At 57.5% G+C, this 57,671-nt stretch carries 48 protein-coding genes (2 of these 48 cut by a window edge); 20 read left to right on the plus strand and 28 right to left on the minus strand.

What is annotated here, in order from left to right; genetic code table 11:
• The 5 genes from ACQYWX_RS00265 to ACQYWX_RS00285 form a co-directional block, all read left to right on the plus strand.
• Positions 1–195, plus strand: the 3' end of a protein-coding gene (locus ACQYWX_RS00265) for an SURF1 family protein (RefSeq protein WP_431687483.1). It extends 540 nt beyond the left edge of the window; only the last 195 of its 735 coding nucleotides appear in the window; its start codon lies beyond the left edge, outside the window; the stop codon is at positions 193–195.
• Positions 173–796: a hypothetical protein gene (locus ACQYWX_RS00270; RefSeq protein WP_431687484.1), complete on the plus strand. Its 624-nt coding sequence runs from the start codon at positions 173–175 to the stop codon at positions 794–796. Before ACQYWX_RS00265 ends, ACQYWX_RS00270 begins: the two co-directional genes overlap by 23 nt.
• A gap of 96 nt (positions 797–892) precedes the next feature.
• Positions 893–1,981 (plus strand): COX15/CtaA family protein, encoded by a 1,089-nt coding sequence (locus tag ACQYWX_RS00275; protein WP_431687485.1) that lies wholly within the window; start codon positions 893–895, stop codon positions 1,979–1,981.
• Positions 1,978–2,877 carry a heme o synthase gene (gene cyoE, locus ACQYWX_RS00280; protein WP_279500589.1) on the plus strand — a complete coding sequence of 300 codons (900 nt, stop codon included), beginning with the start codon at positions 1,978–1,980 and terminating at the stop codon, positions 2,875–2,877. The genes ACQYWX_RS00275 and cyoE overlap by 4 nt, the downstream gene beginning before the upstream one ends.
• 116 nt (positions 2,878–2,993) lie before the next feature.
• Positions 2,994–4,259, plus strand: a complete 1,266-nt coding sequence (locus ACQYWX_RS00285; protein ID WP_431687486.1) for a serine hydrolase domain-containing protein — start codon at positions 2,994–2,996, stop codon at positions 4,257–4,259.
• A gap of 29 nt (positions 4,260–4,288) precedes the next feature.
• On the opposite strand, the gene ACQYWX_RS00290 is transcribed toward ACQYWX_RS00285, so the two are convergent.
• Entirely contained in the window at positions 4,289–4,645 is a 357-nt protein-coding gene (locus tag ACQYWX_RS00290; protein WP_216735276.1) for a hypothetical protein, read from the minus strand.
• A gap of 301 nt (positions 4,646–4,946) precedes the next feature.
• On the opposite strand from ACQYWX_RS00290, the gene ACQYWX_RS00295 reads away from it, so the two are divergent.
• Positions 4,947–5,186 (plus strand): hypothetical protein, encoded by a 240-nt coding sequence (locus ACQYWX_RS00295; protein ID WP_127967819.1) that lies wholly within the window; start codon positions 4,947–4,949, stop codon positions 5,184–5,186.
• A 17-nt stretch (positions 5,187–5,203) separates the two neighbouring features.
• Here ACQYWX_RS00295 and ACQYWX_RS00300 read toward each other — a convergent pair whose 3' ends face one another.
• The 3 genes from ACQYWX_RS00300 to ACQYWX_RS00310 all read right to left on the minus strand — a co-directional run bounded on the left by ACQYWX_RS00300 (position 5,204) and on the right by ACQYWX_RS00310 (position 9,296).
• The gene (locus ACQYWX_RS00300; RefSeq protein ID WP_431687487.1) at positions 5,204–6,292 is read right to left on the minus strand and encodes an SMP-30/gluconolactonase/LRE family protein; all 1,089 of its coding nucleotides are present in this window, start codon (positions 6,290–6,292) and stop codon (positions 5,204–5,206) included.
• Positions 6,293–6,333: 41 nt separating this feature from the next.
• Complete coding sequence (locus ACQYWX_RS00305) at positions 6,334–8,103, minus strand: hypothetical protein (protein WP_431687488.1); 1,770 nt, start codon at positions 8,101–8,103, stop codon at positions 6,334–6,336.
• Positions 8,104–8,594: 491 nt separating this feature from the next.
• Positions 8,595–9,296 (minus strand): hypothetical protein, encoded by a 702-nt coding sequence (locus ACQYWX_RS00310; protein WP_431687489.1) that lies wholly within the window; start codon positions 9,294–9,296, stop codon positions 8,595–8,597.
• A gap of 98 nt (positions 9,297–9,394) precedes the next feature.
• Here ACQYWX_RS00310 and ACQYWX_RS00315 point away from each other — a divergent pair, with 98 nt between their 5' ends.
• Together ACQYWX_RS00315 and ACQYWX_RS00320 are read left to right on the plus strand one after the other, a co-directional pair.
• A complete protein-coding gene (locus tag ACQYWX_RS00315; protein WP_431687490.1) occupies positions 9,395–10,531 on the plus strand; it encodes a succinylglutamate desuccinylase/aspartoacylase family protein in 1,137 nt (378 codons plus the stop codon).
• Between the two features lie 181 nt (positions 10,532–10,712).
• The gene (locus ACQYWX_RS00320) at positions 10,713–12,188 is read left to right on the plus strand and encodes a deoxyribodipyrimidine photo-lyase/cryptochrome family protein (RefSeq protein WP_431687491.1); all 1,476 of its coding nucleotides are present in this window, start codon (positions 10,713–10,715) and stop codon (positions 12,186–12,188) included.
• 77 nt (positions 12,189–12,265) lie between these two features.
• Here the strand turns inward: ACQYWX_RS00320 and ACQYWX_RS00325 are convergent, their stop codons facing one another.
• The 3 genes from ACQYWX_RS00325 to ACQYWX_RS00335 all read right to left on the minus strand — a co-directional run bounded on the left by ACQYWX_RS00325 (position 12,266) and on the right by ACQYWX_RS00335 (position 14,850).
• The gene (locus ACQYWX_RS00325; RefSeq protein ID WP_279500576.1) at positions 12,266–12,652 is read right to left on the minus strand and encodes a Spy/CpxP family protein refolding chaperone; all 387 of its coding nucleotides are present in this window, start codon (positions 12,650–12,652) and stop codon (positions 12,266–12,268) included.
• Positions 12,653–12,755: 103 nt separating this feature from the next.
• Positions 12,756–13,427, minus strand: coding sequence for a response regulator (locus ACQYWX_RS00330; RefSeq protein WP_279500574.1), 672 nt, complete (start codon positions 13,425–13,427; stop codon positions 12,756–12,758).
• Positions 13,428–13,467: 40 nt separating this feature from the next.
• On the minus strand, positions 13,468–14,850 hold the full coding sequence (locus ACQYWX_RS00335; protein ID WP_431687492.1) for an ATP-binding protein: 1,383 nt from the start codon (positions 14,848–14,850) through the stop codon (positions 13,468–13,470).
• A gap of 237 nt (positions 14,851–15,087) precedes the next feature.
• Here ACQYWX_RS00335 and ACQYWX_RS00340 point away from each other — a divergent pair, with 237 nt between their 5' ends.
• A complete protein-coding gene (locus ACQYWX_RS00340; RefSeq protein WP_216735285.1) occupies positions 15,088–16,428 on the plus strand; it encodes an SPFH domain-containing protein in 1,341 nt (446 codons plus the stop codon).
• 66 nt (positions 16,429–16,494) lie between these two features.
• Here the strand turns inward: ACQYWX_RS00340 and ACQYWX_RS00345 are convergent, their stop codons facing one another.
• Entirely contained in the window at positions 16,495–17,106 is a 612-nt protein-coding gene (locus ACQYWX_RS00345) for a LysE family translocator (RefSeq protein WP_431687493.1), read from the minus strand.
• A 126-nt stretch (positions 17,107–17,232) separates the two neighbouring features.
• Between ACQYWX_RS00345 and ACQYWX_RS00350 the strand changes: the two genes are divergently transcribed.
• From ACQYWX_RS00350 to ACQYWX_RS00360, 3 genes are all read left to right on the plus strand, one after another.
• Positions 17,233–18,219 (plus strand): GlxA family transcriptional regulator, encoded by a 987-nt coding sequence (locus tag ACQYWX_RS00350; protein WP_431687494.1) that lies wholly within the window; start codon positions 17,233–17,235, stop codon positions 18,217–18,219.
• A gap of 124 nt (positions 18,220–18,343) precedes the next feature.
• Positions 18,344–19,312, plus strand: coding sequence for a glutathione S-transferase family protein (locus tag ACQYWX_RS00355; protein WP_431687495.1), 969 nt, complete (start codon positions 18,344–18,346; stop codon positions 19,310–19,312).
• 167 nt (positions 19,313–19,479) lie between these two features.
• Positions 19,480–20,673 carry an ABC transporter substrate-binding protein gene (locus ACQYWX_RS00360; protein ID WP_431687496.1) on the plus strand — a complete coding sequence of 398 codons (1,194 nt, stop codon included), beginning with the start codon at positions 19,480–19,482 and terminating at the stop codon, positions 20,671–20,673.
• Between the two features lie 27 nt (positions 20,674–20,700).
• On the opposite strand, the gene hypE is transcribed toward ACQYWX_RS00360, so the two are convergent.
• The 12 genes from hypE to ACQYWX_RS00420 all read right to left on the minus strand — a co-directional run bounded on the left by hypE (position 20,701) and on the right by ACQYWX_RS00420 (position 32,235).
• Positions 20,701–21,729 (minus strand): hydrogenase expression/formation protein HypE, encoded by a 1,029-nt coding sequence (hypE, locus tag ACQYWX_RS00365; protein WP_431687497.1) that lies wholly within the window; start codon positions 21,727–21,729, stop codon positions 20,701–20,703.
• On the minus strand, positions 21,729–22,841 hold the full coding sequence (gene hypD / locus ACQYWX_RS00370; RefSeq protein ID WP_431687498.1) for a hydrogenase formation protein HypD: 1,113 nt from the start codon (positions 22,839–22,841) through the stop codon (positions 21,729–21,731). The genes hypE and hypD overlap by 1 nt, the downstream gene beginning before the upstream one ends.
• Positions 22,838–23,104, minus strand: coding sequence for a HypC/HybG/HupF family hydrogenase formation chaperone (locus ACQYWX_RS00375; protein ID WP_431687499.1), 267 nt, complete (start codon positions 23,102–23,104; stop codon positions 22,838–22,840). Before ACQYWX_RS00375 ends, hypD begins: the two co-directional genes overlap by 4 nt.
• Positions 23,095–25,452 (minus strand): carbamoyltransferase HypF, encoded by a 2,358-nt coding sequence (hypF, locus tag ACQYWX_RS00380; RefSeq protein WP_431687500.1) that lies wholly within the window; start codon positions 25,450–25,452, stop codon positions 23,095–23,097. Before hypF ends, ACQYWX_RS00375 begins: the two co-directional genes overlap by 10 nt.
• Positions 25,419–26,168 (minus strand): hydrogenase nickel incorporation protein HypB, encoded by a 750-nt coding sequence (gene hypB, locus ACQYWX_RS00385; RefSeq protein WP_279500555.1) that lies wholly within the window; start codon positions 26,166–26,168, stop codon positions 25,419–25,421. Before hypB ends, hypF begins: the two co-directional genes overlap by 34 nt.
• A gap of 128 nt (positions 26,169–26,296) precedes the next feature.
• The gene (locus tag ACQYWX_RS00390) at positions 26,297–27,070 is read right to left on the minus strand and encodes an EAL domain-containing protein (RefSeq protein WP_431687501.1); all 774 of its coding nucleotides are present in this window, start codon (positions 27,068–27,070) and stop codon (positions 26,297–26,299) included.
• Between the two features lie 65 nt (positions 27,071–27,135).
• Complete coding sequence (locus ACQYWX_RS00395; protein WP_431687502.1) at positions 27,136–28,008, minus strand: hypothetical protein; 873 nt, start codon at positions 28,006–28,008, stop codon at positions 27,136–27,138.
• A 2-nt stretch (positions 28,009–28,010) separates the two neighbouring features.
• Positions 28,011–28,625 (minus strand): hypothetical protein, encoded by a 615-nt coding sequence (locus ACQYWX_RS00400; protein WP_431687503.1) that lies wholly within the window; start codon positions 28,623–28,625, stop codon positions 28,011–28,013.
• Between the two features lie 11 nt (positions 28,626–28,636).
• Positions 28,637–29,800 carry a glycosyltransferase family 4 protein gene (locus ACQYWX_RS00405; protein ID WP_431687504.1) on the minus strand — a complete coding sequence of 388 codons (1,164 nt, stop codon included), beginning with the start codon at positions 29,798–29,800 and terminating at the stop codon, positions 28,637–28,639.
• Between the two features lie 10 nt (positions 29,801–29,810).
• A complete protein-coding gene (locus tag ACQYWX_RS00410) occupies positions 29,811–30,200 on the minus strand; it encodes a hypothetical protein (RefSeq protein WP_431687505.1) in 390 nt (129 codons plus the stop codon).
• A 4-nt stretch (positions 30,201–30,204) separates the two neighbouring features.
• Positions 30,205–31,056: a hypothetical protein gene (locus ACQYWX_RS00415; RefSeq protein ID WP_431687506.1), complete on the minus strand. Its 852-nt coding sequence runs from the start codon at positions 31,054–31,056 to the stop codon at positions 30,205–30,207.
• On the minus strand, positions 31,057–32,235 hold the full coding sequence (locus ACQYWX_RS00420; RefSeq protein WP_431687507.1) for a glycosyltransferase: 1,179 nt from the start codon (positions 32,233–32,235) through the stop codon (positions 31,057–31,059).
• 278 nt (positions 32,236–32,513) lie between these two features.
• Here ACQYWX_RS00420 and ACQYWX_RS00425 point away from each other — a divergent pair, with 278 nt between their 5' ends.
• Positions 32,514–34,139 (plus strand): methyl-accepting chemotaxis protein, encoded by a 1,626-nt coding sequence (locus tag ACQYWX_RS00425; protein WP_216735301.1) that lies wholly within the window; start codon positions 32,514–32,516, stop codon positions 34,137–34,139.
• Positions 34,140–34,208: 69 nt separating this feature from the next.
• Here the strand turns inward: ACQYWX_RS00425 and ACQYWX_RS00430 are convergent, their stop codons facing one another.
• From ACQYWX_RS00430 to ACQYWX_RS00440, 3 genes are all read right to left on the minus strand, one after another.
• Positions 34,209–36,587: a glycoside hydrolase family 9 protein gene (locus ACQYWX_RS00430; protein ID WP_431687508.1), complete on the minus strand. Its 2,379-nt coding sequence runs from the start codon at positions 36,585–36,587 to the stop codon at positions 34,209–34,211.
• A gap of 112 nt (positions 36,588–36,699) precedes the next feature.
• Positions 36,700–38,934, minus strand: a complete 2,235-nt coding sequence (locus tag ACQYWX_RS00435; protein ID WP_431687509.1) for a glycoside hydrolase family 6 protein — start codon at positions 38,932–38,934, stop codon at positions 36,700–36,702.
• A 160-nt stretch (positions 38,935–39,094) separates the two neighbouring features.
• Positions 39,095–40,705, minus strand: coding sequence for a cellulase family glycosylhydrolase (locus ACQYWX_RS00440; protein WP_431687510.1), 1,611 nt, complete (start codon positions 40,703–40,705; stop codon positions 39,095–39,097).
• A gap of 708 nt (positions 40,706–41,413) precedes the next feature.
• Between ACQYWX_RS00440 and ACQYWX_RS00445 the strand changes: the two genes are divergently transcribed.
• From ACQYWX_RS00445 to ACQYWX_RS00460, 4 genes are all read left to right on the plus strand, one after another.
• Positions 41,414–43,606: a marine proteobacterial sortase target protein gene (locus tag ACQYWX_RS00445; RefSeq protein WP_431687511.1), complete on the plus strand. Its 2,193-nt coding sequence runs from the start codon at positions 41,414–41,416 to the stop codon at positions 43,604–43,606.
• Entirely contained in the window at positions 43,603–44,226 is a 624-nt protein-coding gene (locus ACQYWX_RS00450) for a class GN sortase (protein WP_279500532.1), read from the plus strand. Before ACQYWX_RS00445 ends, ACQYWX_RS00450 begins: the two co-directional genes overlap by 4 nt.
• Positions 44,227–44,910: 684 nt before the next feature.
• Entirely contained in the window at positions 44,911–46,518 is a 1,608-nt protein-coding gene (locus ACQYWX_RS00455) for an autotransporter domain-containing protein (RefSeq protein ID WP_431687512.1), read from the plus strand.
• A gap of 13 nt (positions 46,519–46,531) precedes the next feature.
• Positions 46,532–50,869 (plus strand): Calx-beta domain-containing protein, encoded by a 4,338-nt coding sequence (locus tag ACQYWX_RS00460; protein WP_431687513.1) that lies wholly within the window; start codon positions 46,532–46,534, stop codon positions 50,867–50,869.
• Between the two features lie 52 nt (positions 50,870–50,921).
• On the opposite strand, the gene ACQYWX_RS00465 is transcribed toward ACQYWX_RS00460, so the two are convergent.
• From ACQYWX_RS00465 to udk, 4 genes are all read right to left on the minus strand, one after another.
• Complete coding sequence (locus ACQYWX_RS00465; protein WP_431687514.1) at positions 50,922–51,665, minus strand: hypothetical protein; 744 nt, start codon at positions 51,663–51,665, stop codon at positions 50,922–50,924.
• Positions 51,652–52,584 (minus strand): DUF692 domain-containing protein, encoded by a 933-nt coding sequence (locus tag ACQYWX_RS00470; RefSeq protein WP_431687515.1) that lies wholly within the window; start codon positions 52,582–52,584, stop codon positions 51,652–51,654. The genes ACQYWX_RS00465 and ACQYWX_RS00470 overlap by 14 nt, the downstream gene beginning before the upstream one ends.
• 63 nt (positions 52,585–52,647) lie before the next feature.
• Positions 52,648–53,010 carry a hypothetical protein gene (locus ACQYWX_RS00475; RefSeq protein WP_431687516.1) on the minus strand — a complete coding sequence of 121 codons (363 nt, stop codon included), beginning with the start codon at positions 53,008–53,010 and terminating at the stop codon, positions 52,648–52,650.
• Between the two features lie 224 nt (positions 53,011–53,234).
• On the minus strand, positions 53,235–53,861 hold the full coding sequence (udk, locus tag ACQYWX_RS00480) for a uridine kinase (RefSeq protein ID WP_011394096.1): 627 nt from the start codon (positions 53,859–53,861) through the stop codon (positions 53,235–53,237).
• 1,029 nt (positions 53,862–54,890) lie between these two features.
• Here udk and ACQYWX_RS00485 point away from each other — a divergent pair.
• From ACQYWX_RS00485 to ACQYWX_RS00495, 3 genes are all read left to right on the plus strand, one after another.
• Positions 54,891–55,694 (plus strand): rhodanese-like domain-containing protein, encoded by an 804-nt coding sequence (locus ACQYWX_RS00485; RefSeq protein WP_216735312.1) that lies wholly within the window; start codon positions 54,891–54,893, stop codon positions 55,692–55,694.
• A gap of 127 nt (positions 55,695–55,821) precedes the next feature.
• On the plus strand, positions 55,822–57,138 hold the full coding sequence (locus ACQYWX_RS00490) for a sulfite oxidase (protein WP_279500517.1): 1,317 nt from the start codon (positions 55,822–55,824) through the stop codon (positions 57,136–57,138).
• Positions 57,139–57,293: 155 nt separating this feature from the next.
• A complete protein-coding gene (locus tag ACQYWX_RS00495; RefSeq protein ID WP_279500516.1) occupies positions 57,294–57,623 on the plus strand; it encodes a hypothetical protein in 330 nt (109 codons plus the stop codon).
• 28 nt (positions 57,624–57,651) lie between these two features.
• Here ACQYWX_RS00495 and hypA read toward each other — a convergent pair whose 3' ends face one another.
• A protein-coding gene (gene hypA, locus ACQYWX_RS00500; protein ID WP_431687517.1) for a hydrogenase maturation nickel metallochaperone HypA crosses the window boundary here: on the minus strand, positions 57,652–57,671 show its 3' portion. Its footprint extends 322 nt past the window's final position; 20 of the gene's 342 nt are visible here — the last part of the coding sequence; the start codon falls outside the window, past its right edge; its stop codon occupies positions 57,652–57,654.

Here is a 57,671-nt window from a genome sequence, read left to right on the forward strand (position 1 = left end):
CCTGGCGCGCTGACGACTGTCTGGGAGCCCGTGGTGATGGGCCCGGAAAAACATTATGGTTACGCCGTGCAATGGTTCGCCATGGCGTTAGCGCTGGTGGCGCTGACGATCTGGAAATGGCGTCGCGGCGATAGTGAAGATAAGCAATTACAAGCAGCAGGAGAGACAGACATTGGAACAACTGGCCATGGTTGAAAACGCGCCTCCGTCCCGTGGGCGACTCAAACTCTGGGGCATCATCCTGGTGGCTGCGACCCCCCTTATTGCGGCGATGGTGATGTATTTCGGTCGTATCGGCATTCCGTCCGGCACCACCAATTATGGCGACCTGATCATTCCTCCTCTGGACGCCCTAGAGATCGGCGTGAGCCTGCCGGAAACGCGGCTGGATGAAATCACCCAGGCTGACGGCAAACGGCAATGGCTGATGGTCACCGTCGCCGGAGACGCCTGCAGTGAGCGCTGTTTGCAGGCGTTATACCTGTCCCGTCAGATTAATGTCGCGCTGGGAAAAGAAGCGGATCGCGTGGGCCGGGCGTTGCTGGCGGGAACCGGCGACGCGGCGCTGCAACAAGCATTGAACGACTATCCCCGTATGCTGCCGGCGCCTTTTTCCAGCGCCGACATGGAGGGGCTGCGCGCAAAGTTGGACAAGCACAATATTCAATTGCAACCGTACGATATGCTGTTGATGGACCCGCTGGGCAACATCATGATGCATTACTCAGAGAAGCACGACGGCAAGGCGATCCTGGAGGATCTTAAGCGGCTTCTCAAAGTATCCAAGATTGGTTAGAGTGAGTCTGAAGACTTCCTCAGGGAGCCGTTGAGCCGGCAGTAAAATCAACGTCTTCCGAATGCAGTAACAACAATAACAAGAGGCGTTTGGAAAATGGACTATGTCGCCCCGCCGGCGCTAGTGACGTCGGCTGTCGTAAACCCGCGTCTGCAGTGGCTGCGTCGCCTGGTTATCCTGACCACGGTCTGGGCCTTCTGCGTGATTCTGCTCGGCGCGTACACCCGTCTGGTGGACGCCGGTCTGGGATGCCCTGACTGGCCTGGCTGCTACGGCTTTCTTACGGTGCCGAACGAGGCGCATGAGATCGAAATTGCCGAAGCCCGTTTTCCCCACGCGCCAGTAGAGGCGCATAAGGGCTGGCCGGAGATGGTGCACCGCTACTTCGCCAGCGGTCTGGGCCTGTTGATATTCGCCATCGCCGCGCTGTCCTGGCGCGATGTTTCCCCCAACTCTGTTCCTGGCGCGCGTCGGCCGCCTCGCAAACTGACTCTGTTTTTGTGCGCCCTGGTGGTTCTGCAGGGGCTGTTCGGCATGTGGACTGTCACACTCAAGCTCTGGCCGCAAGTCGTCAGCGCGCACCTGCTCGGCGGCTTCTGCACACTCACCCTGCTGACGCTGACGGCCATGCGGCTCCTTGATAGACCGCTGACGGTCTCTGCGGAAACGCTGCGGCGCTGGCGTCGACTCAGGCCGCTGGCGTTGCTCGCCGTGGCGTTATTGGCCACACAGATTTTTCTGGGCGCCTGGGTGACGTCGAACTACGCCGCTGTCGCCTGTCCCGATTTCCCAACCTGCCAGGAAAAACTGTGGCCGGAGATGGATTTTCAGCACGGTTTTAATCTCACTCAGACCATCGGCCCCAATTATCTCGGCGGGCTGATGCATAACGAGGCCAGAGTCGCGATTCACATGACCCATCGCCTGGGCGCGGTGGCCGTGCTGCTGGTATTGGGCGGCTTTCTGATCGCCGCCTGGCGCCGCTCCCAGGGATCGCCTCTCCGGCGCAGCCTGGGTCTGACTGGAGCGCTGCTGCTCCTGCAGATTGCGCTGGGCGTAACCAATGTGGTGGCGCTCGTGCCATTGCCTGTGGCGGTGGCCCACAACGGCGTGGCGGCATTGCTGCTGATTTCCCTGGTATGGGTGACATACCGTTTATGGACTGCCAAAGAGGTGCGCTCATGAAAAATACCGCTTCCACTACGGCCGCCGCCGGCTGGCGCGATTACTACGAACTGTGCAAGCCCCGGGTGGTGGCTCTGATGATGCTGACCGCGGTGGTGGGCATGTTGCTCGCCAGCGACCAGGGCATGCCCTGGAATGCGCTGATTCTGGGTAACCTCGGCATCGCTTTGCTGGCGTCTTCCGCGGCGGCGATCAACCATATCGTCGACCAGAAAATCGATGCGGTGATGGCGCGTACGCAAAAACGTCCTATTGTGCAGGGGCGCGTGGATAACCTGCACGCTTTGACATTCGCCTTCGCTCTGGCGGTGGTGGGCATGGCGATTCTGGCCTGGGGCGTGAATCCCCTGACCGCCTGGCTGACCCTGGCGTCGCTGATTGGCTACGCGGTGGTGTATACCCTGTTCCTGAAACGGGCCACGCCGCAAAATATCGTGCTGGGCGGGCTGGCGGGCGCTGCGCCGCCTCTGTTGGGCTGGACCTCTGTGACCGGAACCGTCGACCCCCACGCGCTGTTGCTGGTGCTGATTATTTTCGCCTGGACGCCGCCGCACTTTTGGGCGCTGGCGGTGCATCGCAAAGACGAGTACGCCAAAGCCGGCGTGCCCATGCTGCCGGTGACCCATGGCGACCGCTACACCAAGCTGCACATTCTGCTGTACACCTTTATGCTATTCGCCGCCACCATGCTGCCATTTATCACCGGCATGTGCGGCTGGATCTATTTTGTCTCCGCGCTGGCGCTGGGGTTGCGCTTCCTGGACTGGGCCTGGGCGATGTGGCGGGATTCGCGCAAGCATGCGGCCATCAAGACATTCCGCTACTCCATTACCTATCTGATGCTGTTATTCGTGGCGCTGCTGGCGGATCACTATATTCCGGTGACCCTGTCATAGCAGGCCACGCAGTTGCTCAGGGAAAAACGCTGTCTCGCTCTGGGCATCTGTGTAAAAGCGTCTAGAATTTAACAGCTACGTGGGACGTTTTTTTCCGCCAACGTGGAAGTGCTGTTATGTTGAGTCTACTGCGAAATCCTCTGCGCCTGGCGGAGGTCGCCGCTGATCCGGCGCAGGTGAGCGTCATCGATGAGGGTCTGGAAGTCTGTCCGGAACGGGTGGATGTGGCGCCGGAAGGCGTACAGCAGATCTGGCGAGCGGTGGAGCGTCTATACGCCACCGGCACCCAGCCGGCCATCAGCTTGTGCGTGCGTCGCAAAGGCCGCGTCATTCTCAATCGCGCGATAGGCTACGCCAGTGGCGGCGGCCCCGGCGACGCGTCTGATGAGTTCCGCCAACCCATGACCACCGCCACGCCGGTATGCCTGTTTTCCGCTTCCAAGGCGGTGACGGCGGTGTTGATGCACAAGCTGGCGGAAGACGGGCTGATCAATCTGCTGGACCCGGTCAGCTTCTACTTGCCGGAATTCGGCCAGCGCGGCAAACGCAATATCACGATTCACCAGATTCTCTCCCACCGTGGCGGCATTCCCGGTCTTCCCACCCATGAATCCCTCGACACGCTGTACGATCAGGAGCAAGTGTGGAAACTGCTGTGCGCCGCCAAACCTATCGCGGTGGACGGCGGCAAGCTGGCTTACCACGCCATCACCGGCGGTTTTGTGCTGCAAAGGGTGCTGGAGAAAGTAACAGGCGCTGGCATTACAGAATATCTGGAACAGACGCTGCGTGCGCCGCTGGAGATGAAGTACTTTACCTTTGGCCTGGAGGAAGCCGGGAAGCATGCCGTCGCGCGTAATTACGCCACCGGTCCCGAGGCGCCGTTTCCCGTGTCCTGGGCGCTTAAACGCGCTTTGGGCGCGGACATGTCGGCGGCGGCGAACATTTCCAATGAGCGACGCTGGATGGACGCCATTATCCCCGCCGCCAACCTCTATGCGACGGCGGAGGAAACCTCGCGCTTTTTCCAGATGCTGTTGAATGGCGGCGAGTGGCGCGGACGGAGGATTCTGCAACCCGTCACCGTAAAACGGGCGACGCAGGAGTTCGGCGGCTGCACCTTCGATCGTACGATGATGATCCCCATGCGCTACAGCGCCGGCTTTATGCTGGGGGGAGATCCGGTGGGTTTATGGGGACCGCGCACGGAGCGCGCCTTCGGTCATATCGGACTGATCAATAAGTTCTGTTGGGCGGACCCGGATCGGGAGATTTCCGTGGCGTTGCTGACGTCGGGTCTGGCTTTGCTGGCGCACCATCTGCCGCGATTGGCGGCGTTGATCCGGCAAATCAATCTGCAATGCGCGCCGCTCGCACTATAGTCGGAACGACGCGAATTCGGGGCGTGGAATTACTCGTGACTGGACCAGCGGTTAGCCTGTTGTTCGATAATCAACATGACGTTTTTCAATAACTGACGCAGTCTGACCTGGGTCTGGGTGCGCTCCACCACCTGAGAGACGGACGCCTGCAAACGATGCAGTTTGGGGCTGACCTGTCGAATGCCTTCGGTGATCATCTCATAGGGATAATGGTGGTCCTGGATACTGAGCTTATTCAGCTCCGCCGCTTCCTGCTGGAATACGCTCAGCACATCATAAATCGTATCCTTGTTAGTGATGGTGGACGCCTCCCAATAGGCATCGTCCAACACTTCGATCAAGCTGAGGAACTCGGTGCAGGCATCGGATATTTTTGCGGGTGTCATGTGCGCCTCAAATTTACGGATAAGCTTGGAACGTTCTACATTCAGCATAGCAAAAACTGGCGCAGGCGCCTGAAAACTGGACACTCTCGCCCCGTCCTGGCGTCAGGGAGGCCTGTAACGTTAGTTTTAGCGAGGGTTAGCGTTATGTAACCGCACTGTGTGTGTTACGGTTAGAAATGTGTATTAAGGTTAAATTTTGAACTATTTCTCCAATTGTGGAAGGATTGTGGATATACTGGTTTTTACCTATCCCGACGGCGGGCGCTACGGGAGGCCAAACAACAACAGGAAGTCGTAAGCCATGAACACCCTTGAGGCTCAGCGTTGTCGCTTGCAGGAAGAGTTAGCGTTGGCGGAAAAAGAACTCGAAGAGTTATTACGCACCCCGAACCCGAACAAAACGATGGTGAACTTCTACAGCGATCTGCTGGTGCGCAACCGCGAGCTGATCCGCATGATTGACACTCACCTTAGTCAGTCGTCCCATTGGATCACTGACAGAGCGAACAGTATCGCCAAACTGGCGGACGGCGTCGCTTAATCTGTTTGCGGGTCCGGTTAAAGTCCCGGACTTTCGCTTTCACTGCGGGTTAAAGATAAACGGCCGATCCGGTCTCCGGTCAAGGTGCCGAACAACAGGATGTCGCCGACTTGCTCCACGGATGTAATGGTGTGCAGGCGCTCGCCCTCCGGGTCCTGCAGGTTGTGTAAAACCTCTCCCTGCTCATTAATTCCCAGCACGAATCCATAACGCTCCGCCTGCGGTTGCAAAGCTTCCGGCAGCTTGGACATGCGGCTTTTCAACCAGGGAAACGAGTGGATGAAATCCAGTATCCCGTTGCGCGGCGCTATCAGCGCGATCCAGAATTCTCCCGCTCCGTTGCTGGAGACGCCATCGGGGAATCCGGGCAGATTCTCGATCAACATATCGCTGGTCCCCTGTTTGGGACCCTGCAGCCAATAACGACGTACCCGGTAGCGCCCGGTTTCGCACACCGCCACAAAATCCTCGTTTTGCGACAGCGCCACGCCGTTAGCGAAGTACAGGTCGTCCAGCAGAACCGTGGTGGCGCCGGTGGCGGGATCGTAACGGAGCAGGCGTCCGTGTGGACGGCTCTCGATAAGATCGAAGCGATGCTCATGCACGCCCCAGCGCCAACTGGCGTCGCTGAAGTAAATCACGCCGTCTTTGGCGACATCTACGTCGTCCGCGACGCCGAAAGGCAGGTTGTCCGCCTTGCTGGTCAGCACGGTGAGCTTGCCCGCGTTATCGAGTTGTAATAATCCTTTTGCCGCGTCAGCCACAATCAGATCGCCGGCCGGATTGAACTCAATGCCCAGCGGACGTCCGCCGGTATTGGCGAGCACTTCAAATTCACCGTCTTTGTTGATGCGAATAATGTCGCCGTTGGCGAGCCCGGCGTAAACGGCGCCCTCGGCGTCCTGATCCACGTCTTCAGGGCCGTCCAGTCGCCCCTGGCCGATTAATTCCGCATCCAACAGCTTTTGATTCGGGGCGTAAGGCCCTTCCAGATCCGGCGCCGATGGGGCGTCATAGGCTTCCGGATCAATGACCGCAGGCGAGAACAAAAAGTAGGTCAGTAAGATGACCCCCACCACCGCCAGTAGTCTGAGAGAAGCTTTCATTATTCTGCGTCGGTTCCTGTCCGTTTATGGAAGCGGATAGGTTACTCCATCAGGCGATGTAATGCGTCATACTCGTAAGTGACCAGCACAATGACGTCGCCCTCTTCGCCCTGGGGTTCGGCGTCCACGGAGTAACGTTCCAGATAGACGTAATCCAACAGCCCATCCTCCCGATACACGTAGTGTTCGCACCATTCGAAACCGGAGTCATGAATGTCGGTATAACGTCGTGTCAGTTTGCGGCCGTCGGCGTCGTAGGTAAAGTTGGAGGTCGCTATCTCGCACCCCGGCTCCGTAACGCAGGAACTCTCCGGCCTGTCCGTAAAGGTGCGCATGCCGTTCAGTCTGCCGTCGCTGGCGTAGGCGTATTGCGTGTTCAGCTTTTCCAGATTGTTATCGTAGGTGTCATTGGACAAATGTCCGTCGCCGTCAAAGACGAAAGCGCGTTTGACCAGCACCTGATTGTGGGTTGCGCTGTCGGTGGAGTAGGAATTGATGCGCACGAGCCCCGCGCCTGCGTCTTTTTGCGGTCTCATCTGGCCGGTAACCGTCTCACTGGTGCGCTGGCTTAACACGGCGTCGCCGACCTTGTTGAACGTTTCCACCCAACGACCGCGATCCAGCGTCAGTGCGTTGACGACGTCCCACTCGCCGTCCGCGGGCGAAATTTCCGTATACAACGGGTCCAGGGTCAGGGAGGAGACATAGGCGTCCAGAGACAGGGCGCGACGGCTCATATCCACGCCGCCATCCAGACGCACCGCCGCGACCGCGCCTTTGGAATCGTAGGTCAGTCCGGCGCGACCAACGTGCTTGCGTTGGGGGTCCTGTACGCCGGCGAGGGCGAGTAGCTTCACATCGTTGTCATTGCGTCCCTCCAGCGCCGCGCTTTCCGTGTCCGGATGCACGTACCAGTTTATTTGCTTGATCGAAAGGGGATCGTTAAGGGCATTTTCATACTGCAGTGATGTTTTCCAGGGAGAGAAATCATAGGCCGCAAAGTCTTCCGTGGAGCGTATATCCTTCATGACGCCCGCCGCCGCATAGGCGATTTTCGGCGCGTTGTGCAGCAGACTGGCGCCCATGACTTTCACTTTGGTGGCGTCCAGATTGTCGAGACGCTGGGCGGCGTCAATACTTTGCGCCTCTTCCGTCATCATGTTCTGTAACGCCATGGCGAAAGCCTTGGCGTAGACGTGGTGGCGATACTGTCCGCTTTTGACGTAATCGAACAGATAATTGTTGTTGAAGCCCACCCGCTCACGGGCGCGCTGGTGCGCCTGCTCGACGGTGGCTTCCGGGTCTTCCTCCCGCATCAGGTCGTACTGCATGCGCACCAGCGTGGTCAGCGGGGAAATGACCGGGCTTCCGGGCGGCGCCATCAGAAAATAGGCTTTATCCACCAGTCCCGGTTCGCTGGATGCGCAATCCGTGGCGGGAGGGACGGCGGCGTTCATCAGGTCTTCATCCTGAGTGACGCAGGGAAGCGCATAGGCCATGAGCGGGTAGAGCTTGGGGTCGTTCACGGCAGCCAGTTGTTCCGCTGTGAATTCATACTCTCCGCCGGCGCCGCTCATCACTGCAGGCTCGTCATCGCCGGCGAGATAATCTCCATTCAAATCCAGCCAGACTTTGGCCTGACGCAGATAACCGTCCAGCACCACTCCGTGAAAGTTGGCGTTGGGCGGCGGCGGTTGCTCCGGCTCGCGAGGGTCGCGCAGAGTGGATACATCGGATTTCTCGCCGCCGCAGGCGCTCAGAAGCGGCGTCAGCAGACTGACGATAAGCAGTGCGCCACAGTGGATTCGCATGGTGTTCCCTGTCCTTTTTGTTTTTGTGAGCGAGTCAATCTAGCGGGGAGCAAGCGGAAATTCGTTGATAGGCTTAACAAATGCTTACAAAGGGCGAAAGTAGGGGAAAGAAGGCCGAAGGCGTCTGGCGCGCAGACAAAAAAATGCCTCGCTTCCGGGGTGTCCCTATTAAAAAGTCCATCCTGGTCCCATCGCGAGGCTTAAGGCACGAGCGTAGAGGTAACAGTCGTTGTACAAAAGAAGTACCCTGACTATTGATGAAGAAACGTTAAGCCTGTAACAACTTAGCGAAATCTCTTCACCCTGTTTATCGCACAGACTGTGCCAACCTTGTCATGCCTTATTAACCAATTGATAAATATGGATTTTATTTTATTTTGCGTAGATTTTACGGAGATTGAAGGAAAGATTTCGTGCCCTAAATCTAATCCTGACTGCTCCATTACGGTGCATTTTTTCTTTTTGGACAGGTTTTAATATTTGGACCGGTTTTAATGGCGGGAGGCGTCCAGGTGTGGGCGCTGACGATAGCCCAGACGACGCCAGATCATGGCGGTGAAGGCGAAATAGGTGGTCATGCTGGATGCAAAAAACCACTCAATGACATTCTCCCAACGATCCTTTGCGGGATTTTGCAGTAACAGGCTGTTGGCGACGCTGGCCAGACCCAGCGCCAGCATCCACCAGCATAGCCAGGATTTCGCCCGCAGCCACGTCTGCACGCGGGCGCTGCGGCGCCAGTCGGAGGTGCGGGACAGGGTCAGGAGACTTCGCAATAACAGCATCTGCGCCAGCACGGTGAAAGAGAAATAAATGGTGACGCCGTACTGGCGCAACAGTCGGTAAATGCGTCCGTCCACGCCGAGGAAGTCTGCGTATAACACCAGAAACAGCGCGCCGATGGCGCCCAGGCACTGCATGGCGCGGACTACGCTGCTCGAAGACTGATGCAGCTTGAGGAAAGCGCCTGCTTGTAACCAGAAGGCGAGCAGTAAGACAGCGTGAATGATCATGCCGGCGCGAAACAGATACAGGGCGTCGCTGGAGCGCGCCGCTTTGCTGATGGACACGCAACCGTCCCAGTACGGCAGACACCCATCGATGGCGCCGAGCAGAGTGCTCCACAGCCAGGCGGCATGGGCCACCAGCACAGGCAGTAAAAAATTGCACCAGGCGATTCGCTGCGGTTGCATGGCGGCCCACTTTGGCATCGCGTTTAGCTAATACTTTAATGCTATAGTGCGCACTTGACGACTGCGCTATTGAAGGCATGGAATTTATTCAGAGGTGAATGATGCGAACCGAGCGTATTCAATTGATGAGCCCGTCCCCCGGCACCCGTCGGGAATTGCTTGTCCATCGGCTGGGACAAGCGGATGCGCGCCCGAAAGTGTATTTTCAAGCCGGTCTGCATGCGGATGAGTGGCCGGGTCTGCTGGTGCTGCAGCATCTGCTGACCTTATTGCAGGAGGCGGAGCGCCAGAACGCGATTCAGGGTGAAATCATCGTAGTCCCTTACGCCAATCCCGTTGGACTGTCTCAGAATGTGTTCGGCTATGTGGCGGGGCGCTTCGACCTCACCGGAACCGGCAATTTCAACCGCAACTTTGCGGACCTGTATCTGGACGCTCGCGACAGTGTGGAAGGTCGACTCGGCTCCGATCTGGAAACCAACAACGAACTGGTGCGCGAGGCCTTGCGCGCCGCCGTGGCGGCGGAGCTGGCGGAAGATGAAACCACCGCTTTGAAGAAAACTCTGTTGGCGTTGTCCATCGACGCGGACTACGTCTTCGACCTGCATTGCGACGATCACTCCAGCGCCCACGTGTATTCCGTCAAACGTCAGGCGGAGAAAGCGCAGGACCTGTGTCGCCATATTGGCGCCCGTTATCTGTTGACGGAGGACCTGGACGGAGTCGTCGCCTTTGACGGCTCCCACCTGCAACCCTGGCACTGGCTGCAGAAGGATTTTCCCGATAATCCCATGGAAATGCCGAAGCTGGCGGTGACGGTGGAGTATCGCGGTCAATACGACGTCTCCGATGAACTGGCCGCCGTCGACGCCGCCAATCTGTTCAATTATCTGGTCAGCGAAAATCTGATTCGGGGCGATGCACAGGCGCTGCAACTGGACGATATCCATGTCAGCCCGTTGGAGTCCGTGGATTCCATGAAAGCGGAAGCCGCCGGTTTGCTGGTGTTCCAGAAGCCGTTGGACGCCTGGCTGGAGCAGGGCGATGTCTTCGCTGAGATCGTTAGTCTGGATGGCGGCGAGCCGAATCAACGGACGCCGGTGCGCGCACGCACGGCGGGTTATCTGATGGCGCGCACTCACCGTCGGCTGGTGCGTCCGGGAGATCAGATCGCTAAGGTGTGCGGCGAAGAACCGCTACCGCATCGCAAAATCGGCAATTTGTTGCAACTTTAGGCGTCATTGCCGACACTTAAATTACAACTATTTATTTGGCTGTGAACGCTTAAACGCGGTAGAAAGACTGCGTAAGGCGAAGGAACACTCCGGCCCGCGCATAAAACGGATAGCGGGTCGGGACAGTATAACGGGGAGTCTAAGCGTTTTGATGGTGTGAGTCTGATCAGGTGTGGAGTCAGTGACAGTAAGGGTTGTCTGGTTTAAACGTGACCTCAGGGTCACCGATCATGGGCCGCTTTATCACGCCGCCCGACAAGGTCCGGTGGCGCCGCTGTATGTGGCGGAGCCGGAGTATTGGGCGCAGCCTGACGCTGGCGAACGGCGTTGGGGATTTGTGCGGGAAACGCTGCTGGAGCTTGACCAGACGTTGAGCAAGCTGGGGCAACCCCTGTGGTTCATGCATGACAGCATGATCAACGTGCTGGAATACCTGAAAAGCCGCTTCGGCGTCTTTGAGCTGTACTCCCACCAGGAAACCGGCGTGCAATGGTGTAACCGGCGCAATCAGATTGTGCGGGAATGGTGTCGTCGCAACGGCGTGCTGTGGCGGGAATGGCCTGTCTGCGGCGTGCTGCGGCGAGCCACCGGCGCAGAGCGTTGGCAAGCCGCCTGGAAGGATTTCATGGCGCAGCCCCGTTACCCCAGCCCCAAAACTTTGCCGATGGTGGGCACGTCGCCGCTCAAGCCGGAAGTCTGGCCTGAGACTATCGGCGCCGATCCTACCCCCTGCGTGTTGCGTCAGGCGGGCGGACGCGCCGCCGCCGCTCAGGAGCTGAAGAGTTTTCTGCAGGCGCGTGGGCAAAACTACTTCCGTGACACTCACTATCCCGCCACGGCCTTTGACGGCGGTTCGCGCCTGAGCCCTTATCTGGCCCACGGCGTCATTAGCTTACGCGAGACGGTGCAGCAATCCCGACGCGCGTTGCAGACCTATCATTCCCGCCGCTCCGCGGACTGGGTGAAGTCCATAAACGAGTTTCTGTCCCGTTTGTACCTGCGCAGCCATTACATGCAGCAGATGGAGGATGAGCCGGGCATGGAGTCGCTCAATCTGCATAAAAGCTTCAACGGGTTGCGCGAGCATCAGTTCGAAGAAGCCAAGTTCGACGCCTGGAAGAACGGCGAGACCGGCTTTCCCCTTATCGACGCCGCCATGAAGGCGCTGATTCAGTACGGTTGGATCAACTACCAGTTGCGCGGGTTGTTGATGTCCTTCGCCGCCAATCAGCTATGGCTGCACTGGCGTGAACCGGCGTTGCATCTGGCGCGGCTGTCTATCGACTATGACCCCGCGGTGCATTTTCCGCTGACGCAGCAGTTCGCCGGAACCACGGGGATGTTTGAGCAGAAGATTTACAACCCGGTCACCGAATCCCATCGACTCGATCCCGCCGGCAAATTTATCCGGGCGGAATGTTCGGCGTTACGGGAAGTGAGCGACGCGTATCTGCATGCGCCCTGGAAAATGCCTCATGCGGAACAGATCATGTCCGGCTGCGTGATCGGGCAGGATTACCCCATGCCTATCATCAACAACGAAGACGCCACGCTTGTCGCCGGGCAGCGCTTGAAAGCGCATCTGGAAGAGCGACTTGATCCCATGGAGACCGCCCGCGTGCGCGCTGCGCACCTGCGCTCCATCAAACTGGACTAAGCATCGAACAGACGTAAAAAAGCCGGCGCGCCCTTGGGGCGGCCGGCGAAGAAGGGGAGCCTGCAACGGAAGCGGTGTTATACCTCTTCGTCGTCGCCTTTATCGCAGTTCTCAGGATGAGGGCGACGTTCTTTATGCTTGCCGCGCGCCTCATGCATTTCTTTCAGTTTTTCCATCTGCTCCGCGTTCAGTACGGCGCCCAGTTTGGCGTCGGTTTGCGTGCGCAGATTTTCCATCGCCGTGTGCATTTCTTCACGTTGCGGTTTGTATTGCTCCATCAGGGTGTGACGTTGCTCGCGGCTCTCTTCCATAATGGTTTCGAACTGCGTTTTCTGGTCATCCGTCAGCGCCAGCTCTTCCGCCAGACGGTCAATGTTCGGGCCTTGATGGGGGCCGCCCTTGGCCAGTGCGAATCCGCTGGCGGCGATTAAACATGTCAGGGTGAATGCAGCGAATTTTTTCATAACCTTTTTCCTCAATTTCCTGTTTGGCTTTGTGTGATTATCAATCTAAGCCCGAAATGTGCAGGAATTGTGGAGGCATTAAGGAACAGGGATTACAGCGCTGTCATCCTTCGTATTTATAGCCCAGACCATAGACGGAATGGATGTAGTCATGGTCGGGAGAAAGCTCGGCGATTTTCTTGCGCAGCTTTTTGATATGGCTGTCCACCGTGCGATCGCTGACGATGCGGTGATCCTGATAGATGCCGTCCATGAGCTGATTGCGGGAGAAGATGCGGCCAGGTTCATCCGCCAGCATTTTCAGCAATTGAAACTCTATGGCGGTCAACTCCAGCGGCTTGCCCCTCAGGACCGCTCGATAACGGGACGGGTCCAGCGCCAGGGCCTGTTCTTCTCCCGCAGGCGCACCGCGCACGCGCCGCAGGATGGCCTTGACCCGGGCCACCACCTCGCGCGGGCTGAAGGGTTTGCAGACGTAGTCGTCCGCGCCCAGCTCCAGCCCAAGCAGACGATCGATTTCCTCCACCCGGGCGGTCACCATGATGATGGGCGTATCGGTGAAGCGACGCGCCTCCCGACACACGGACAAGCCGTCCAGACCCGGCAGCATGAGATCAAGCAGAATCAGGTCAGGCGCGCCGGCGCGGATTTTCTCCAACGCCTGCTGACCGTCGCCAATGATGTCGCATTGGTAGCCTTCCTGTTGCAGATAGTCCTTCAGCAGACTGGCGAGCTTTGGCTCATCTTCCACGATGAGTATGCGGTTCTGAGGCATGTGCGTTGTCTCCGCTGTATTCAGATAAGGTCGGCCGGCGTCACTCGTGATAAGCCGGCAAAGTCACGTCGATGGCCAGTCCGCCGAGTGGCGATCGCGAGGCGCTGATATCGCCTTCATGAGCTTCGACGATTTTGCGGCAAATCGCCAGTCCCAGACCGGAGCCGCCGGTGTTGCGGTTGCGCGAGTTCTCCACCCGGTAAAGATGATCGAACAGCTTGGGCAGGGCTTCGTCCGGCGCGCCGGGACCGGAGTCCTCGATGCGCAGCCGCACTTCTTCATGGTCGACATTGAGAGAGACGCGCACCTGGGCGCCGGGGTCGGCGTATTTGCAGGTGTTGCTGAACAGATTATCGAGCAACTGGCTTAATCGCGTGGCGTCCGCCCACACCATGGCGGGGCTGGGGGCCAGATCGTGAATCAGTTGAAAGCCGGCGGCGGTGAAATTGGCGTGATGCCTGTCCAGTGCGTGCTGCAGAATCAGACGCAGGTCCTCTTCGTCTTTTTGATAGCGCAGAGCGCCCACTTCGGCGTTGGTCAACTCGTACAGGTCGTTAATCAGTTTTTGCAGGTGTTCGATTTCCTGTTGGATGGACAGCAGATTGTCGCGGTTGGTGGGGCGAACGCCGTCCACCAGCGCCTCCAGCTCGCCCTTGGCGATGGCCAGCGGCGTGCGCAGCTCGTGGGAAATATCCGCAATCCAGCGTCGCCGCGCGGTTTCATTGGACTGAAGCGTTTGCGCCAGTTGATGGAAATCCCGCGCCAGTTGTCCCAGCTCGTCTTTGCCCGAGACTTTCAGCTCCACGTCATAAGCGCCCTGGGCCAGCTGTCGTGTGGCGACGGCGAGGCGTTTAATGGGGGTGACGAACTGACGCGCCAGGGGCAAGGCGATAAGCAGGGCGATAGCCACCATCAGCGTACTGATAACCAGGAACGCCTTATCCTGACTCTGACTGAACGCCAGATCATTTTGCTCCGTCACTCGCACGCGCGGGGGCAGCGCCAGCCAGCCGATGGTCTGATCGCCCAGCTTGATCGGCGCCATGATGAAATCACTGCGGAAGCGGCCCGTCACCACCTGCTTGTCTGCGTCCAGCAAGGTCGGCGGACGCGGCGGGTGCGGTCGGTCGGGACGATCATCCTCGTTGCGACGAGGCGGTCGCCAGGGTTGCTGGTCGTCGTCTTCCGCCTCTAACAGCCGCCGCCACAGATTATGGTCGCGGCGCAGGGGCTCCCAGCTGCCGGTTTGTCGATAGAAACGCTGGAGATTGTTGATCAGCGTCTCCTGCCGCTGCAGATCGCGACGATTCACGTAATCCAGGAAACCGCGGTCGAAGCTCCACTGCATTAGCGAATACATGGCGGCGAACATGGCCGTGGTGGCGATCAACAGCGCCAGAATAAGTTTGGATTGAATGCGCACGTCGGTTTCCGGTTGGCTTGGTCGGGATAGGTCGCTTCACCAGATAATCTAGCGGCTTTTCCCGGCGCCGTTAAGCTCAGTGGCGCTCTGAGGGCGTGATTTCCTAAGTTTTTCCATATTCGTCGGCTTGCGGCGGGAGTGTGAAGACGGTCATAAACCCAATGATCGGCGTTATTTACCAAAAATTAATTTTTCTCTAAGATACGCCGGTTTTTTTACCTACCTTGTGGAATCCCCATGCGCAATTTATCAATTGGATTGATATCCATTTTGACTGGCATTGTCCTGACTGTTGTCGTTACCTGGAACAGTATTTTTTACGCCGAGCCCGGCTATGTGTATCACGTGAGAACCATCTTAGGCGATGAGCACGTGGTGTCCGACGTGGGCTATCAGTTTTACCTGTGGGGACGCTGGAACGCCTGGAAACGCGCCCTGACCGTGCAAGCGGTGAAAGGTGGCGACAGCACCGTTTCCTACGTTGAAGTGGAAAACTCAGAAACCAGCGCCGCGCTGCCGCCGCTGAAAATCATGTTTCTGGATCAGGTGGACGCGGCGGCGGAAGCCACCGTGCGCTTCAGCATTCCCACCGATCAGGAAGGCTTCACCCGCCTGGCCCATGAATACCGCACTCCCGCCAACCTGCTGCGTACAGCGTTGATTCCGGCGTTCAAGGAAACCCTGCAGGCCACGGCGTCGCTGATGAGCGCAGAGGATTACTACAGCGGCGGACGCACCGAGTTCAACACGGAATTCGAAAACCAGATGTCCAACGGCATTTACATCGTTAAACGCGAAGAAATGCTGATCAGCTCGCAGCGTAAAATTTCCGGTTCCGCCAACGCTTCGATGGGAGCCTCTCAGGAGGAATATGGCGACGAAGCCAAAGCGGTGTTCGTTGTGCGCAAAGTCACTGACGCCAACGGAACCCCTCGGCGCAAGGACCAGAAGTTCACCCAGTTTGGCATCAGCGTGGTGGATGCGCGCATCACCGACATGACGCCCAACAACCGCTTTGTCGAGCGTATGCAATTGAAGCAGAAAGCCAGCGCGGACCGCGCTATTGCCCGTGAGCAGCGGATTCAGGAAGAAGAGCAGCGCCTGTTGGCGATCGCCCGCGGGGAGCGCGAAGTCGCGGAGCGTCAGGCCAAAGCCAAAGTGGATCAGATTCAGAAAACCACTGAAGCGGAAACCGATAAGCAGCTGGCGGTGACCTCCGCGACCAAGATGAAAGAGCAGGCCCGCATCGAAAAGGAAACCGCCGAGATTAATCTGGAAAAAGCCCGCATTGAGGCGGAAACTAAGCGCACTCTGGCGGAAGCGGAAGCTTACCAGAAAGAAGTGATCCTGAAAGCGGATAACGCGTTGGCGCAAAAACTGGATGCGGAAATCGAAATTCACAAACTGTGGGCGGACGCGTTCGCTCGCCGTTCCGTGCCGACCAACGTCTTTGGCGGCGGAGCCGGCGCTGGCGCTCCTCAGGGCTCCGATACGGAAGTCACCGCCTTTATGCAGATGTTGACCTTGGACGCCGCCAAGCGTCTGGCTTATGACCGGGAGATCGGCAAAGGCGAGTGATCCTTGTCGCCAATACCCGTCGTCAAAGGGGCGCCCGCTGAGCGGAGCGCCCTTTTTTATGCCGCTTCAGCGAGAGAGCGGCAAGGCGAGACCAATGAGAATAAAGAGGCCGCTGCAAATCTGATTGAAGCGCTTGCCATGTTTCTCCAGCTTGGGCCCGATACGGTGCGCAGCCTGCGCCAGCAGTACCTCGACCGTAAATTCGATCAGGGCGAAGGTCAGCGCCATGATGGCGAACTGGCCAGGCAACCCCTGTTGCGGATCAACAAACTGCGGCAGAAAGGCGGCAAAGAAAATCAGCACCTTGGGGTTGGACAGCGCGGCCAGCGCGCCCTGACGAAACAGACGCGCATTGTTCTTGCGGGCGGCTTCGTCCTGTAACTGCAAATGCAGCCCCGGCGCGCGCCATTGCTGTATCCCCAATCCGATCAAATAAGCCCCACCCAGCCATTGCAGCATGGTCAGAGCCGTCTCCGAGGACTGCAACAAGGCGCCGACGCCGAACATGGACAACAGCATCAGCAGAAGAAATCCCAACACCCCGCCGGCAATGGTAAAGACGGCGCGGACGCGTCCATAAAGAGCGCCATGGGTCAGCGCGAGCAGACCGTTAGGGCCGGGTGAGCAGGACAGACCGGCGGTGGCGGCCAGAAACAGAAGCCAGGTTTGCAGAGTCATTGCTAACGCCTTGGTGAATAGGTGATGTGAGCAGTCTAAGGCGCAGAGGCGGATTTAAATGGTAATTACTGGACGTATTAAGGTAGATTTTGGTCATTAGGATTCAAGGAAACTTCACGGCTGAATATGACTCAACCTGCACCCTCCGTCCCGGACGTACGCTTTCTATTGCTGCCGCTGCCGGAGTTCACCATGCTGCCTTTCGGTGGATTTCTGGACAAGCTGCGTTTCAGCGCTGACGAAGAGGATTACAGCGCACAGCGTTATTGCGCCTGGCGCGTGCTTGGCCTGGAGCCGGGCTCGATCGTTTCCAGCAGCAGCGTCGCCATTGAGGTGCAGGAAACAGCGGCGCAGACGCGGCTCACTGATTTTGACTATCTGGTGGTGTTTGGCGGCCGCACCGCCCGTCGCAGCATGGAGCTTGCCGGCGAATACGGACCTCTGCTGCGCAAGGCCGCCGCACAGGGATTGTCGCTGGTCAGTATCGACAACGCCTGTTTCCTGCTGGCCGCCGCAGGTTTGTTGCAAGGCGCCAAAGTGGCGATGCACTGGCGCCATGTGCAGGAATTCCAGGTCGCTTTTCCCCGTATTGAAGTCCGCACCGGGCAGTTGTATTGCTTCGACGGCAAGCGCATCAGCTGTGCGGGAGGCGTCGCCGCGGTGGATCTGGCGGTGGAGTTGCTGGCGCGTCATTGCGGGAGAACCCGGGCCCTGAAAGGCTTGGCGGATATGCTGGTGGATGAGGCGCGCAGCGAAACCCATCCGCTGAGATCGCTGTCCCGAGAGGGCGGACTCGGTCGCAGCGTCGGGCGCGCGACCAGCCTGATGCGCCAGTGGCTGGGAGACGCCTTCAACGTGGACGATATCGCCGCCGCCATCGGGGTCAGTCGTCGCCAACTGGATCGTCTTTTTATGACCGAGTTTGACTGTACGGCGCGGGCTTATTGGCGTGAAATGCGCCTGCAACATGCGCGTTGGCGTCTGCTGAATTCTCATCACAGCCTGGCTGTGCTGGCGGATGAAATCGGCGCGCAGGATGTCAGCCATCTCTGCAAAATGTTCCGTCAGCGTTTCGGCGTCAGTCCGGACGCATTCCGTAAAAGCGGCGGTTGAAGCCGCTGTCCACGCTTAGCTCCTTTCCCTTTATTCGAACCTTTTAACGCAATTTTTAAGCTTTTTATTCAATGGCATAGCTTATAAGGTGAGTTTTTGACAGGTTTATTGGAGGAAGGGGATTATGGGGTTGCTGGTCGACGGAGTCTGGCGTGATCAATGGTACGACACGGCCAAGAGCGGAGGCAGGTTCGAGCGTGAGGCGTCCCGCTTTCGTCGTCGCGTCAGCGCGGCGGCGGACGATGAATTTCCGGCGGAATCAGGCCGTTATCATCTGTATGTCAGTCTGGCTTGCCCCTGGGCTCATCGCACGCTGATTTTCCGCAAGTTGAAAGGACTGGAGCCGCATATCAGCGTTTCCGTTGTATCTCCGGACATGATGGACAACGGGTGGGAGTTTGATGCCGCCAAAGGGCTGCCAGATCACCTGTACGGCGTTGATTTCATGTATCAGCTTTACCTGAAGGCGCATGCGCAATACAGCGGCCGCGTCACCGTGCCGGTGTTATGGGACAAGCAGTCGCAGACGATCGTCAATAACGAGTCTGCAGAGATCATCCGCATGTTCAATGACGCCTTTAACGATCTGACCGGCAATCACGCCGACTTTTACCCCGAACCGCTGCGTGAGCGTATCGACGCTGTGAACGAGTGGGTGTACGCCCAGATCAATAATGGCGTGTATCGCTGCGGCTTCGCCACCACCCAGGAAGCCTACGAAGAGGCGTTCAGCGGGCTCTTCGCCGCCTTGGACAGAGTGGAGGAGATTCTGGCGCGGGAACCTTTCCTGGCGGGGGAGTTTTTGACGGAGGCGGACTGGCGTTTATTCACCACCCTGATCCGTTTCGACACCGTTTACTACGGCCATTTCAAATGCAACCTGCGGCGGATCGCCGACTTCCCCAATCTCAGCCAATACATGCGTCAGCTGTATCAGCATGAGCACGTGGCGGAGACCGTCAATCTGGCGCATATCAAGCGCCATTACTACTACAGCCACGTCACCATCAACCCCACGCGCATCGTTCCTGTGGGACCGGAGTGCGTGTTGAACGGACCTCATGACTGTGGACCGGTGCGGGTCATGGCGTAAGTCGTCGGGTGGCTGGATGCGCCGACAGGGTCTAGGCTATTAGCGGTTACCTGAAATATTACGGAGCGGCGCACGAGTCCACGGCGTCGCCTGGAGGGCGAAATGGCGCTATGTTAGGCGGCAAGGATAAAAGGTGGTTATTCGCGTTCCTGTGGCTGGCGTTTGGAATGTCGGTTCAGATTCATGCAGCGCAGGCGCAGGAACTCAAAGTGGCGCTGATGGTGTTCAGCGGCGATCAGCGGGCGGCGTTCAACGAATTATCCCGCCAGTTCGAGAAGGAAAACCCCGATATTCGCGTGCGCTGGCTGGCCTACGACGAGGACGCCTATAAAGGGGGCATTGAGCGCTGGCTGAGCAAGAACGAGCCTGCAGACGTGCTGTATTGGCAGGCGGGAGAACGGTTGCTGCAATATGTGCGTAAAGGGTTTGTGGAGCCCATTGACGATCTGTGGCGGGCGCAAAACTTTGACGCGGATTACACCGAGGCGATCAAAGACACGGTCTCCTGGCGCGGCCGTATTTATGCGGTTCCCTATTCTTACTATCAATGGGGACTTTATTACCGCGAGTCCCTGTTTCGCCGTCTGGGTCTGCAACCGCCGCAAGACTGGGACAGCTTGCTGAATATGTGCGGCGACATGCGCAAAGCCGGCGTCGCTCCCTTCACGATCGGCACTCATTATCACTGGACCGCCGCCGCCTGGTTTGATTATCTCAACTTGCGCATCAACGGCTTGGCCTTTCACCGGGAGCTGACCGGCGGACTCGCTTCCTATATGGACCCGCGCGTGCGCGATGTGTTCGAGCATTGGAAGACCCTGTTGGACAAAAACTGTTTCATCGACCACAAACTGCATCGGGAATGGGACTGGAAACAGTCATTGCCTCAACTCTACCGCGGGCAAGCCGGCATGTTGTTGATGGGCAACTTTTTCAGCAGCACGTTGCCGGAAGATCTGGCGGCGGACTTCCGCTTTGCGCCGTTCCCGGTCATTAATCCTGACATCCCTCGTTACGAAGAAGCGCCGACGGATGTCTTTCTGTTGCCGGTGAATTCCGTCAATAAAGAGCCGGCGAAGAAGTTCCTGGCGTTTATCGGCAGGGCGGACGTGCAGGCGGCTTTGAATAATAAGGTCGGTAAAATTTCCACCAATCTGCGCGCTACCCATGGCGACGATTACTTCATTCGCGCGGGCGCGGAATTACTGCAATCCGCTGCAGGTATTTCGCAGTTTTTTGATCGCGACTCCCCTAAAGCGATGGCGGACGAAGCGGTAAGAATTTTCACCGAATTTATGGTGGTGCGGGATATTGAGCGCACTCAGGCGGCGTTGGAGCGAGCGCGGCAGAAGCACTATTAGCGTTTGTCGCCGAGACGCCGCCGGGCGCTAACAAATGCGCGGCAGCGGGTCGCCGCTGCGCCAGTCCACCACTCTCTCTCCACCGAATCCCGTGCGCAGACGCACCAGGCGGCGCTCGTCCTCGATGACATCTCCGATGATGGCGGCGTCGCGGCCTTTCGGGTGCGACCGCATGGCCTGAAGCAGGGCGTCCGCCCGTTCCGGCGGACAGAACGCGACTAATTTGCCTTCGTTGGCGACGTATAGAGGGTCCAGTCCCAGGAATTCGCAGGCGGCGCGCACTTCCTGCCGAACGGGAATGGCTTTCTCATGTAAACGCATGCCGACATTCGCCTGCTGCGATATTTCATTTAGGGTCGCCGCCAGACCGCCGCGGGTGGGATCGCGCATGCAATGCAAATCCGGGGCAACGGCGACCATCGTCGCCACCAGATCAAGCAGGCTTTGACTGTCGGAGCGCAGATTGGCTTCAAAGGTCAGGTTTTCCCGCTGTGACAGAATCGCTACGCCATGATCGCCAAGGAAACCGTTAACCAGAATTTTGTCCCCCGCCGCCACCCGCGCCGCGCTGCAATGAACCTGATCCGGCAGGCGTCCGACGCCGGTAGTGGTGATGAAAACGCCGTCGCCTTTACCCCGCTCCACCACTTTGGTGTCGCCGGTCACGATGGCGACGCCCGCCTCCCGGGCGGCGGCGGCCATGGATAAAACGATGCGGCGCAAATCACGCAGAGGGAAACCTTCTTCCAGAATGAAAGCGGCGGACAGATACAACGGCGTCGCGCCGGACATGCAAACGTCGTTTACTGTGCCATGCACCGCCAGGGCGCCGATATCGCCGCCGGGGAAGAACAAAGGGGAGATCACGTGGCTGTCGGTGGTCATGACCATGCGTCCCGGAGCGACCTGAAAACAGGCCTGATCATCGCCGGCGCGCAGCAGAGGATTATCGAAGGCCTGCAGGAACAGATCGTCAATCAGACGGCGCATGGCGCGTCCGCCGCCGCCGTGAATCATTTCCACGCAGTCGTGGGCGAAGTTCGTATCCAGAGTCATCAGCGGGCATGTCCGTAGCTGTAATGGGCGGCGCAAGCGCCTTCGGAAGACACCATGCAGGCGCCGATGGGATTGTCGGGGGTGCATACGGTGGCGAACAGTTTGCAGTCCGTTGGCGATTTGGCGCCGCGCAGCACCGCGGGACATTCGCAGGCTTTGTTTTCCCTGGCGTCGCTGGGGCTCAGCTCGAATCGCGCTTCAGCGTCGAAATCCGCGAATTCCGCCCTGATCCGCAAGGCGCTGTGCGGCATCCAGCCCAGGCCGCGCCATTCGAAACGGTCGCGCAAGGTCATGGTTTGCGCCACCATGGATTGGGCCTTTGCGTTGCCGCAAGCGGTGACCGCTCTCGAATATTGGTTTTCCACGTCATAGCGGTTTTCGTTGCATTGGCGCACCAGCAACAGGATTGCGTGAAGGACGTCGAGCGGCTCGAAGCCGGCGATGACAATCGGCGTGCGGTAGCGTCGGGCCAGGGATTCATAAGCTGCGCCGCCGGTGATTACGCTGACATGGCCGGGCCCAACCAGCCCTTCAATGATGCGCTCGCCAGCCTGCTGCGCCGGCTCCAGGATGCCGGTGATCGCCGGAGGCGTCAGGACATGGTTGCAGAAGACGGAAAAATTCTTCAGCGCCAGTTGGCGCGCTTTTAGCAGCACGGCGGCGGTGGGCGGCGTAGTGGTTTCAAAACCGATAGCGAAAAACACCACCTGGCGTTGTGGATTTTCCTGGGCGATGCGCAAGGCGTCCGCCGGGGAGTACAGCATACGCACGTCGGCGCCTTGGGCTTTCGCCTTCAACAGGCTGGTGCGATGGGCGCCGGGAACCCGCAGCATGTCTCCGTAACTGCACAGAATTACCTGATGACGCACGGCCAGCTCGATGGCGGCGTCAATGCGCGCCATGGGAAGCACGCAAACCGGACAGCCGGGTCCGTGAATCATGTGCACATTGGCGGGCAGCAGATCCGGTATGCCATAACGGAACAACGTGTGAGTGTGGCCGCCGCAAAACTCCATGAAGCGATAGCGCCGTCCCGGATCGGCTTCTGTGTGAATGCGGCGCGCCACTTCGGCGGCGTAATCGCCGTTACGGAATTCATCGATGTATTTCATTGGTGGCCGCCCTCGTCGGACTCCAGACTCGCGCCCAGCTCTTCTTGCAGCGCCTGCATCTCGTCAAAAAGCGCGAGGGTGCGTAATGCTTCGTCCTCGTCGATTTTACTGAGCGCGTAACCCACGTGAAGAATGACGTAATCGCCGACACTTACATCTTCCACCAGCGCCAGGGAAATGCGTTTTTTCAGGCCGCCGATATCCACCAGGGCTTCGTCGTGGTCCAGCAGGCTTTCCACCTGCACCGGTATAGCTAGACACATGGGGAGGAGTCCGTTTCTGTCTGAACAATAGAGTGGGTTTGGGGCGCATGGGCGTTGAGGTAAGCATACCAGACCTGCCCCAGGCTGATCCCGCTGTCGTTGGGCGGCAGTTGGCGGGGGACGTGAACCTGCATGCCTCGCGTGCGTAGTTCGGCCATAAGCGATTCACGCAGGACGCGATTAAGAAAACAGCCGCCCCCCAGCACAATGGTATTTACGCCCGTCATGGCGCGAGCGTTGTCCACCCAGGCCAGCAGTCCGCGCACCAGTACGTCGTGGAACAGACGCGCGCCGGCGTGCGGGGCGCAGTCAATCAGAGCTTCCAGCAGAGGATAAAGATCCAGAGCGCCTTGAGAGGTAATCTCATAAAAGGGCGGTATCTCTGGCGTTGGCGGTGTTTGTCGGCATAAGGCTTCCAGTGCGATCGCCGCATGGGCTTCGTAGTCCGTGTGATGGCGCACGCCGAGGATCGCCGCCGCGGCGTCGAAGTACCGTCCGGCGCTGCTGGTGAGGGGACAGTTGACGTTCTTCGCCAGCATCTGACGCAGGACCGTATAACCCGGATACGCGCCGAACAGACGCTCTGCGTCCTGCTCACGGCCCTGTGACAGCAAGACGGCGACGCCGAGACGCCAGGGCTCACGCACGGCGCTGTCGCCGCCAGGAAGCGGCAGCGGGCGCAGGCCGCCGAGTCGCTGATAACCTGCGCCTTCCACCAGCAATAATTCGCCGCCCCAGAGTCTGCCATCGTCGCCCAGCCCCAGTCCGTCCAGCGCCAGTCCCAGCACGGGGCCCCGCAATCCCGCCTCCGCCATCGTCGCCAGACAATGGGCGTGGTGATGCTGCACCTGCAACAGCGGAACGCCCAGTTGTTGGCTCATACGGCGGGCGGCCTGGGTGCTGTAGAAATCGGGATGCAGATCGCAGGCGATCACATCAGGTTGAATGGCCAGGGTCTCCAGTAAGCGTTCCGCGGCGAGATCCAGATCGCGGCAGGCGGCGGCGCGATCCAGGTCGCCGATATAAGGTGAAACATAAGCGCGATCGCCCTGGCTGAAGCAAAGCGTGTTCTTAAGAAATCCGCCGAACGCCAGCACCGAAGGCCCTTTCTGGGCCAGTTCAATGATATGGGGCGCCAGTCCGCGACCCCGTCTGACATAAACGACGGGTTGTGAGTTCTGCAGGACGGAATCGTCGCTGCGCGCAAGGATTTCTCTGTTGTGCAGCAGGAAACCGTCAGCGATTCCCTGCAAATCACGCAGGCATTGCGCGTTGTCGGTGATCAGCGGCTCGCCGCTGAGGTTGGCGCTGGTGACCACCAGGGTCAGAGGGTGCGCCTGTTCCAGCCAGCCTGCGTCCGCAGGGCGATTCAGGGCTTCATGAAACAGCAGATAGTGCGCTGGCGCATAAGGGGTCATGATCCCCACCTCTGCGCATTGCGGCGCGAGACCAGGTAAACGGCTGTCGCAATCTGGGCCTTTGGGCGTCAACGCAATAGGCGCAGCGGGGCTCTGCAGCAGGTGTTCCGTGTAGTCATCCATGTCAGCCAGTCCCGCCAACGAAGCCCGATTCAATACCATCACTGCGAACGGCTTATGGGGCCGCTGCTTGCGCTGACGTAAGGTCGCCACCGCCTGGGCGGAACTTGCGTCGCACACCAGATGGATTCCGCCTACGCCTTTGACGGCGATAATTTGTCCCTGACGCAGAGCCCGCCAGGCTTCGGCCACAGGATCGACGTTATGCTGTAGCTCCCCGCTGGCGTCATGCCACTGCAAGGCCGGGCCGCAGGCGGCGCAACTGTTGGTTTGCGCGTGATAGCGACGGTGCGCCGGATCGCCATACTCCTGCAGGCAATCCGGGCATTGCTGGAAAGCGCGCATGCTGGTGCGGACGCGATCGAACGGCGCATGGCGCATCAGGCTGTAACGAGGCCCGCATTCCGCGCAGGTCATGAAGGCATAACGGTAGCGACGGTTCTGGGGATCAAATAATTCAGCAAGGCATTGAGCGCACAGACGCAGGTCAGTGGGGAGCGCGCCATGTATGCCGCCGGGTTGGGAAGCGGCGATGGCGAAGCCGTGCTGATGGGGAAGGATTGGCGCTGGCTGAGCATGCAAGGCGCGCACCTGCGCCTGCATGGGTTTGTGCGCCAACAGTTGTGTTTTGTAGGCCTGTATTTGGCTGGGCGATCCCTGAATATCGATCAGCAGATCGCCGCCCTGATTCCACACTTTGCCGACGACGCCCAGCGTGGTGGCGAGACGATGGGCGTGAGGGCGAAAACCAACGCCCTGCACCACGCCGCTGAGAGTCAGGATTTCCCGGGCAGACGCTGTTGCAGCCATTGTCGCCACTGCTCCATTCCGGCGCCGGTTTTAGCGGACAGAAGAATGATCTCGATCTCTGGATTGACCCGCCGCGCAAACTCCTGCGCCTTTTCCACATCGAAGTCGACGTAGGGCGCCAGATCGATTTTGTTGATCAGCATGAGCTGGGAGGCGTGGAAAATATCCGGGTACTTGAGCGGTTTGTCTTCTCCCTCGGTGACCGACAAAATCGCCACCTTGGCGGCCTCTCCCAAATCGAAACCGGCGGGACAGACCAGGTTGCCGACGTTCTCGATAAACAGCAGGTCAAGATCCGGTAATGGCAGTCGCTCCAGGGCGTGGCCCACCATGTGAGCGTCCAGATGACAGCCTTTGCCTGTGTTGATTTGTACGGCTTCAACGCCGGTGGCGCGGATGCGTTCGGCGTCAAACTCCGTCTGCTGATCGCCTTCGATGACAGCGATATGAAGCCTGTCCTCCAGCTCGGCGATGGTGCGGGTCAGCAGGGTCGTTTTGCCGGCGCCGGGGCTGGACACCAGATTGAGCGCCAGGACCTGATGGGCGCCCAGGCTGTCGCGATTGGCCATGGCGAACTGGTTGTTCTTGTTCATGACGTCCTGCTCGATCAGCACCATGCGTGTCTGACTCACCCCGGGCGCGTGGCTGTGAGCCGGCGCCAGAGGACGGCCGTTGAGGCTGGTGTGTTCATCGCCGCATCCGCAAACGCCGCACATGTTGGTCTCCCTCTCGCTAGCCCTTTACTGGGCGGTTGGCGTCACATTGTACCCGCTATTGAGGAATTTGGGGCGCGCATCTGGCCGCATCTTGCCTCAGATCAAGCGCCGCGCCATGACGGCGGAGTTCAGAGGCCGGCGAAGATATCCGCCGGCGGATGAAACAGTGACTGAAACTGCGGTTTGGAAAAGTAATAGCCCTGTTGCAGATGAATGCCCAGATCCAGCAGCGCCTTGGCCTCATCCAACGTCTCCACGCCTTCGGCGATGACGGTGATGTCCAGCTCCCGGCACACTTCTGTGATGGCTTTGATAATGGCCTGGCGCGTCTTGTGATGATGCAGCTCACGCACCAGTTGCATATCCAGTTTGATGATGTCGGTCTCCAATTCCGCCAGCAAATTCAAGCCGGAATAGCCGGAACCGAAGTCATCAATGGCGACCAGAAACCCCTGTTTTTTGTATTCGTCCACGATTTCGCTGACATGAGGTAAATCCTTGATTTGTTCGCCTTCGGTGAATTCAAAAATGATGTGTGAAGTGGGGATGTTGTGAACCCGGGCGCACTCCAGGGTGGTGCGAATGCAGAGTTCGGCGCGATACACCGCGTTGGGCATGAAATTGATGCTGACCCGCGTATTCAGATTCAGCTTGGCGGTCAGTTCGATGGCTTTGACCCGACAGGCCTGATCGAAGCGGTAGCGGTTGTGGTAATCAATCTGTCCCAGAATGGACGTGGCGCTTTCATTGTTGAGGCCCCGCACCAGGGCTTCTTGCGCGAACACATTGCGCTCGTGGAGATTGACGATGGGCTGGAACGCCATGGAAAAATCGAAGTTCAAACCCGCACCATGCGCGCACTCCGAACAGCTTAACGGCTTGAATTTATGCTGCGCCTTCATCCCCCGAAAGCCTCCCTTGGTGTTAGTCGCGACCTGTAGTCAGTTTAGTACAGTCGAAGGGTTTTTCAGGATTGATCCCAGTTTCCTGCGCGCAGGGCGGCGGCGCGGGCGAACTGGTCGTCGAAGCGGCGCGGAAAGGGCAGGAAGCGGTGTTTATGCCGGTATGGCTGCAACTGGCGTACGGTGTTGAAGCCGCAGGCGCTGAAGATGCGGTGCGCTTTGGCGAACCAGGGCGTGGCGGGATACTCGCAGCGATGATCGATCTCGGCGGGCAGTTCATCTGGGCGCTGCGGCGACAGCAGCATCAGCTTTGGGAACGTTTTTTCCAGGGTGGCGCTGTCCTGGGCCAACGCTGCCAGCTCCAGAATTTCCTCGGTCGAGCCAGCATGCACAATCAGCCACAGCGGCGGCTCCAACGAATCGATTTGTACTGAATGCGACGCAGGAGGATCGTAAGGCGGATCATTCAGGCGCAGAGAGTCGATGCTGTCACAGCAGGCGCTTAACGCCTTCATATGATCATCGCGGAGCGGCTCCAGGCGAAAGCCCTGTCGATAACGGGGTAAGGCGCCGTGCAGCAGCGCGCTGTAGCGATCCCAATGCAGCAGTCGGGCGCAATGGATCAGCTCCGCGCCGGGAGGAAACGGGAAGTCGCACAACTCTCCCAGCAGGCCCCCAGGAAAGGCGTCAATGATGATTCGGCGGTAGGTTTTTTGCGCCAGCGCAGCGGACAGCCAACGGCGCACCTCTGCGGGATCTTTGCTGATTTCCCGAGGCGCCCGCAGCGGGTGGAATTGTGAGGATAAAGGCGGCTCCGTCTGGTTCCAGGAGGAGCTCATCGCGAGCGTGACGGGCTCATCGAAGCCGAGGGTGTGAATCAGCGCCTGGGCGCGGGTGATATGACCCAGACCGCCCCCCAGCGCGTAGAAGAAGATCATGGCTACTGCCGCATCAGGATTTCCGCCATCAGGATATAGCGATACTCCGGCAGGATGCGTTCGTCCAACAGCAGGCCGTAGGCGGACGACAGGCGGAAATCATTGATGCGGTAACGCTCGTCCTTGTCCGCGTCTTTGACTTTGATCTCTTTCCTGTCCTGACTCAGTTGCGCCTGACCGATAAAGATTTCCGATTCGCCGGACACGCGATACACCTTGAGCTTGTCGTCTTTCGTCTTGATTTTTACCGGGCGTTTTTCGTCGCCGTTGACGACGATCTTCAGCTTTTCGATGTCCCCTTTGACTTTGATCTCGCCATTGAGGCCATCCGCCCGCAGCTTGAAGTCGTCGCCCTTGCTTTTGACTTCCGCCACCAGCGCGCCATTCGGGCCGTAATATTTCCGTTTGTCGTCCTTCAGCCTGGAACTGAGGCGAGTCATGACGCCGTGATCCCGATAGCGGATGGAAAGGTCGTCATAGTTCAGCGTGAATTCCACCACCAAATCGCCGCGATCATCTTCGACCGTGAGCGCCTGGGCGGCCGCTTGATGAGTCCAGAGGGCGGTCAGCAACGCCAGCCATAGCATGCGCCAGGGTTGGAAAAGCGGATGAGACATACAGATATTCCTCAAAGACTGTGCAGGTGACTGACTTTCTGTTCCAGGGCGATGACCTCGCGGAACAGGGTTTCATAACGGCTGATTTCCGCATCCAGATTCAGGCGTTGCGCAGCCAGCTCGCGGCAGGCGTCGGCCATCTCCTCCCGATGCGCCGGCGCAGCGGCGAATGCGCGCTTGATCGCGGCGACGCAGGCGTCAGTCTGACCGGGTTCAAACAAGAAGCCATGCTGGTTGTCCTCCAGCACATCCGCCATGCCGCCGGCGCGGGACGCCAGCATGGGAACGCCAAGGGCGGCCGCCTCCAGCATGACGTTGGGCATACCGTCGTAGTAGGACGGAATGCAGACGTAATCGCAGGCGAGATAGTAGGGCAGCAACGTGTAACGGTCTGCGAAGGGAACGTGGCTGTAATCCAGCTCTGGCGCGTTATCGAGTTGCTCTTGCAGCATCGGCTCCATATCGCCCACCACCAACAGGTGCGCCTTGTCCGCCAGACCTGACCGCAATAGCGCGTCGATGAAGTAGTCGCCGCCTTTTTTACGTTTGATGTGGCCGAACATGCCCAAGGTCAAACGCGCCTCTGCGCCGATGCGCTCCTGACGCAGCGCCTGCGCTTGATCGTAGTCGGATTGAATCGGGCTCCAGGAGGCGAGATCAATGCCGTTGGCGACCCATTCCACGGCGGCGCCCGGCCATAGATGCTGAATCTTGGCGACCTTATCACGGCTTACCGCCGCCACTCGGGCGCAGGCGCGAATCGCTTTGTCCAGCACGGCGGAGCGTTTGGGGTCGAACACGGCGGCGTCAAAGTCGTTGCCGCGAATCAGCACCGACAGCGGTTTCTGCAGCCAGGCGGCGTATACCGGACCCGCCAGCATCGGCACATAACCGCCGAAGGCGACTACGCCGTCATAACTGTCCGAGCCCAGATGAGGCAGGGCGCACCAAAGTCGGTTCAGGGTATGGCTGACGTCGGCTTCCAGTGGGCATCGGATGTTGACCCCGCCCAGCTTGCGCTGCGCATCCAGGTCGCGCCATTTGCTGCTGAAATGAACCAGATCGATGCGCCAGCCCTGGCGACGCAATCCCGATACGATACGGTCGCAGCTTTGCGCCATGCCGCCCTGTTGTGGGAAATGATTCTGGGTCAGCCAGAGTAAGGTTCCGGTCATGAGCGCGCCTTCAACTGTCGAACAGGTCGGCGGAATCATTCTCGCCGCTCAGGTCGTCCTGCATGTCCAGCATATCGGCGCCGACGAAAGCGGCGGCTTCGTCCGCGCCGAATCCGTGGTCTTCCGTCAGCATGTCGGCGTCGCCGGTTTCGGTGTAGTAGTGCTGGCGGTAGTAGTAAAACCAGCGTGTGGAATTACCGCCGTCGTCCATGTACATCTCATCATCGCCCGTATCGCTTTCGCCCTGCACGGCGCCGCATTCGGTGCACAGCATTTCGCCTTCAACGGGCATGGTGTGCAGGGCGCACACCGGGCGCTCGCAAATCGAACATTGCAGAGCTGCGAGCGCTTCACAGGGGCGCAGTACGAAAAATCCAGCTTTTACTTCACATTTTGCCATTGCATCACCCTACCGGTCTTAAGCTTTTATAAATCATGGACACGCCGATCAGTAGCTCTTTGAGAGCCATTTTCTGGCCAGGGCTGGAGCCTCCCGGCGCTTGGCGGCGACATCTGAGCACGCTTCTGCGTTCTCCTTCTTTCTTGACCTGCGGCGCTGCGGCGCCGGAGCTGACCTGCGCCTGATAGCGGTCGTTTTTGTAGCTCAGGCTGACGTCCATGCGGGTCTTGATCTTGTACTTGGTTTTCATTTTGATTTTGCCGCGCGGGTTGCGCTTGCGAATATTGCGGCGACGCACCATATCCAGCACTTCCCAGTTCAATACGCTGCCGTCGGCGAGGCTGAGGCTGCCCTGAAACCAGGGATCGCTGAACATGGATTCCTCCACTTTGGGATATTTATTCCCGGCTTTGACAAAGTTAGTGCGCTTTGACAGTAATTCTGGTCCCAAAAGATCCACTTTCAGCTTCAACGGCGTTTCCGCATCGGCGTCTTGGCGCAGAATCGTCAGCAAGGGCAACACGGAGTCGCGCAATCGATTGGGAATATCCTTGCCTTTTAAGGAAAAGAAGGCGATGAGACTAAAGACGAAGGCGACCGCAGAACCTGCGGCGGCGGGTGGAAACTCAGCGATAAGCGAGCCGATAAAGCCCACCACCCATAGGGCGATGGAGATACCCACCCATTTCCTGACGCTATCCCCGCTTTTGTCGCGAGCGGCTATGAAGCGTAAGCGCTTGAGCCATTCGTCGATGCTGAATTCCCCTTCGAGCTTTTTCGTACGCATGGTTTCACGAAGGTATTTTTTTAACTCTGGGGTGGGCGCTGGCGCCCTTTGTTGCTTTGTTTTAGCCATCTACTTCCCCGATATCAGTTCCACATGAATTTTTTGCAGCGCCGCATTGGCGTGAGACCACTGCAGCCCCTCCGCAATTTTGCGCTGCGCCGCCGCGCCCATTTGCGCCACGGTGTCCGGATAGTCCAACAGCACCCGCAGTGCGCGGGCCAATTCCGCTGGCCGTTCCGGCGCCACCAGATAACCGTTCTCACGGTGCTCCACCAGCTCCCGCACCACGGGGAGATCGGAAGCGATTACCGGCACCCCCGCTCCCATGGATTCCAGGATCTTCAGCGGGCAACATCCTTGATCGATATTGCGGGCGCACTCTGTGAGCGGCGCCACGCTGACGTAGGCGTTGCTGACCCAGGGCGCGAGTTCGTCTTTGTTTAGACGGTGCAGCCAGGTGATCCGCTCCGCCACGCCCAGTTTTTCCGCCAGTTTTTGATACCCTTTCGCGCGTCGGGACTTCACCGAACAACAGATCACCAGATGCAGGTCCGGGATATCCTGCAGCCGTTGCAACGCCCGTAACAAAACATCCAGTCCCTGCCACGGCTGCACCGCCCCAAAATATAAAATATAGCGCTTTGGCGCGTCTTCGGGGCGCGCATGGCCATGGTTAAGTTCCGTTCCGTTGGGAATCACGCTGACGCGTTCCGGCGCCACGCCACGTCGCGCCAGGTTGTCGCGGATGACGCCGGAGGGGACCACAATGTGGTCCGCACGGGTCAGACACTCGTCCTCCAGCGCGCGGATTTTCCCCAGGGTGGCGGCCCCGACATTGGGGTAGGCCATGGGCAATTCCACGGAAGGCAGGCCGTTGACCTCGTAAACGGTGCGATAGCGTCCTGTGGCGTGGCGAACTAATGGGATACCGCTCCATGGATCGCGGAACTGGGCGATTTGCAGACTGTCCTGTATCCCGCCTTCCAGCACGCCCTGCAATTCGGCGCTATAGGCCAGCGCGCGATGCAGATAGTTATCCAGTAAGCGCCCGAAGCGCAGGATTTCCACAGCGCCTTCCCGTTGAAAGCGAGGTAGGCGCTCATTTCCCAGCACATACAGCAGTCCGCCGCCTGCGGCGTCAAACAATGTCTGCGCGGCTTGTTGAATGTGCGTGGCGGCGCCTTTGGCGGAAGGATAAACATCGAAAGCAGCGTACAGTGCGGGATGAGATTGCAGAGGTAGATTCACGTTGTTGCGCTTATTCCATGAGGCGGTTGTAGAGCGTTTTTTCTGAGGTTTGTTGACGTTTTAAGCGCCCGCGCATGAGAGCGTTAGCGGATACTAGCAGAAACCGGCGCCAGGTCTCCACTACACTACGGGACTATAGGCGCGCCGGACAATAACCTCCCATGGCGTTGTGCTTTTCCACAAGAGATATTTGTTTTTCCAGCAAATTCGGCTTTAAGAAACCAAATCCCTGTCTAGACTTAGAGAAAACGCTCATATCTTTTTCCGGGGTTGTGAACATGCACTTTAGACGTTTCAAAATCGGTCATCGCACCGCCGCCGGGTTTGTGGTCGCTCTCGCCTTTATTCTCGGTCTGGGCTTGTTCTCATTGAAGCAGATGTCGGCGATCGCGCAATCTTCCGCTGAAATTGCGGAGGACTGGTTGCCGCGCCAGCGGGTATTGGGAGAGATCCAGTCGTCCCTGAATTTTTTCCGCACTCAGGAGCTGCTGCACGTAATGGCGGAGTTCAATCAGGAAATCATCGACGCCGATGAACGCATGAAAGCCGCCCAGGATAAACTGGAAGGATTGATGGCGGACTACAAGAAAATGCTGGATTCCGACCAGGAGAAAAACCTGTTTGAAACCCTGACCGCCTCTTGGAAGAGCTATCTGGAAACCCACGACGAAATGATAGGTTTATCCCGGGTAAAATTTAAGGAAGAAGCGCGCGAGATGATGACCGGGCCCAGTAATGAAAGACTGGAGCAGCTGCGCAAGGTCTATGTGGATCTGTCCGACTATGTGGCGTCCGGCGCCGACTCCGCCAAAGGCCGCGCCAGCGAACTGTACGCTGCGACCAAGGAACTGATGATTATCGCTATCGCGCTGGCGGCGGTGATTACTTTCACCTTCGCGCTGGTGCTGACCCGCAGTATCAACAAACCGCTGAAATCCGTACTGTCCGCTGCGAGGCGCATCGCCCGCAACGACCTGACCCAGACAATCGAAGTGGAAGGCCAGGATGAGATTTCCGACCTGCAGAAAGCCCTCGCGGAAATGCAGGATCGATTGCGTAAAACCCTGCAGAAAGTCACCTCGGCCGCCTCTCAGGTGGCCTCCGCGTCGGAGAATTTAAACTCGCTGACGGAGGACGCCACCAACGCCCTGAATATGCAAAACAGTGAGATTCAGATGGCCGCCACCGCCGTCACGGAAATGTCCACGGCGGTGGACGATGTGGCCAAGCACGCCAACGATGCGTCGGAGGCCTCGCAAGCGGCGGAATCCGCGTCCACCAGCGGTCGCAAGCAGGTGGGCGAAACCAAGCAGTCTCTGGAAGAGTTGACCAATTCCGTCACCAGCACGGGAGAAGAAATTCAGGCGTTGGCCACCCAGGTGGGAGAAATCAGCCGCGTGCTCGACGTGATTGGCTCCATCGCCGACCAGACCAACCTGCTGGCGCTTAACGCCGCCATTGAAGCGGCGCGGGCGGGAGAACAGGGACGCGGCTTCTCGGTGGTGGCGGATGAAGTGCGTGCACTGGCTCATCGCACGCAGGAATCCACCCGTGAAATCACCCAGATGATCGACAATATTCAAAGCGTCACCCGCAACGCGGTGAGCTCAATGACCGCCAGCAATGAGCACACGCATAAAACCTTGTCGCTGGCGGAAGCGGCGGATGGCGCGTTGGAGGAAATCATGCGTATGGTGGGGCGCATCAATGAGATGAATCTGAGCATCGCCAGCGCGTCGGAGGAACAGGCGCATGTGGCCAGGGAAGTGGACCGCAATCTGGTGAATATCCGCGATGTGGCGGACCACACTGCGGAAGGCGCGCAGAAAACCTCGGCGGCGAGCCATGAGCTGGCGGATCTGGCCCAGGACCTCAACGGCATCGTCGCCGGGTTTAAGCTGTAGCCAGTAGTTATTTCGTAGCCATCGCGCTCCGCCACCCCTGCATGTCGAGGTGGCGGAGGTGTTCTCGCGCTATTGGCAGACGTCGCCTGTAACAGTCGGTGTTTGCGCCGTAGCGGACCCTTTCTGACCTACCATGCCGAACTCCACGTAAGCGCCGGGCTGAATGGTTTTATTCCAACCCAGAGGGCTCGCCTTGTAGGGATTTTGCCCGGAGAAATTGGCGTTCCACTGATTGTTGATCTGGGTTCCATCGCTGTATTTCCAGCTGACTTCCCATCCTTCAACCGGCGCTGATCCCTGATTGTGAATGCGGATCAGCGCGACGAAACCGCTGTTCCATTCGTTCTGCACAATGTATTCGCATGAGCCTTGCGAAGGCGCGTCCGTCAATGTCGCCTGTTGCGTTGCACTGCTTGCGCCGCCGCGGCCGTCGGTGATCTTGAGGGTGACGTTATAGACCCCCGGCTCCGCGTAATCATGGCTGACGGTCCTGCCTGAGCCGACGGCGCCGTCGCCAAAGTCCCATTGGTAAGTCAGCGTGTCACCATCGGGGTCGCTGGAGGCGCTGGCGTCCAGGTTCAGCGTCAGGCCGGAGGCGTTGATTGAAAACGCCGCCACGGGATCATGGTTGGGGTCTGGATCGGGGTTATCGCCGCCTTCCGCGAGATCGTTGACGAACGCCAGGGTCCACACCAGCGCGCCGTTCCAGTTGATGGTGATTTCATTGGTGGACCAGGAGCCGATGTCGTCAATGAAGCAGGTTTGCGGTTTGCTTTCGCAGCCGGATAACGCCGCTTTCGCCACATCATCTTCTAAACCGGGGTTAGGTCCTCCCGCCAGCGCGCCAGGGGGCGCCCAGGGATAACTGCTATTGAGAACGCCGGCCCAAAAACGATGATGAGGTTGTTTGACCGCATGCGCGCCATGTCCGGTGACATAGGACAGTGACAGGGCGTTGCGGCCGAACAGGTAATCCACGGATTTCAGCGTAGCCTGAGCGTATTTGTCCTCGCCGGTGAAATCATAGGCCAGGGCGGTGATAGCCAGTTTGTTGGCCAATACATTATTGGAGCCCCAGTAATATTCCTCGTTCCCCAATGGCAGCAGATACCCTTGCGAATCAATGACTGCGACCAGTTTGTCCGCCAGTGACACCAGCGTACCTCGGGCCCGCTCGCGCAAGGTCGCGCTGTGATCGCCGGGAACCATGGCCAGGGACATCAGAGCGGGAATGCGGGTTTGCGGCCAGGCCCAGTCAGGCGCCAGATCCTCATCCCATTGAATGTCGTTCTTGTAGCTGGCGTCGCCGGTGGTGACGAACAGCTCCGCCGCCGCCCACACGAATTCATCGCTGACATCCTGATCCCCGTATCCGCCGCCGCCATTGTTGAAGTCGTCTTTGTAGATGACGTCAGGGTGCTGCCTGGCGGCTTGCCAGGCCCGCTGCGCCGCCGTCAGACAGCGGGCTGCGAAATCCGGGTCGATGTCTTTCCATATCCGCGCGCTTTGCGCCGCCGTGGCGGCCAGATTCAGGGTGGCGGCGGTGGAGGGGGGAACCAGATAGCGCTGACGCGGGTCTTCATGAGGTGCCAGCGGCAGGCCGGTCCAGTTTTCATCATGCATTTTGTGATGAACCATGCCTGCCAGGGCTTCGCCTTCTGGAACCTGCATCGCCAGCAGGAATTCCATCTGCCAGCGGGCTTCGTCCAGCAGGTCGGGGACGCCGTTGCCGCTTTCGGGAATATTCAGGGTTCCGTCGGCGAAAGCCTCTTTATGCTTGCCGAAGTATTGATTGCGTTCATAGGCGTTCAACAGCTTCCACACGGAAATGCCGCCGTTGACGACGTATTTGCCGTGGTCGCCGGCGTCATACCAGCCCTTGGAAACGTCCAGGGAGTAATTGCAGGTTCCCGGCCAGCAGGGGACGTTGTAATCACCCAGGTTGGGCGCTACGCCGATGTGTCCCGCCGGACGCGCCAGCTTGGCGTCCGGCGCATAGCTGCTGCGTCCGCCGCCGGTAAACTGGGGTTCGATCTCAATGCCGCTGCGGTTGTGATAGTAGTAGCGGATGGCGTCGTACAACGGGCCGGAAAAGACCTGCTCGTCAATGGCGAAGGGATAACTGCGGTCGCCGCCGACCTTCAGTTCATAGCCTTCTCCTTCGATATCCACATTGGAAAAATCGATCTGGTGCAGGCGCTCGCCGGAAGCGGCGTCGGCGCCTTTGGGGGTGGTCATGCCGGACGCCACCAGGGCGCCATTGCGCCATAATTCCCAGGTTTGCGCGGTGTCATTTGCGGTGGCGTATACAGCGACTTTGGGCGCTTCCGGCAGATAACCGCGCTGGTTGACGCGAGGGTTGCCGTCGGCGGAATAAGCCTGGATCGGGGTCATGGCGGCGGCCAGGGCCAAACTTATAGAACTTAATAAAAACATTGGCGTGTGCATAATCAGCGTCTCCTTTTCAGGTTTTTTGTTGGTCCTCAGGCGATCCTCCCTGATCGCCCTGTTTCAGGTTCGTGCAAGCGGACCGAATCACCGGTCCGGCGTTTAATGCGATTTATTCAATCGGCGGGTAAGCGTTCTCCACCAGCATGCGGAACTGCTCGTGGAACCAGTGTCCCGCCGCGGGCGCGCCCGCTTTGGCGCCGGTGGGGTACCCGGATTTGCCGACGTAATCGGGGCTGCACATGGGGTCGAAGCTCTTGCCTTCGTCATCCGGCGTGGTTTGTGATGGATCGCTGGTGCCGTCTGACTCGCCGGGGGGCTTGATCCAGATGAAGGCGTCCACGGGCGCGTCGGCGCCGAATGGCGCAGCGCGGGGACGTTCGCCCACCCCGGCGCCGTCGGCGTTACACCAGTTGCCGCGATGGAAACGACGATCCAGGCGGGCGGCGGTAACATAGTTGTCCACCGTGCTGGCGGAGGCGTCCGGTCCCGTGGGGCGTTCGTTTCCACCCCAGCCGTTGCGGCTGGTGTCGATCAGCAGGCCGAGATCGCTGGGGAAGCCGGCGTTGACGAAGGCTTGATGCAGGTTGTTGGCAAAGCCTTTTTCGTCGAATTGAGGGTTCCACTCATAGAACTTGGAAGAGCGAACTTCCTGCCCGTTGATGCGCAGGCTCGGATCAGGCAGATAGACTTCCTCTGTTGGCGTGTAGTTGGCGACGTTGGAAACGAAGCCGTCAATGACGCTTAAATCGCCGCCGGAAGCCCCTTTGACCACTTGCGTAAATAACTGCACGGCGGGGCCGAAGTTACTTTCCCAACCCAGCCAGCCGGAATGGGCGATATCCAGATAGAGATAGACATTAGGCAGTTGCGACAGACGACTGATGGCGTACTGTACGCCGTCGACGTAAACGCCGTTTTGCGCCACCTTGGCGCACTCGGGAATATCGCGGTTGGTGACCAGATTCGGCAACGAGTCCGGCTCGATCACCGTGACGATGCGGATATCGCGGAAGCGGGGATCGGACATGACGTCATAGATCACGTCAATGTAGTCAGACTTGTAAATCGCCAGGCCATTCTGGTCTGAATGCAGCGTGCCGTTGGACGCCAATGCGGCGCAGTCCCGATCCGGCAGGTTGTACACCACAAAGGTGGCGGTGATGGGATCATCGCCGTCTTTTTGCGCCAGCGCCGCTTCCAGATGCTGTTCAAGGCTCAGACGACCGCCGTTGACGTCGCCGCCGTAGATGGCGTCGATACGGTCCAGCCATACTGCGGTGGGGGTGTCTTTCAATGTCGCCATTTTCGCAGCCAGAGAGGCGTCTACTTTAGCCATGGAAGCGTCCACCTGCTTCGCATAATCCGGGTTGATATAGGCCTTGGCGCCGGCGAAGGGATTGCTGACGTGCGCCGGATCGTCGCCGGGATCGGTATCGCCTTCCTCCACGGTGACGCTTTTGCTGGCTCTATCGCTTTGTTCGCCGTCGCTGACGGTGAGCTGGATGCTGTAGGTTCCCGCTTCCGCATAGGTATGGCTGGCGCTGACGCCAGAGGCCGTGGCGCCGTCGCCGAAGTCCCAGATATAGGTGAGATTGTCGCCGGTTGACGCGGCGGCGTTCACGCTGACGGTTTTATCCACCACGCTGCTGGTGAAGCTGGCGGTGACCGGGTCAGCCGTATCCGGCTGTTTCACGCGAATGCTTTGGGAAGCAGTGACGGACGCTGCGCCATCGCTGACAGTCAGAGTGACGTTGTAGTCGCCAGGATTTACGTAGTCGTGGGAAACCTTGACGCCCGTCGCGCTGGAGCCGTCGCCGAAGTCCCACTGGTAACTGAGCGCATCGTTGTCCGGGTCGCTGGAGGCGGAAGCATCGAAAACCACTGGCAATGGCGCGTCGCCAACGCTGACGGAGGCGGTGAAGGCGGCGACAGGGGGATGGTTATCCGGTGCGCCACTATCATCGCAAACGTCTCCAGTGACGACGGGAACCGGGGCGGCTGCGGCGCCTTTAGCGCCCTGCATGCCGAACTCGATGGTCTGGCCGGGAGCGATACGCCCGTTCCAGCTCATATTGGCGGCCCGATAAGGATTGGCTCCGGATAACTGGGCGCTCCAGGAGTTGCTTAGCAGCGAGCCGTCGTCATAACGCCAGGCGACGTCCCAGCCGTTGATTTCGCTGGCGCCGGTGTTGGTGATTTTGATCAGCGCCACGAAGCCGCTGTTCCACTCATTCTGCACGACATATTCGCACTTGGCGGCTTGTGCGAGAGGACTCTGCACGGCGGCGAATCCCAGGGAAAGAGCGGCCGCAAGGCCGTATCCCGATTTCATTGAAAGTTTCATTGGCGTTCCCTTTTTGGAGAAATAAGTCAGTCCGATATTCAAGCTTTTCGCTTTGTCGTTAGGGGCGCGGTGCGCCAGAAAAGCGCCTCAGGGCGCAATGAGCGGCGGCGATACCGCTGAACTCGCCGCAGTAAACAGAAACCAGAAAAATGCGCACGCCTCAGTTCGCTCCGCACTGGATAACGCGGGGTGTGCTGGCGGCGTCCCCTTTGACGCCCTGCATGCCGAATTCCACGCTGGCGCCGGGAGGGATCTCCGCATTCCAGCTCATACTGGAGACGTGATAAGGGTTCTCGCCGGATAACTCGCCGTTCCACACGTTGACGATGCGGGTTGCGTCTTCGTAGGCCCAGTCTGCTTCCCAGCCATGTAAGGGCGTTGTGCTGGTATTGGTGATGCGCATGGATGCGATAAAACCGGCGTCCCACTCGGCGCCCCACTCATTGACGAGTCTGTAGTCGCAGCTGACTTTGGCGTCGGTTGACGCTTCCACGCTTATGTCCACGCGCGCGGGAGTTGAGCTCAGGCCGTCATTGTCCAAGGCGACATAGGTGAAGCTATCCTCGCCGACAAAGCCGGGCGCGGGAGTGTAGGTCCAGAAACGGTCGGCGCCGACGAGCACGCCATGGCGGGGCTGGGCGTCAACCTGAAATGCGACGACAGCCCCGTCCGCGTCGCTGCCGAAAAGCGTTATGTCGAGAGAGCGTCCTTGGGTGACCTGTAAGGACTGAGGAAGCGTTTTAGGCGGCTGGGGTCCGGTTTCTCCGCCGGTGAAAACACTGGCTGGCTTGGCGGTGGCGCGGATGCCGTAGGCGCTGTTGATGAGAAAATCTCCCCAGGGCGTCAGGCGGTTGGCGTCAAAATCATGGGTAATGTCCAGTGATTCCGTACCGCCGCTGTTGCCTGACCAGGACCAGCCCAGGTAACCGATGCGATAGAAATCCGCCAGCTCCAAGATGGCGGCTTCATCCACCTCTTCCCCTTGGTGATCGGCGCCAAACTCTCCCACCACCAATGGCAACTTATGGACATTGACGAAGGTGGACAGGTAGTTGTCGATTTTGCTGCGCTCGGCGTACACCTGATACATGTGCACGCTGAACACCAGATTTTGCAGCGGATCTGTAGCGAAGACTTCCGGCGCCTGCTGCAGCATGGTTTCCCGCCAGTCCTGACCCCAGGTGGGCGCGTCCACCATTAGCGTGTGGGTGAAGCCCGCATCGCGCAGACGCTGTATCGCTTCCTGGTGAATCTGCGCCCAGGCGGTGGTGGGAACATTGTTGCCCAGGGGCTCATTGCCAATGTTGATGATGACGTAATCTTCCTGGCCCATGAGTGTGTCTTGAATGCTCAGCCAGTAATCCACGGCGGCGGACAACGGCGCCGCTTCCGGCTTTTCGCCATAACCGGTGACGTCATGCACCTCCAGTACGGCGATCATTTTTCTGGCTTTGCATTTGGCGATGATGCGCGCGACTTCCTCGGCGGAAGTGCTGGGCCATTGGTGGCCGGAACCCAGGACGATGCGAACTGCGTTGGCGCCTGTGGCGGCGATGTCCTTTAACGCTTGCTCCGTACGATAGGCGTACCAGACATGAGGATGATTGATCCCGCGCATGACGAAAGGCTTGTTGAAGCCATCCAGCAACTGTCCTTCATGCACGTGGAAACCGGCGTAAGCGCCCGGCGAAGCGAGCGTCGTCGCCAGACAGCCGAGCAGTAATTGGCGTGGTTTGCAGCGGGTTAGTCTCTTAAATAGCTTTCCTTTCATACAAGATTCCTCATTTCCTGGTCGCCACTGCTCAATGGAGATATCGATCGGAGTGGCGTATATGAAAATGTTTTCAAAAAATCCCATGAATTCCCTGTGCTTTATACGTTTTTCCCGTCTTATCGGAAGACTTTTCTGATTCATGAAATTTATTGGTATTACAGTGGTATCTGACTATCTTCCTAAGCAATGCGAGGCGCTTTAGTTAGACACTTGTCTATTTGAAAACGTTTTCAAATTAATTTCAAAAAAATGCCCGAATCGAAGGGCTTTAACAGTAAAAATCCTAGACCCAGGTCCCCAATCCCGCAATAGCCACTTTGGGTTAGGTTTTATGGGTGGCGCTTGAGAGATATCTCACACGCTTTGCAGACAAGTCGGCTATCTCCCAAACGGCGAGATGACTAGTATAGAAAGCGTAGGGACACGGATGCCAAAGTAAGGAAACGCAGCAAGGAGGCGACAAGGAAGATCTTAGTCAAAAGGAATGGATCAGGAAGGCATCAAAATCAAAAGGCGCGGCAAGGAGCTGCGCCTTTTCTTTTTGTGTTTAAAAACATCCATTTGAAGTTTTCTCCCTCCCACTATTCCCTTCGCCACATTTCGTCATAATTCATCCTTTCACCTGCCTTAATTGGCCCGGTGGCCGCCTTTTGTGAGCCACATACTGCAGGCACGCTTCGCTCTAAAAGAAAAAGGAACGCCTGCATGCTAAACGCAACCTATATCCATGCCTCCCTGTTTAGGGGATGGATGGTTTTCGCCTTGCTCTTATCGACGCTTTGTTGGACCAGTCTCGCCCGCGCGGTGAGTGGCGACTGGTCGGATGTCGGCTCTGGAGAATTGTTCTTCCTGGAAAACGACGCCTCCTCACCGAACTATCTTCCCGCCATCACTTTGTCCACCAGCTACGACGCCAATGTGGCGGGCCTGATCGCCATGACGGAGATGACACAGACATTCCGTAATGACTCTCAGCAATGGCGGGAGGCGGTATACGTGTTTCCATTACCGGAGGATGCTGCGGTATTCAGCATGGACATGCAGGTGGGAGACCGGCTGATTGTCGGCAAGATCGAAGAAAAGCAAAAAGCCGAAAAGGTGTATCAGCAAGCAAAAGCAGAAGGCAAAAGGGCGGCGGTTGTGCATCAGCAGCGTCCGAACCTGTTCACCCATAAGGTCGCCAACATCGGTCCTGGAGAGATGATCACACTCACTTTGCGGTATCAGCAGAATATCCGCTACCGCGCTGGCGCATTCTCGTTGGCTCTGCCCTTAACGGTGACGCCTCGATACATCCCCGGGTCGCCAGCGGCGCCTGCCTGGTCTGAAGAAGATAAAAACCGTCTGCGCAACGAGTTGCGTTCTCATGAGCGCACGTTGATTAACGACAGCGGCTGGGCTCCGGCGACGGATCAGGTAGCCGATGCACCAGAAATCACGCCGCCGACAATTATGGTGGAGGATTTGGCGATCCCTTCCCATCAAGCGCGCATCCGCGTACACCTGAATCCCGGTTTGCCTCTGGAGTCGATAGAGAGTGCTACGCATCGTATTCAATGGGTGCAACAAACCAACGGCTACGAGGTTTCTTTGGAGTCTAACAAAGACATCCTCATGGACCGGGATTTCACATTGACCTGGCGCGTGAGGCAGGGAGCGGAGCCGGAGGCGGCGTTATTCAAAGAAGTGGTGGGCGATGATGTTTACGCGCAATTGCTGTTAATGCCGCCGCAGTTTTCCGATGAAGGCTTGAGTCTGCCGCGAGAGCTGATCTGGGTGATTGATACTTCCGGCTCCATGGAAGGCGTGTCTATCCAGCAGGCGCGTGAGGCGTTACTGCAGGCGCTGGATACGCTGACGCCGCGAGATCGTTTCAATGTGATTGAATTCAACTCCAGCGCCCGCAAACTGTTTCCACAAGCGGTCCCCGCTCAGGAACGCGCACTGCAACAGGCGCGCGGCTTTGTGCGTAGCCTCAAGGCTGACGGCGGCACAGAAATCGCCGAGGCGCTGGACCGCGCTCTGAGTGATGCGGCGCCGGAAGGCTATGTGCGTCAGGTTGTGTTTCTGACCGACGGCAGCGTTGGCAATGAAATGGCGTTGTTCAAGCAGATTGATCAGCAGCTTGGGGACTCGCGTTTGTTCACCGTAGGTATCGGGCCATCGCCCAATCGCTTTTTTATGCGTAAGGCGGCGCAATTCGGCCGTGGCGCGTATAGCCACATCAACGATACGTCGGAAGTCAGCGCTAAGATCGCGGAGCTGAGCGACGCCTTGCGGCAACCGGCGTTGCGGGACGTGCGCCTGGATACCCCCGTCACGCCGAACGCTGAAGTCTATCCTGCGGCGATTCCTGACTTGTATCGCGGTGAGCCGGTGCAGTTGTTGTTCAAGGTGGAAGACGGCGCAGGGATGTCGGAGCTGCCCGCCTCGATTCAAGGGTTCGGCGTAGGATTGCTGCAAGACGAACAGCCTTTGTGGTTACGCAGCCTGGATCTGCAACAGGCTGCGCCAAGTCAAGGCGTAGCGCGGGCCTGGGCGCGTCATAAGATTGACCACTGGCTGGATCGCAAAAGCATGGGTGAAACGGAAGAAAGTGTGCGAGACACCGTGCTGCCGCTGGCCTTGGATTTCGCCTTGATGAGCCCCTATACCAGCTTTGTGGCGGTGGAAGAGACGCCAGCGCGTCCCAGAGACAGTGAGCTGGAGAGCAGTGCCGTTCCTAACTTGGCGCCACAGGGCCTGTCTCCGAATATGGCGCGTATGCCCAGAACCGCGACCGCTTCGCCTCTGATGATCCACGTGGGCGTGTTCTGCCTGACGGTGGCGGGTCTGCTGGGCTGGAGGGATATACGGGAGCTGAGAAATCGTAAGCATCGTTTCGGGAGGCGTGTATGACTTTACCAAAGCGCGCCGCCGCGTTGATATTTCTACTTGTTGGCGCTGTAAGTCTGGGCGGTGGTGGATATATCCAGGCCAAAGCCTGGCTGGCTCAGATACTGCTGGAGCAGGCATGGCGGGATACCCTGGCGGCACGCGCTTTCTCAGGCGAGGAAGCCGTGGCGTACAAACCCTGGCCCTGGGCGGACACTTACCCAGTGGGACTGATGGAGGCGCCGCGGTTGGCGGCGCGCTGGGTGGTGTTGGAAGGCGCCAGCGGACGTAATCTGGCCTTTGGTCCGGCCCATATGGAAGCCAGCGCAGTAGTAGGGGAGCCGGGAATGGCTGTGGTCAGCGGTCACCGCGACACTCACTTTCTGGCCTTGCGCGATCTCCGTGAGGGCGATGTGGTGCGCTGGCAGACGCCTGCGGGCCAATGGCTGGAGTTCAGCGTGACCGGGGCCCAAGTAGTGAATGCGGATGAAGTCATGCTGGCGCTACCCGGAGCGGACGCCGCATCGTCGGCGATGCCGCCGCAACTGGTGCTGACGACCTGCTACCCCTTTGACGGCCCGGTAGGGGGACCGTTGAGGAAGCTGTTTTATCTGGAGCCCGCCCCCCAGACTGTTGCGTTATAGATGAAAAACAGGAGCTTACGATTGCCGTGTGAGATATGGCGCCGGTGATGGTGAGACATATCTCAAGGCGATGAGTGAATGTCTCACAACAGGTAGCGGATATGTAGCCTGTTGCGATCCAGGGCTGCTGACTAATATAGAAAGCGTAGGGACACACACCAGACGTAAGGACACGATGCAGGGAAGCAACAAGGATGAATAACGAGCCATAAGGAACGGCAAGGGAAGCATTTGATGCGGAAGCGCGGCACGGAAGCCGCGTTTTTTATTTCAGCCCGGCTCGGGCGTCTTTTTTCCTGTCACGTTTCAACCTTTCGCCAAGCTCGTATTCATCAGCTCTGAGAGAACGGCTTCCCATTCCTGTCATTTTTAATCTTCCTTCTGTAGAGTTAATGTAAATTTTCGTTAACTTTTTTGACGCCTTTGCATACAATCCCTCGCTATAGGTGATTGATAAAGCCACTAATTCAAAAGTGGCGGTTGCTATAGCCGGTTTAAGCAATCGGTTACGGAGTGTGGTGACAATACGGAAGTTGAAGGGTTAATCACTTTATCGCCCTCAAAATAATCACAATTTCAGTTCACACTCACTTTCCACCCTGCAAGACGAGGCTGCGCCAATCATGGCGGGTTTTTCTGCGGGCGCGCGCCGCCACCACAAATAGTTTTAGATCAGGGTGTCAGATGATCAGATTCGTATCTCGTGTTTTGCATGCCGGTTTGACTTCCAGAAGCGCCATTCTCGTGGGCTCATGCATTGTGTCGCAGTCATTGTGGGCGACTCCTCCCAGCGCGGTGGATGACTCACGCACTATGGCCTCTGACAGCAGGCTCACCATCAATGTAATGGCGAATGACTTTGACTCCGATGGCGACGCTATTAGACTGGTCAGCGTTGGTTCGCCAGATAACGGCTCCACCACCGCCAATGCGGACGGCAGCGTGCGTTATATCCCCAATTCAGGCTTTATCGGCTCTGATACTTTCACATATGTCATTGAAGACGACGCGGAGCCCGCTACCCGCTCTACCGCCACTGTTACCGTCACCGTCGTCGACAGCTCCGTGACGCCGCTGGCGGATGGAGACAACGATCGCAAGGTCGCGCAAGCCTTTGAGAGCGCCTGTGGCAGCTTGAACTCCCAGACGGATGATGAAATTTCCGCTGGCGGCAGCCTGTTGTTGGCCCGTTGTGAAGGGCTTTCCCAGTTAGGCATCAATAACCCTGAATTGGTGGCGGAAGCGCTGAATAAGATCGCGCCGGAAGAGACCTCTTCGCAAATGCGGAACTCCGCATCCTCCAGCCGTTCGCAAAGCAGCGCAGTCAGCCAGCGTCAAAAATTGCTGCAGAATGGCGCTACAGGCTTCTCTTTAAACGGGGTTGCCTGGAATGGCGCCGCCAGCGGCGGCGCAGCGGGTGAAGAATCCAGCCCCTGGTCGCGAGTGGGCGTGTTCGCCAACATCCAAAGAGAAGGCGGTGAATACGATAAAACTGGCCTGGAAAGCGGTTATGACTATTCCGGCGTGGTGCTGACTCTGGGCGCCGACTACGCGTTGCGTCGTGATTTGTTTGTCGGCGGCGCTTTCGGTTGGACCCACACTGGCGTCGATTACGCCAACCAGGGCGGCGAACTGGACACGGACATCTATACCTTTCTTGGCTACGCCAGCTATTTTGTAGGCGATTTCAGTTTTGACGTGCAGATGGGGTATGGCGCGACTCGTTTTGACTCCAAGCGTCGCATCGCTTACACCGATCCCACCGGCGATGTAGACGTCACTGCTGTTGGCGACACCAGCGGCGACCAGTTTCTCTTCAATACCCGCGCGGAATGGCAGTGGTCGCGCAATGCGCTGACCCTGAGCCCCTATGTGCGTTTAGATTATCTGAACAGCAATATCGACGGTTACGGCGAGAATGGCGCAGGCGGTCTCAATATGACCCTCAGCGAGCAACGCATTGATCAGTTGACGCTGGCGGCGGGCGTGCAGGGAACCTACGCCATCAGCCGTGACTGGGGTGTATTGATTCCTTCTTTCCAGCTTAGCGCTCTGAGTGAAATTCATTCTGATCGCGATGCGGTGACGGGACGTTTTTCCTACGATCCAGATCCGAACAATCGCTTTGATCTGCAAGCGGACTCTGAGGAGTCGCTGTTTTATCAAGCCGGCGTAGGAACCACTGCTGTGTTGCCTCATGGCCTGTCAGTGTTTTTGGAATATCAGCAGATATTCGGATACGAGCATCTCACCGCCTATCAGGTGCAGACCGGCGTGAGATACGAGCTATAACAGGGAGTCAGTCATGCTTAAGAAATGCCTATCCTTTTTCTCATTATTGATATTACTGCTGTCGCTGTCCGCCTGCGGCGGCTCTTCCAGCTCGACGGACGATGCGCCGGCGACGACGGATGGCGGCGCGACGCCGACAGACCCTACTGATCCAGGCTCGCCCACACCGGGTGGCGACTCTGGCGCAGCGCCTAAAGTCAGCGCCGGCGGCAACCAGTATGCCGACCCCAATGTCGTGCTGTCTCTCGCGGGAACGGCGGAAGCGTTGGAAGGCGCTGAAATCGTAAGCACTACCTGGACTCAGGTGTCCGGGCCGACGGTTTATCTGTCCACGCCCAGCAGCCTGAGCAATATGATTCTGGCCCCTGACGTCACTAAAACCCAGACTTTGAGCTTTAAACTGACGGCAAAAGACACCAAGGGCAAAGAAAGTTCGGATATCGCCAGTATTGTGGTGGAGCCGCTCGCCAGTTTCGTGCGAGTGACTGGCTCCAGCGTTGATGAGGCGGCGGGTCAGGCGACTTTGAAACTGATCCTGAACCGAGCCTCCAATGCGCCGGTCACGGTGCAATACATGACTCAGGATGGCGCCGCCACCAGTGGCGAGGACTATGTCGCCGCTTCCGGCTCGGTCACCTTTGAGCCCGGCGAAACCGAGAAGACGATCGCCATTGAAATCATTGATGACGAAGATGAAGAAGCGGACGAGCCCTTTACCGTTCGTATTACTGCAACGGAAAACGGCGTGGTCGCCTCAGCCGTGGGCACAGTGGTCATTCGTAATGGAATGGATACCGCGCCGGAATTGAAAGAGCAGAATATCGCCTTTGTTTCCGCTGGTCCCTTGACCGGTTTGGTTGGCGGCAGCCTCACTAATGTGATCGACGAGGAGGCGGCGCCAGGTTCGGGCGCCGTTTCTTATGCGACCGCTGACGAAAGTATCGCGACCGTGGATATTTCCTCCGGCGTGGTGCAACTCAAGTCCGCAGGCTCCACCGTGATTACCGCCGTCAAGGCGGCGGATTCTGAATACAAAGCCGCGCAGGCGACTTATACCGTTGTCGTAGAAAAGCGCCCTGGAGAGGTCACTTTCGCGACATCTGGGCCATACGCCGTCGCCTATGAGGATTCCTTCACCAATATCGCTACAGGTATTGGCTCTGGCGAAGTACGCTACGCTTCCAGCAATCCGTCAGTCGCCAGCGTCACCTCTGGCGGCGTTGTGACGATTGTGGGCGTGGGCAGCGCCGTCATTACCTCCACGCAGCTGGCGGATGACGTCTATCTGGAGGCGACCGCCACCTACGCTATCGAAGCGGACAGAAAAAACCTGAACCTGTCTTTCAAGGATGTTGGCCCTGTTGCTGGCGTCATTGGCGGAACCTATACCAACACCTTGTTGGGTAATAAAGGCTCTGGAGCGCTGAGCTATCTCAGCAACAATACCGAGGTCGCGACCGTGAATGCTGAGACGGGCCTTGTATCCTTCGTTGGCGAGGGCAATACGCATATTTCGGTAATCAGAGCGGACGACGACCTCTACAAAGCGTCCACGGCTACTTACTCTGTTTCTGTAGGTAGAAAAATCCAGAGCATTTCCTTTGTAAATCCCGGGCCAGTGGAAGGCGTTTATGGGGAAACGGTTAGTAACCCCATCGCGGAAGGCGCTCCCGGCAGCGGCTCCGTAACTTACTCCTCTAGCAATACCTCTGTGGCGTCCGTTAATGTTGAAAGCGGCGTCGTACAACTCGTTGGCGCAGGCTCTGCTGTGATCACGGCGGAAAAGGCGGGCGATTCCGTCTACAGCAGCGCAATCGCCAAGTACACCCTGACTGTCAACAAGAAGGCTCAGACGCTTTCGTTAAGAAACCCAGGGCCTATCGAAACCAATGTTGGCAACATCGTGACCAATGGCGTGACTGTTGTTGAGGGCGGCTCCGGCGCCTTGTCCTATAGCGCTGATGCGGAAACGGCGATTGAACTGGACAGGGAAACCGGTGAAGTGCACGCCGTCAGCGTAGGCGAAGCCCAGATCACCGTCACCAAAGCAGGCGACGCCAACTATAACGCGGCTTCCGTTAGCTATAAGGTCATCGTTGGCAAAGGCGTGCAGACCATCGCCTTTACGACGCCAGGCCCTGTGACGTCCACCTTTGGCGACACCTACACTAACGTCATTACCAGCGGGGCCCCAGGGTCTGGCGCTGTGACTTATGCTACCAGCAACGAAGGCATTGCGACGATAAATAGCGCTACCGGCGAAGTGACTATGGTCAGTGTCGGTAGTGTAGTGATTACCGCCACCAAGGCGGCGGACGCCAACTATGAAAGCGCAGAGGCCAGCTACACCATCAATGTGGCGAAGAAGACGCCTGCCCTTACTTTTGGCAGCGCGGGTCCATTGAGCCTGACTATTGGAGAGACCCTGACCAATGCCGCCACCAGTACGTCTACTGGTGCAGTGACCTATAGCGTTGGCGATTCCGCCATTGCGTCAGTCGATGCGGAAAGCGGCTTGGTGACGGCGTTGGGTGTTGGAAGCACATCCATTATGGCGACACAGGCGGGAGATACGAATCACAACGCCGCCAGCGCCAAATACACGGTGAGTGTCAGCAAGAAAACGCAAACTATCGCCTTCACGCAACCAGGCCCTCTGGACGGCGTTTATGGCGATACGCTGACCAACGCCATTAAAGAAGGCGCGCCAGGAACCGGCGCTCTTCTCTACGCTTCCAACAATACCAGCGTCGCGACGGTAAACAGCGAAACTGCTGTCGTACAGCTCGTGGGTGTTGGCACGGCGACGATCACCGCCACGAAGGATGCGGACGCGACCTATGAAGCCGCCACCGCCAGCTATACGATTACCGTGGCTAAGAAGGAACAGGTTATTGCATTCTTGAACCCGGGACCGGTTTACGCATACGTAGAAGACGCCGTTAATAATCCTGCTTCCACCGTTGAGGGCGGAGTGGGCGTCATCACCTACAGCGTTGACAACGCGGATGTGGCTATAGCCGCCGCAGGTGATGGCGTATTCAACATCGTTGGGATTGGCGACGCTGTAGTAACCGCGACCAAGGCGGGAGATGCGAATCATAATCCTGTGTCGCTTGAATACAGAATTTCCGCCATAGAGACAGGCGTAGGCGCCGCTGCTTTTGTTGGCGCCGCAGATACGCTGGTTCAGCTGACATATGGCGCCGACAGCTCAGTCAGCGGTCTGTCGCTTATCAGTTCGACTGATCCGGAGTGTGACATCGCCAATTACAGTTTGTGTGAAAATGGCGCTATGACGCTGATTGATAGCGATACCGTGACTGAAAGTGCGGCTTTGCTCGACAGAACCGCCTATTACTGGTTGTTGCATGGCGAAAGCAGTAGTTCGTCCGCCACCATTAAGCAAGGAATCGGCGATTCAGCGAGTGAAGTAACGACAGTTCGCGCCGCTATTCCCCGTCGCTATGATCATCAGATTGTTGAGTTCAATGGGTCTCTGTGGATGATCGGTGGAATGGCGTTTGATGGCGAAGTCAGCATACCCAACCCTCAGGTTTGGAACTCCACCGATGGCGTGTTTTGGACCCGGAGAGCGATTATCGAATCAGATGGGATGAACAAGCACAAAGCCGTTGTTTTCGATGGTAAGCTGTTTGTTTATAACGAAGGTGTGATTTGGTATTCCACCGATGGGGTGGCTTGGAATAAACACTCCATTGCCCCTGCTTTTGGCCTTAGGGAGGCGCAAGGGTTTGCAGTGTTTCAGGGCGCACTCTGGTCTATCGGCTATACTTCCGGGGATGACTTCCCCGTTATGTGGAGAAGCATCGATGGGCTTGAATGGATAAAACAAGGTGACATTGCAGGTGTGGGCCAGCGCAGCGACTATCAGATGGCTGTGCATAATGATCAATTATGGCTAGTGCCAGATGCTGAAGGTAGCCCAACGCTGCAAAATGATGTGTGGGCCACTACCGACGGCGTTAATTGGAAGCCAATCCTGGCGGAGGGCGAGGCGCCTTTCAGCGGCAGGAAAAACCACACTTTATTTGAACACGATGGCAAGCTCTGGATTATCGCCGGTAATGGTTATGAGTTCGCCGTATTCAATGACATTTGGACATCCGTAGATGGTAAAACGTGGACGTCTATGGATGCTCCCGCCTTTGCTGCAAGACTTTCCCATCAGGCGGTAGTGTTCGGTGGGCAGTTATGGTTATTTGGCGGCAGGCCAAGTCCAACGGAACTGACTCCGCTTGGCGACACGTGGCGCTCAGCAGATGGAAATAACTGGCGCAGATTAGTGAGAGCTAAATTCTCATTCCTAACTGAACCCACGCCCATGTAATCCAAAGGATTATCATGTTCAAGAAACGCCGGCCTCGCGCCGGCGTTTTCGTTTAAACCAAACGTAAGGCTCGCTCGGAGACCAGCCTTTCGACCACACGAATTTTATGTGGGCCATTCTCTAACAGGCGATCAAGAGGCTGTGGCGCTGCGCATTGTTGTAGAACGTCTCTTTCCGTTGCGGTAGCGGCTCGCCAGTACTTTCTGACGCCGGGAGCCGCCAGTACTGGATGGCTTCCTTCGGCGGCAGGCAGAGGTTGGTTCAACATCAGGGCGCAGAGTAGTTTTTCCGGCGCTGCGGGAAACTCGATTAATTGCGACATAGGCGCGATGACTACGGAAAAATTACGACAGCGATTACTGTTCGGCTCCATCGTGCTGACGGGAGAAAGTCGATATTCGTGAATCGCCTTCAGTGCGCTCTCGAATGTGGCCAGCGCCTGGAGCAGGGGATCCGCCGTATGCTCGCAGATGAAAGTTTTGAACGACATCGCCTCCGGTACAAAATAGAGGGAACGGCAGGGCATCGCCCGCATATATTCCTCCACCAGCGCTTGTAACTGTAAACGTTCCAGCAGACGTAAGGTCAGTGGCGCTGCGATTTGCAGCCTGGCTTTACGCCACCATTTCTGCACGTCGCAGGTTACCTGAAACCCCTTAGACAGACTGAGCTCATGCAGCCAGGCGCGCTCCGCCTCATTTAAGTTCAGATGATTTAGATCGACCTCGCCCGAGCAAGCGGAAGTGTGGGAGTGAATCATCTCCACCATCGCAATTTGCAGATCATGTAACGGCATAGCTGCGTTCCTCTTTTACTGGTTGGCGATGACGCAACCAGATTTCCCGGGCTGTTTGCAGTTGTTGCTGAACGCCTCGCTCGCTGACGATATCCAGGGCCTGTTCCAGCAACTCATAGGTAATCGCGTTGGCGTTAGGCGCGCGCTGCAGCGTCCAGTCCAGCAACTCCCACACTGGCTGCGGCGTTTTGTCACTGTGTACGTCCAGTTGCAGGCCTTCATGGATAGCGCCGCCCGCTACGTGAATCTCGATCACCCGGCTCATGTCCAGACGACTTAATGCCTCATAGACATCAAACCCAAAGTTGATCGCGTTGCAGTAAAGGTTGTAGAGGTCCAGCAAGAGGCCGCAGGAAGTTCGCTCGGTGATGCGGTTAAGGAATTCAATCTCATCCATACCTGCGTCATGGGGCATATTGGGCAGGTAATAGGTTGTGTTCTCCAATAGAAACGGGACCTGATAACGCTGCTGGATCGCCTCTATTCGCGGGCAGATGATATTCAATGCTTCCTCCGTGAACGGCACGGGTAATTGCACGCCAGCATGCAGGCCGGCGCCGTCAGCGGCGCGTATTTGCAAAAATCCCAGGTGCTCGCTGTGCCAGTGAAATGGCTGCACGTCCGCAAAGTCATCCAGAATACGGATATAGTCCTGATTCCAACCGCTGGCGGAGCCTATCGACAGACCGAGGCCATGCACGACGACGGGATACAGTCGACACCACTCGATGGCTGCGCTGAGCCGATCAGGGCTGAAGCCAGTGCGCCGTTGCGCGCCGTCCCAGTACTCCTGGCACAAAATGTCAGGACTGACTTCAATAAAGTCGATCACGTCCTCACAGCCGCGTAGAAGAGGAATAAACTCCGGCTGATAGTTAATGCCGACGCCCAACTTGGGCAAGGAAGATAAAGCGTTCATGGCAAAGGCTCCGGCTGCTGTCCCGCCGGTCCGGCAGACCGGACCGGTTGAGTTAATTGGCGCTTATCCGCCGTAAAGAGTGACGTTGACGGGAATCTTGGACTGGATTTTGACAACGGGGTCCAGTCCCAGGCGCAGATCGAGACCGACCAACCCGCAGGTAGGGCAGCCTGACTGGTTCAGAATCTGTTCCAGAATATTCTGCAAGTCCCAGATGCTGACTTCGTACTGCGGATCGAATGAAGCGCTGACAGTTTTACGGTCGCGGGTTACGCCACTGTCGTCTGCGGCGGAAGCGACGCCGGAAAAACTGGTGATAGAGGCTGCGCCAGTTACCAACGCGGCATTGCGAAGGAAGGTGCGGCGATCGCTTTCGCTGGCTTGTGGACGAGTGCTTGCGGATACGTCGTTAGTTATGTCGGACATCGTGTCTCTCCTTTGCGGTTGTGTTGTCTGGCGGGGTCGGGCGAAAAATGGAAATTCCCGTTTAACAACCCCTGAAGACAGAGCTTAAATCCAGAGAGATGACTGAGCAGCGCAATGTGGCGCAAAGGAATTGTGAAATACTCACGTTTGAGACTTGCGAGAGGAAGACAAGTTTGGCGTTAGGACCCGTTGTCATCGTCAATGCAACAACGGGTCTTTGAAAATCAGGCGAGTAGCTGCTTGATGCGGGCCTTCAGCATCTCGATGGCGACGCGGTTTTTGCCGCCTTTGGGGACGATGATGTCAGCGTATTGTTTGGTGGGCTCTACAAACTCGAGAAACATGGGGCGGACAGTGGATTTGTACTGTTTGATGACCGATTCCATGGTTCTGCCACGCTCTTCTATATCACGCTGTAAACGTCTCAGCAGACAGATATCCAGGGGCGTGTCGACAAAAATACTGGTGTCCAGGCGACTGCGGATATTTTTATCCGACAGCAGCAGAATGCCTTCAATGATGATGACCCGACGCGGCTCCATGGAGATCGAATCTTTTGCCCGGTTGTGCTCTTTGTAGTCATAGACCGGTACATCAATGGCGCGCTTTTCCTTGAGCTGGTCCATGTGACGCACCAACAGACCGTGGTCGAATGCGGAGGGATGATCGTAATTGGTCTTCAGCCTTTCCTCCATGGAAAGGTGAGTTTGGTCCTTGTAGTAAGAGTCTTCTTTGATAATGCCGATATGGTGGGCGCCAACTTCTTCTTTCAGTTCGTCATAGATTGTGACGGATAAAAGGCTCTTGCCGGATGCGGAGGCTCCGGTGATGCCAATAAAAATGGGAGACATGCAGGAAATATCCAAATGTGGTCAGACCCGCCTAGTTTAATGCCTTGCTCCTGAACTGTCATGAACAGGGTCAATATTCCTGCCAGATTCCTTGTTCTCTGGTCTATATGGCTTCTTGGCCTCCAGTAACTCCGCATCTTTTAAGTATTGGCCTAGCTCAAGACTAGAACTCTTGCTCGCATGTCCCGCCACCCTGGGCCAAATAACAACGATTGGGGGCGTAAATGGCCATAATTATCATTCAATTGAACTCCCTTACAATATCACTCCAAATACAGTTATCGAATTTGATTGTTCGAGCGATGTTGAAGCTGAGATATATGAAAAGGAAACTTCTAGTCAATAATATGCGCAAATACGCGGTGTAATTATCTCAATGACATTTATTTTTAATCATCGACGGCGATAATCAGCGTTAGCCATACATAAACAAAAGCGCCTCTGATGTTGGTGATTAGCCTGCGTCAGAGGCGCTTTTTATTGTTGGGAATAAAGTGGGAAATTGATGAAAAACAGGCAGTAATGTAAAGAAATGTTTCAGAATTGATTTAAATGTTACTTAACAGCGTTAATCTCAATAAATTCTGTTATTTCAGTTGATCTGCACGCATCAATTGTTTTATTAATGTTCGCCACGAAGTATCACGTTAGATGACGCGGCTTCGCTTCTCTGCAATCATAACGGACGCGTGCAGCTCTGTGAGCGGCGCGCTTTTTATTAATGGAAAACGAGGATATAGATGGATTTGCCCATGGACAGAATACTCTCGATCTTGCCCCTGACCTGTTTCGCTCACTCAAGCTTCTCCAAATTGACCATTTAGTCCGTAAGGCTGTCTTGGACTCACTGCGGCTCGGATAATTTTCGGCGTTTTTGCTGTGCAGGCGCAGAGTCTGCGCGGGTATTGCTACGCATGTGCGCCGCACCAACGCTTTGAGGAAAGCATGCCTGACGATTCGCCTGTTCGCGCTTGATGTTTGCAAACATAAGTTCGGTATAAACAGCTTTATAACAAAGGACGTCATAAGATGTTTACATGTTCGCCACGCAATCTGGCATATATTGTATTTCTTCTTTTCACCCTCTCGGCCCATGCGGAAGAAGACGAGTTTCCCGGTCGTCGCCAATATCCGGCCGTAGATTTCATTGAACTCCAGGAGTTTTATCAGCAGCTGGCTGCTGGCGAAATTGTCGCCGTCGACGTACGCACGGACTATGAGTACAACACGCTGCACATAAAGGGCGCTTTCAACGTCTCATACACATCCCATAACTTCGCGGAGGAAATGCAGGCGTTGCAGAAGCAGCATCCCGGCAAGAAGCTGGCGTTGTATTGCAACGGTAAAACCTGTCTCAAATCCTATAAAGCCGCCAGCAAATGCCGCAAATACGGCATTGAGAACGTCATCGTCTACGACGCCGGAGTGTTTGATTACGCCAAAGCGTACCCGCAAGACACCAACCTGTTTGGCGAAATCCTGGGCGATCCCGCTCGCCTCATCGGCAAGGACAAACTCAAGGCGCACACGATCACTGTGGCGGAGTTTGAAGATAAAATCGTCAAAACCGATGGCATTGTTCTGGATGTGCGCGACAAGCAGCAAAGAGAAGGCATCGCTATCTTTTTCATGCGTGAAAAACGCGCGCCTTTGGATCGTCCGGATTTGATCGACCGATACATCAATCAGGCGAAGAAACGCAACGTGCCTTTGTTGATCTACGATCAAGCAGGCAAGCAGATCCGATGGCTGCAGTACTATCTGGAGAAGCAGAACGTATCTTCCTACTACTTCATGGCCGGAGGAATCGACGAATACTATAAAACGCTTTAGGCGGACCAGACCGGCCGTGCGGAAAAGCCTGTCAGGCGCTTTCCGCGCCGCCTGAGCGTAAATGAGCGTCGTTTCCAATTTATAAAACCACCCTAGGCAAGGGACATAAAAAAAGTGAGGAACCACCATGACGGATGATAAGAAAGAACGGGGGCTATATGAGTTGTACGCGGATGATCCAGAACGCGCGGATTATCTGGTGTTTGGGCGCCGCGCCCATTCTGATCGACGCGGCTTTCTGAAAGGCGCCGGCCTGGGCGCCATGGGGGCGATGCTGGGAATGGCGATTCCTTTTCATCGCAATTTCCCCTCCGGTCTGATACCGGCTGCGATGGCGGAAGACACGGAAATCGGCTTATTCGGCGGTAAAGACGGACTGACTTTGCTGAACGACCGTCCTATCAACGCTGAAACCCCCGCTCACTTGCTTGATGACGCTGTCACTCCCACCAGCCGGCATTTCGTCCGTAATAACGGTGTTGTGCCTGAGATCGCGCATCGCATGGATGCGTCTGACTGGAAGCTGACCATCGACGGTGAAGTAGAGAAAGTGCTGGAGCTGTCGTTGGATGAGCTCAAGTCCAAGTTCAAACCGGTCACGTTGAAGCTGCAGTTGGAGTGTGGCGGTAATGGACGCGCGGCGTTCAATCCTCCGGCGAAGGGCAATCAGTGGACAGTGGGCGCTATCGGCAACGCCGAGTGGACCGGCGTGCGTTACGCGGATTTGTTGAAGGCGGCGGGCGTCAAACCGTCAGCGATTTATACTGCGCATCACAGTCTGGACGGACACTTGTCCGGCGATCCCAGCAAAACCCCGATCTCCAGAGGCGTGCCTATTTCCAAGGCGATGGACCCTCACTCCATCATCGCCTATGCGATGAACGGCGAGCCTCTGCCGGCGCTGCATGGCTTTCCAGTGCGCACCATCTGTCCGGGTTGGCCGGGCTCCACCTCGCAAAAGTGGCTGAGCCGAATTCAGTTGCGGGATGTGGTGCATGACGGCCCCAAAATGACCGGATCTTCCTATCGCGTGCCCAAATTCCCGGTGGCGCCCGGAACGCATGTTGCGGACGAGGACTACAAAATCATTGAGTCCATGCCGGTCAAGTCCCTGATCACCACCCCGCAGACTAACCAGACCATCAAGACGCGCACTCTGAAAGTGCACGGCCATGCCTGGGCGGGGGATAACGTGGTCAAGCGCATGGATATCTCTTATGACTTCGGCGTCACCTGGGTGCAGGCGGATCTGAAAGCGCCACCCAATCCCTACTCCTGGCAGGAGTGGTATGCGGAAGTGACTTTCCCCACTCGCGGATACTATGAAATCTGGGCCAGAGCCACGGATGACAAAGGCAACATGCAGCCTTTCGCTGTGAACTGGAATCCAAAAGGGTACCTGAACAACAGCATGCACCGTATTGCGGTGATCGTGGACGCTTGATCCGGGATAGGGGTTAGCGCCCAATGATATTGGGATGCTGACAGATGCGCCCTGGCTTTTCTCTCATTGGAAAGAAGAGCCAGCGGCGTGTTTGTGTAACCCTGGCTAACCCAGATATTTACGTCTTTAATCCTCCCTTAAAAAGAGGAAAAACCATGACAATAAAAACTCTGACTCCTCTCCTGTTCGCCAGCGCATTGAGCCTGACGACTTCTGCAAGCGGCGCGGAGTCTCCATTCGGCTCGGACTGGCCGGAAGGCCCTGGATCGCAGGAAGCCGGCGCGCTGTGTGGCGCCTGTCATTCCCTGGCGCTGGTGAAACAGCAGGGGCTCAGCAAAGAAAGCTGGGATGAAGTGCTTACCTGGATGCAGGAAGAACAGGGCATGCCAGAACTCAATGCGGAATTACGCAGTCTGATTCTGGAGTATCTGTCGACGAACTTTAATCCGGAGACGCACGCCCAGCGTCGCAATAACGCGCCATGACGGCGTCCATACAACGCCAGATTCAGGCTTATTCCACCTCTACGCCAC

It is taken from the genome of Hahella sp. NBU794 (assembly GCF_050749805.1).
Lineage (GTDB): Bacteria > Pseudomonadota > Gammaproteobacteria > Pseudomonadales > Oleiphilaceae > Hahella.

Coding starts and splice junctions, on each gene's coding strand:
- ACQYWX_RS00395 (WP_431687502.1), bottom strand. CDS start 28,008: ATGATCTTCTTCTACGCGCTGGGGGGCGGTCTGGGTCATATCACCCGC.
- ACQYWX_RS00325 (WP_279500576.1), bottom strand. CDS start 12,652: ATGAAAAAATTCGCTGCATTCACCCTGACATGTTTAATCGCCGCCAGC.
- ACQYWX_RS00485 (WP_216735312.1), top strand. CDS start 54,891: ATGTTTACATGTTCGCCACGCAATCTGGCATATATTGTATTTCTTCTT.
- ACQYWX_RS00340 (WP_216735285.1), top strand. CDS start 15,088: ATGCGCAATTTATCAATTGGATTGATATCCATTTTGACTGGCATTGTC.
- ACQYWX_RS00400 (WP_431687503.1), bottom strand. CDS start 28,625: ATGTCTCATCCGCTTTTCCAACCCTGGCGCATGCTATGGCTGGCGTTG.
- ACQYWX_RS00470 (WP_431687515.1), bottom strand. CDS start 52,584: ATGAACGCTTTATCTTCCTTGCCCAAGTTGGGCGTCGGCATTAACTAT.
- ACQYWX_RS00455 (WP_431687512.1), top strand. CDS start 44,911: ATGATCAGATTCGTATCTCGTGTTTTGCATGCCGGTTTGACTTCCAGA.
- ACQYWX_RS00460 (WP_431687513.1), top strand. CDS start 46,532: ATGCTTAAGAAATGCCTATCCTTTTTCTCATTATTGATATTACTGCTG.
- ACQYWX_RS00350 (WP_431687494.1), top strand. CDS start 17,233: ATGACTCAACCTGCACCCTCCGTCCCGGACGTACGCTTTCTATTGCTG.
- udk (WP_011394096.1), bottom strand. CDS start 53,861: ATGTCTCCCATTTTTATTGGCATCACCGGAGCCTCCGCATCCGGCAAG.
- ACQYWX_RS00445 (WP_431687511.1), top strand. CDS start 41,414: ATGCTAAACGCAACCTATATCCATGCCTCCCTGTTTAGGGGATGGATG.
- ACQYWX_RS00305 (WP_431687488.1), bottom strand. CDS start 8,103: ATGCGAATCCACTGTGGCGCACTGCTTATCGTCAGTCTGCTGACGCCG.
- ACQYWX_RS00410 (WP_431687505.1), bottom strand. CDS start 30,200: ATGGCAAAATGTGAAGTAAAAGCTGGATTTTTCGTACTGCGCCCCTGT.
- ACQYWX_RS00330 (WP_279500574.1), bottom strand. CDS start 13,427: ATGCCTCAGAACCGCATACTCATCGTGGAAGATGAGCCAAAGCTCGCC.
- ACQYWX_RS00450 (WP_279500532.1), top strand. CDS start 43,603: ATGACTTTACCAAAGCGCGCCGCCGCGTTGATATTTCTACTTGTTGGC.
- ACQYWX_RS00290 (WP_216735276.1), bottom strand. CDS start 4,645: ATGACACCCGCAAAAATATCCGATGCCTGCACCGAGTTCCTCAGCTTG.
- ACQYWX_RS00430 (WP_431687508.1), bottom strand. CDS start 36,587: ATGCACACGCCAATGTTTTTATTAAGTTCTATAAGTTTGGCCCTGGCC.
- ACQYWX_RS00435 (WP_431687509.1), bottom strand. CDS start 38,934: ATGAAACTTTCAATGAAATCGGGATACGGCCTTGCGGCCGCTCTTTCC.
- ACQYWX_RS00285 (WP_431687486.1), top strand. CDS start 2,994: ATGTTGAGTCTACTGCGAAATCCTCTGCGCCTGGCGGAGGTCGCCGCT.
- ACQYWX_RS00375 (WP_431687499.1), bottom strand. CDS start 23,104: ATGTGTCTAGCTATACCGGTGCAGGTGGAAAGCCTGCTGGACCACGAC.
- ACQYWX_RS00490 (WP_279500517.1), top strand. CDS start 55,822: ATGACGGATGATAAGAAAGAACGGGGGCTATATGAGTTGTACGCGGAT.
- ACQYWX_RS00495 (WP_279500516.1), top strand. CDS start 57,294: ATGACAATAAAAACTCTGACTCCTCTCCTGTTCGCCAGCGCATTGAGC.
- ACQYWX_RS00310 (WP_431687489.1), bottom strand. CDS start 9,296: ATGCAACCGCAGCGAATCGCCTGGTGCAATTTTTTACTGCCTGTGCTG.
- ACQYWX_RS00465 (WP_431687514.1), bottom strand. CDS start 51,665: ATGCCGTTACATGATCTGCAAATTGCGATGGTGGAGATGATTCACTCC.
- cyoE (WP_279500589.1), top strand. CDS start 1,978: ATGAAAAATACCGCTTCCACTACGGCCGCCGCCGGCTGGCGCGATTAC.
- ACQYWX_RS00440 (WP_431687510.1), bottom strand. CDS start 40,705: ATGAAAGGAAAGCTATTTAAGAGACTAACCCGCTGCAAACCACGCCAA.
- ACQYWX_RS00425 (WP_216735301.1), top strand. CDS start 32,514: ATGCACTTTAGACGTTTCAAAATCGGTCATCGCACCGCCGCCGGGTTT.
- ACQYWX_RS00345 (WP_431687493.1), bottom strand. CDS start 17,106: ATGACTCTGCAAACCTGGCTTCTGTTTCTGGCCGCCACCGCCGGTCTG.
- ACQYWX_RS00415 (WP_431687506.1), bottom strand. CDS start 31,056: ATGGCTAAAACAAAGCAACAAAGGGCGCCAGCGCCCACCCCAGAGTTA.
- hypF (WP_431687500.1), bottom strand. CDS start 25,452: ATGGCTGCAACAGCGTCTGCCCGGGAAATCCTGACTCTCAGCGGCGTG.
- hypE (WP_431687497.1), bottom strand. CDS start 21,729: ATGACTCTGGATACGAACTTCGCCCACGACTGCGTGGAAATGATTCAC.
- ACQYWX_RS00360 (WP_431687496.1), top strand. CDS start 19,480: ATGTCGGTTCAGATTCATGCAGCGCAGGCGCAGGAACTCAAAGTGGCG.
- ACQYWX_RS00315 (WP_431687490.1), top strand. CDS start 9,395: ATGATGCGAACCGAGCGTATTCAATTGATGAGCCCGTCCCCCGGCACC.
- ACQYWX_RS00475 (WP_431687516.1), bottom strand. CDS start 53,010: ATGTCCGACATAACTAACGACGTATCCGCAAGCACTCGTCCACAAGCC.
- ACQYWX_RS00295 (WP_127967819.1), top strand. CDS start 4,947: ATGAACACCCTTGAGGCTCAGCGTTGTCGCTTGCAGGAAGAGTTAGCG.
- hypB (WP_279500555.1), bottom strand. CDS start 26,168: ATGTGCGGCGTTTGCGGATGCGGCGATGAACACACCAGCCTCAACGGC.
- ACQYWX_RS00390 (WP_431687501.1), bottom strand. CDS start 27,070: ATGAAGGCGCAGCATAAATTCAAGCCGTTAAGCTGTTCGGAGTGCGCG.
- ACQYWX_RS00405 (WP_431687504.1), bottom strand. CDS start 29,800: ATGACCGGAACCTTACTCTGGCTGACCCAGAATCATTTCCCACAACAG.
- ACQYWX_RS00355 (WP_431687495.1), top strand. CDS start 18,344: ATGGGGTTGCTGGTCGACGGAGTCTGGCGTGATCAATGGTACGACACG.
- hypD (WP_431687498.1), bottom strand. CDS start 22,841: ATGAAATACATCGATGAATTCCGTAACGGCGATTACGCCGCCGAAGTG.
- ACQYWX_RS00275 (WP_431687485.1), top strand. CDS start 893: ATGGACTATGTCGCCCCGCCGGCGCTAGTGACGTCGGCTGTCGTAAAC.
- ACQYWX_RS00300 (WP_431687487.1), bottom strand. CDS start 6,292: ATGAAAGCTTCTCTCAGACTACTGGCGGTGGTGGGGGTCATCTTACTG.